The organism is Frankia sp. ACN1ag (assembly GCF_001414035.1).
Classification (GTDB): domain Bacteria; phylum Actinomycetota; class Actinomycetes; order Frankiales; family Frankiaceae; genus Frankia; species Frankia torreyi.
Genome location: NZ_LJPA01000050.1, coordinates 1 through 45569 on the forward strand (window position 1 = coordinate 1; position 45569 = coordinate 45569).

Sequence of the window (45569 nt, forward strand, 5' to 3'; positions counted from 1 at the left end):
GCCAGATGCACCGCCACCAACGACGACGAACACGCCGTATCCACCGTGATCGCCGGCCCCTCCAACCCAAACGTGTACGCCACCCGCCCCGACGCGACGCTCGTGGTGTTGCCGGTGGACAGATGCCCCTCCAGGCCCGGGTCGGGCCGGCCCGCGACCGACGCGTAGTCCTGGGCGATCACCCCGGCGAACACGCCGGTCCGGCTGCCGCCCAGCCGGGTCGGATCGATCCCGGCGCCTTCGAACGCCTCCCACGCGGTCTCGAGCAGCAGCCGCTGCTGCGGGTCGGTCGCGGTCGCCTCCCGCGGGCTGAGGCCGAAGAAGGCGGCGTCGAACTCATCGGCGTCGTAGAGGAAGCCACCGCGCATGACGTAGGTCCGCCCGGCCGCGTCCGGATCGGGGTCGTAGAGCCGCTCGAGGTCCCAGCCACGGTTGTCCGGGAAGTCCCCCGTCGCGTCCCGGCCCTCGGTGACGAGCCGCCACAGGTCCTCGGCGGAGCGCACCCCGCCGGGGAACCGGCAGCTCGCCGAGACGATCGCGATCGGCTCGTCGGCGAGCGCGGCGGTGCGAACCGCCCCGGCCGTCGACGCCTCCCGCAGCTCGCCCGTCTGATCGGCGTCGGCGTCGGCGTCGGCGTCAGCGCCGAGCAGACGGGACCGGAGGAACCCGGCGATCCCGGCCGCCGTCGGATAGTCGAACAGCAGAGTCGCGGGCAGCCGCAGGCCGGTCACGACGCCCAGCCGGTTACGCAGTTCGACCGCGGTCAGGGAGTCGAAGCCGAGCGTGTTGAGCGGCCGGTCGGCGTCGAGGAGGTCCGCGCCGGCGTGGCCGAGCACCGTCGCGATCTGGCCGAGCACGAGATCGAGCAGGGTACGGCGGCGGTCGTTGCCGTTCATCCGCCGCAGCCGGTCGGCCAGCGGCTCGGCGGTGCGATCGCCGACGCCGGCACCGGCCGCGGCGCGCCGGGTGCCGCGGCGCACCAGATCACGAAGGATCCCCGGCAGCCGGCCATCCTCGGCCTGGGCGCGCAGGGCGGCCTGGTCGAAGCCGATCGGAACCAGGACGGGCCCACCGTCGACGAGGGCGGTGTCCACCGCCGCGAGGCCGTCCGCCTCGGACAGCGGGACGAGCCCCGCGCGGCGGATCCGGCTCAGCTCCTCCGGCGTCAGCCGCGCCGTCATCCCGGCGGTGGGCTCCCACGGCCCCCAGACCAGGCAGACGGCGGGCAGGCCCTGCACGTGCCGGTCCGCGGCCAGCGCGTCCAGGTAGGCGTTCGCGGCCGCGTAGTTCGCCTGGCCCGGGTTGCCCACGGTGGCGGCCGCCGAGGAGAAGAGCACGAAGGCCGCGAGATCGAGCGACGCGGTCAGTTCGTGCAGGTGCCAGGCGGCGTCGGCCTTGGGCCGCAGCACCCCGTCGAGCCGCGGCGCGCTCTGCCCGTCGAGCGGAGCGTCGTTCACGGCTCCCGCGGTGTGGACGACGGCGGTCAGGGGGTGGTCCTCGGGCACGTCCGCCAGCAGGTCCGCGAGCGCCGTCCGATCACCGACGTCGCAGGCCGCGATGGTGACGTCCACGCCGAGCTCACCGAGTTCGGCGCGCAGCCGTCCGGCCTGCGCCGAGGCGGGACCCGACCGGCTCGCGAGCAGCAGGTGGCGGACGCCGTGCTCGGTCGCCAGTCGGCGGGCGACGAGAGCCCCCAGACCTCCGGTCCCCCCGGTGATCAGAACGGTCCCCTCGGGGTCGAGGCCGACGGGCAGGGTGAGGACGACCTTGCCGACATGACGGGCCTGGCTGAGATACCGGAACGCCTCCGGGGCCCGCCGGACGTCCCACGCGGTCACCGGGAGGGGGTGCAGCGTGCCGTCCTCGAACAGGCGGACCAGCTCGAGGAGCATCTGCCGGATCCGGTCGGGAGCCACGGCGTTGAGGTCGTAGGCCTGGTAGGTGAGCCCCGGATGGTCGGTGGCCACCTGTTCGGCGTCGCGGATGTCGGTCTTGCCCATCTCGAGGAAGCGGCCGCCAGGAGCCACCAGCCGCAGCGAGGCGTCGACGAAGTCGCCCGCCAGCGAATCCAGGACGACGTCGACGCCTCGCCCGTCGGTGGCGGCGCGGATCCGCTCCTCGAAGGCGAGGGAACGCGAGGACGAGATCTGGTGCTCCGCCCGCCCTTCGGCCCGAAGTGTGTCCCACTTACCGGGGCTGGCGGTCGCGTGGATCTCCGCGCCCAGGTGGGCGGCCAGCCGGCTGGCCGCCATCCCGACGCCCCCGGCCGCGGCATGGATGAGCACGCTCTCCCCGGCCCGCAGCCGGGCCAGGTCGACGAGTCCGTGATAGGCGGTCATGAACGCGATCGGGGTCGCCGCGCCCTGAGCGAAGGACCAGCCGGCGGGCAGGCGGACCAGATGACGGTGGTCGGCCACCGCCACCGGGGCGATCGCGCCCGCGAGCAGGCCCATGACCCGGTCGCCGGGGGAGAGGCCGGTGACGTCCGGTGCGACCTCGACGACGATGCCGGCGCCCTCGCTGCCGAAGGCGGCGGTTCCCGGGTACATGCCCAGCGCCAGCAGCACATCGCGGAAGTTCAGCCCGGCGGCCCGCACCGCGACCCGGACCTGGCCGGCGGCGAGCGGGGTGTCGACGTCCGGAGCCGGGACCAGCGCCAGGTTCTCCAGCGTGCCGGGCTCGGTGACGTCCAGGCGCCAGGTGGACGACGGGCCGGGAGGGCGCAGCCGGTCCTCGCCCTCGGAGCGCACGAGGCGAGGCGTCCAGAGGTCACCGGCGCGCACGGCGACCTCCGGCTCCCCGGACGCCACCACCGCCGGCAGCATCGGGACCGACTCCCGCGCCGAGTCCAGGTCGGCCAGCACGATGCGGTCCGGGAACTCCGCCTGGGCGGTCCGGACGAGACCCCACAGGGCAGCCTGCGCCCGGGCGTCGACGCGGTCGCCGGGGCGGGCGGCGACCGCGCCGCGGGTGAGCACCACCAGGGAGGAGGCCACGGTCGCGTCGTCGGCGACCCAGGCGCGCAGCAGATCCAGCAGCGCGCCGGTAAGGCGTCGGACCGCGCTCGGATCGTCCTGCGGGCCGCCCGCCGGGAACGAGGGGGCCACGACGACGACCGCGGGCATCGGGCCGCCGTCGAGCGAGGCGCGCAGAGCCGGCAGGTCGGCATGGACGGCCGCGGTGACCCCGGCGCGGTCGAGGCCGCGGCGCAGCTCCGGGTCGTCCGGGCCGAGCACCGCCCAGCCGCCGGTCGCGGGCGGAAGCTGCCCGCCAGAGCCTGGTGCCGCCGGCGGTGAGGCCACCCACGTCACCTCGTGGAGCACCGTGGGGCGCGCCGGAGCCGCGGCCGACAGACTCCCCCGGGCGACCGATCGGAGTACAAGCCGCTCGACGGTGGCCACCGGCACGCCGGTGGGGTCAGCGACGTCGATCGCCACCGCGCCGTCGTCGATCACCCGCAACCGCACGTGGACCTCGGCGGCTCCGGTCGCGTGCAGCCGCACGCCTGACCAGGTGAACGGGATCCGGACCGCGGCGTCCGCCGGCGACTGGCCGACCGCCTCGAAGGCGAGCGGATGCAGCGCGGCGTCGAGCAGGGCGGGGTGCAGGGCGAACCCCGCCGGGTCGGTTCCCTCGGGCAGTCGCAGCGTCGCGTACAGGTCCCCGTCGTGCCGCCAGAGGGCACGCACCGCCTGGAACGCCGGCCCGTAATCGTAGCCGGCCTCGGCCAGACGCTCGTACAAGCTCGCGGCGTCGAGTGCGGTCGCCTCCTCGGGCGGCCGGGTGACGTCGGGACGGGTGACGTCGGGACGGGCGGGGGCGACCGGCCCGGGTCCGCCCTCCCCGGGGGCGAGGGTCCCCTCGGCGTGGCGGGTCCAGGCCGAGGGGGCCGGCAGGGACTCGCCGATTCCGGCGGCCTCGGCCGCGCCAGAGTCGCCCTCGCGGGGGCGGGAGTGGATCCGCACGGCCCGACGCCCGGAGTCGTCCGGCCATCCGACGGTGACCTGCAGATCGAAGATCCCCCGCGCGGGCAGGGCCAGCGGGGCGGCCAGGACGAGCTCCTCGACGCCGCCGGCACCGACCCGCTCGCCCGCCCCGATCGCGAGGTCGAGGAAGGCCGTGCCGGGCAGCACCACCGTGCCGGCGACCGTGTGGTCGGCCAGCCAGGGATGGGACGACGTCGAGACCCGACCGGTGAGGACGGTGGCGACCCCGTCGTCCTCGGCGAGCCCGACCGCCGTGGTGGCGATGGGATGTCCCGTCGAGAGCAGGCCGAGCGCGCCGGCGTCGAGCGGGCCCGACGGTTCGTCGATCCAGTAACGCCGGTGCTCGAAGGCATAGGTGGGCAGGTCGACCCGCCGACCCCGGCCGGCGAACACCGTGCGCCAGTCCGGGCCGAGGCCGTGCACGTGCAGCCGGGTGAGCGCGGCCAGCAGGGTCGGCACCTCGCCGCTTCCCGCTCGGGCCACCGCGGTCGCTACGACCGCCACCTGCGGGTCGATCCCGGCCAGACCATCGGCGACCATGCCGGTGAGCGCGGCGTCGGGGCCGATCTCCAGGTAGCCGGTCACGCCCGCCGCGTGCAACGCGCGCAGGCCGGCGGCGAACCGGACCGGCCGGCGGACGTGCTCCGCCCAGTACTGCGGGGTGCCCATCAGCCCGGCGCTCGCGCTCTCACCGGTGACATTGGAGATCATCGGGATCTGCGGCGGGTGAAAGGACACCTCGCGCAGCGCGACCGCGAAATCGGCGAGCATTCCGTCCATGTGCGGCGAGTGGAACGCGTGGCTGACCTTCAGCCGCTTCCCCCGGCGACCGCGGGCTCGCCAGCCGGCGGCGATCCGCTCCACCGCGTCAAGATCACCGGAGATGACCGTGGACGTGGGGCCGTTGACCGCCGCGACGGCGACGCGCTCCCCCTCGTCCCGCAGCAACGCGACGGTTTCCTCCTCGGAGGCCTCCAGCGCGACCATCCCGCCATCGCCGCGCAGCCCCTGCATGAGCCGGCCCCGCGCGGCCACCAGGGCGCAGGCGTCGGGCAGCGACAGGATGCCGGCGACGTGAGCGGCGGCCACCTCCCCGATGGAGTGTCCGATCAGGTAGTCCGGCCGCACGTCCCAGGACCGCAGCAGCCGGTACACCGCGACCTCGAACGCGAAGATGGCCGCCTGGGCGTGATCGGTCCGGTTCAGCAGGACCGTGTCCCCGCCCCGCGGCGGCGGGTCGTCGGTGAACATGACCTCCAGCAGCGGTCGGTCGAGCCGCGGGTCGAGTTCGGCGCGCACGGCGTCCAGCGCGGCGGCGAAGGCGGGAAACGCGGCGTACAACGCGCGGCCCATCCCGGGACGTTGGCTTCCCTGCCCGGTGAACAGGAAGGCCGTCGCGCCGGCCACGGCCACGTGGCCACGGTCGACCCCGGAGGCCTCTCGCCCGTCGGCGACGGCGAGCAGACCGGCCAGGTAGCCGTCCCGGTCGCCGGCCACGACACCGGCGCGGTGTGCCAGGACGCCGCGGGTGGCGGCCAGCGAGGCGCCGATGTCCAGGTCGGACGGCGACGGCTCGGCGACGAGACGGTCGTGCAGTCGCCGGGCCTGGGCCCGCAGGGCACCCTCGGTGACGGCGGACAGAATCCACGGCAGAGCCAGGTCCCCCACCGGGGCGGCTGCCGGCTCCCGGTGGTCGGCGAGGGTGGCGGCCGGGGCGACGGCGACCTCGCCCGGGACAGCGGCCGGTTCCGGGACGGCGACCGGTTCCGGGACGGCGACCGGTTCCGGGACGGCGACCGGTTCCGGGACGGCGACCGGTTCCGGGACGGCGACCGCCGGCTCTTCCAGGATGAGATGCGCGTTGGTCCCGCTGATACCGAAGGAGGACACCCCTGCCCGTCGAGGAGCGTCACCCGCAGCCCAGGCGGTCGGCTCGCGCAGCAGCGAGACCGCGCCGGCGTTCCAGTCCACGTGCGGCGAGGGTTGGTCGACGTGCAGGGTGCGGGGCAGGCGCGCATGCCGCATCGCCAGAACCATCTTGATGACGCTGGCCACGCCGGCCGCAGCCTGGGTGTGACCGATGTTGGACTTGACCGATCCCAGCCACAGTGGCCGGTCGGGGTCGCGGCCCTGGCCGTACGTGGCGAGCAGCGCCCGGGCCTCGATCGGGTCCCCGAGCGACGTGCCGGTCCCGTGCGCGTCGACGGCGTCGATCTCGGCGGTGGTGAGCTGGGCGTTGGCCAACGCCTGGCGGATCACCCGCTCCTGGGAGGGGCCGTTGGGCGCGGTGAGCCCGTTGCTGGCGCCGTCGGAGTTGACGGCGCTACCGCGGATCACGGCGAGGACCTGATGGCCGTTCCTGGTCGCGTCGGACAGCCGCTCCAGGAGTAGCAGGCCGCCGCCCTCGGCGAAGTTCGTGCCGTCGGCCGCCGCCGCGAAGGCCTTGCATCGCCCGTCGGGGGCGAGTCCGCGCTGCCGGCTGAACTCGACGAAGACCCCGGGTGAGGACAGCACCGTCGCGCCGCCCGCCACCGCGAGGGAGCATTCCCCGGCCCGCAGTGCCCGGGCCGCGAGATGAATCGCCACGAGCGAGGCGGAGCAGGCCGTGTCTACGGAGATCGCGGGCCCCTCGAGGCCGAACGAGTAGGCGACCCGTCCCGACGCCACGCTCGGGGTGTTTCCGGTGAGCAGATAGCCCTCGTAGGCGCGGGGGGCGTCCCGCAGCCGGGGCGCGTACTCCTGCGCGATCACGCCGGCGAACACGCCGGTGTCGCTGCCCCGCAGCGACCCCGGCGCCAGGCCGGCCCGTTCGAACAGCTCCCAGGTGAGCTCGAGCAGCAGGCGGTGCTGGGGGTCGGTGGCAGCGGCCTCCCGGGGGTTGATGCCGAACAACGCGGCATCGAATCCGGCCGCGTCGTCGAGGAAACCCCCGTGGCGGACATAGGACGTGCGGGAGTGGTCCGGATCCAGGTCGTGCAATGTGGCGGTGTCCCAGCCGCGGTCGGTGGGGAATTCCGCGATCGCGTCCCGCCCCTCGTCGACCAGCCGCCACAGGGCCTCGGGCGAGTCGACCGCGCCAGGGAAGCGGCAGGCCATCGACACGATCGCGATGGGCTCGCTGTCCCGGGCCTCGGCCGCGCTCAGTCGCCCCCGGGCGTGAGCGAGGTCCATGGTGACCCGCTTGAGGTACTCGCGGAGCTTCTGCTCGTTGGCCATGGGACGCCGATACCTCCGGTAGCTGCGCTCGGTTGATGCCGAACTGGGCTGGGCTGCGAGACGGAGACGCAGGGGAAACGGATTTCGTCTTTCGGAACCCGGACGCGGGGTGTGGACTATGCGGGTCGTGGACTATGCGGGTCGTGGACTAGGGCGAGCGGAAGCGTCAGAGGTTGTCGATGNAGTCGAAGATCTCGTCGTCGGTCGCCGAACTGAGACCCTCCAGCCGCGGTGCTCCCTCAGCGGCCCCGCCCAGGTCGCGGGTCCTGGCCAGGTCGCGGATCCTGGCCAGCAGCGCCTCGACGCGGTTTTCGAGTACCGCCACGTCCCCGTGGCCGGCGGGCAGCGCCTCACACGACCGCTGCAACCGGTCCAGGTCCGCCAGTACCGAGGACGTGGTCTGCGCGGTGCCGGCGTCCGGTGCCACCAGCTCGTCGAAGAGGTAGGAGACGAGCTGCTCGGGAGTCGGATGGTCGAACACCAGCGTCGCCGGCAGGGTCAGACCGGTCGCGGCGCCCAACCGGTTGCGTAGCTCCACCGCCGTCAGCGAGTCGAATCCGAGGTCGCGGAAGGCGCCGTCGGCCGGGATCGCCCGCGGGTTCGGATGACCCAGCGCGACAGCCGCGTGGGTCTGGACGAGGGTGAGCAGCAGGGGGCGCCGACCGGACTCCGGCGCGGCGTCCAACCGCTGCTGCCAGGACAGCTCCACGTCACCGTCCGTTGCCCGACGGTTCGGCACGCGCACCAGGTCACGCAGCAGGGCGGGCAGATCGCCGGTGGCCGCCGCCTCCCGCAGGGCAGCGGAGTCGAGGCGGGTCGGTACGACCACCCCCCGGGTCGCCCCGAGTGCCGCGTCGAACAGCGCGAGACCTTCGCCGGTGGACAGGGCGGCGAGCCCGCTGCGGCCCAGCCTGGTCAGGGCGGCGGAGTCCAGATGCCCGGTCATGGCGCTGGCCTGCGACCACAGGCCCCAGGCCATCGAGGTGGCGGGCAGGCCGCGGGCGTGGCGGTCGTGCGCGAGGGCGTCGAGGAAGGCGTTGGCCGCGGCGTAGTTCGCCTGACCGGCGGGGCCCAGGGTGCCGGCGACCGAGGAGAACAGCACGAAGGCGGCCAGATCGACGTCCTGCGTCAGTTCGTGCAGGTTCCAGGCCGCGTCGATCTTGGGGCGCAGCACCGCGTCGAGCCGTTGCGGCGTCAGGGACTGCAGCAGGCCGTCGTCGAGGACACCCGCGGCGTGGACCACCGCGGTCAGGGGTCGGTCGTCCGGGATCTCCCCGAGCACCCCGGCCAGGGCGTCGCGGTCGGCGGCGTCGCAGGCCTTCAGGTCCACCGTGGCGCCGGCGGCCGTCAGCTCGGCGAGCAGCTCGGCGGCTCCCGGTGCGCCGTGCCCCCGGCGGCTGAGCAGGATCAGATGCCGGATCCCGTGCTCGACGACGAGATGGCGGGCGAGCGCACCCCCCAGGATCCCGGTGCCCCCGGTGATCAGGACGCTGCCGGCAGGGTCGAGCGGGCGGGGGACCGTCAGGACGACCTTGCCGGTGTGCCGGGCCTGGCCGAGATAGCGGAACGCCTCCGTCGCCCGGCGGATGTCCCAGGCGGCGACCGGCAGGGCGCTGATCTCCCGCCGCCGGAACATCGGCAGCAGCGCGTTCATCATCCGACCGACATGCTCGGGTCCCTGGTCGGTCACGTCGTAGGAGCGGTAGCTCACTCCCGGATGCGCCGCGGCCACGGCGGCAGGGTCGCGGATGTCGGTCTTGCCCATCTCGACGAAGCGGCCGCCCGGACTGAGCAGGCGTAGCGAGGCGTCCACGAACGGACCCGCCAACGAGTTGAGGACGACGTCCACCCCACGCCCGCCGGAGGCCGCCCGGAACCTCTCCTCGAAGTCGAGGTCGCGCGACGAGGCGATGTGGTCGGAGCCCAGCCCGAGCGAACGCAGCACGTTCCACTTGCCGGGGCTGGCCGTCCCGAGCACCGTCACACCCCAGTGCCTGGCCAGCTGGAGCGCCGCCATCCCGACGCCGCCGGTCGCGGCGTGCAGGAGCAGCGTCTCGCCCGCGCCGACCGCGGCGATCTCGGCCAGCCCGTAGTAGGCGGTCAGGAACACGACCGGGATCGCGGCGGCCTCGGCGAAGCTCATCCCGGGCGGCATGGGCCACAGCGTCCGGTGATCGGCGATCCCCACCGGTCCGGCGCCGCTGGACATCAGGCCCATCACGCGGTCCCCGGGGGCGAACGTGGTCACCTCCGGCCCGACCTCGAGCACCACGCCGGCGGCCTCGCCGCCGGGCGGCCGGGTGTCCCCGCTGACCAGGTCGAGCGCGAGGACCACCTNGCGGAAGTTCAGGCCGGCGGCCCGGATCGCGATCCGCACCTCGCCGGCGGCCAACGCGACGGAGGCCGCCTCCCCCGGGGCCAGCGCGAGACTGTCGAGCGATCCCTTCCCGGTCAGGACCAGATGCCAGTCGGCCGTCCGCTCCGGCGGGACGAGCATGTCGTCGCCGGCGTCGAGTCGGGTCAGCCGCGGCGTGTGGAGCTGCCCGCCGCGCAGCGCGCCCTGGGGCTCACCCTGGGACTCGCCCTGCTCGAGCGCGTCGACGACGGCAGCCCGCGAGGCGTCGCTCGCGTCGAGGTCGAGCAGACCGAAGCGGTCCGGGTGCTCCGACTGGGCGGTCCGGACCAGCCCCCAGACCGACGCGGCGGCGAGGTCCGCGACGCGCTCCCCCGCGTGGACCGCGACCGCGCCCCGGGTGACCAGAAGCAGGCGCGCAGCGGCGAAGGCCTCCTGCGCCAACCACGAGGTCAGCAGCCGCAGAGCGTCGTGCGTGGCCGTGCGGGCCGCGTCCGCAACGCTCCCGGCCCGCGCCGGCCAGGACACGACCACGGTCTTGACCCGGGCCCCGGCCGCCACGGACTCTCGCAGCGCGTCCAGGTCCGCGACGCGCTCGACCTGCGCCCCGCGGTCGGCGGCGGCCGCGGCGAGGCCCCACGGGTCGTCGCCGACCAGCGCCAGCGCGGCCGGCGGGGCCGTGCTGGCCCCCCGCTCGTCCGCGGGGCGCTCGACGGGACGCCAGTCCACGCCGAGCAGCGACGGCGGCGCCCCCGTACGGAACGCGGCGAGCTGCGCGTCGTCCATCGGGCGCACGGCGAGCGTGCCCACCGTGGCGAGCGGCTGACCGGAGACGTCGGTGAGCAGGAGCGTCACCGAGGCTGGACCGGTCGCCGTGGCGCGGACCCGGGCCTGCGTCCCGCCCTGCGCGTGCAGCGCGACCCTGCTCCAGGAGAACGGGACGAGCAACGCGTCCGGCGCAATCGGCGGGAGCGCCAGGGTCGCGGCATGCAGCGCTGCGTCCAGCAGCGCGGGGTGCAGGCCGAACGTCCCCGCCGGCTGGTCCTCGGGCAGGCGGACGTCGGCGAACACGTCCGCGCCGCGCCGCCAGGCCGCGCGCAGGCCGCGGAAGTTCGGACCGTAGTCGTACCCTCGCGCGGCCAGGGAGTCGTAGTGCGCGTCGATGTCGATCAGCTCGGCCCCCGCCGGCGGCCAGGCCTCCGGTGGATCCTCGGCCAGGCCCGGGGTCGCCTCGGATGGCCCTCCCGCGGGCACCTGCGCGGTGGGCGCGTCCACGGTGGACAGCTCCGCCCTGGCATGCAGGGTCCAGTCCGTCTCGTCGGTCGCGTCGGTCGCGTCGGCCGGGCGCGAGTACACCGTCGTCCTCCACCCGCCGGCGTCGTTCGCGGGTTGGATCACCACCTGCATCTGCACCTCGCCGTCGTCGGGCAGGACGACCGGCGCCTCCAGCAACAGCTCGTCGACGAACCGCCCCCCGAGCGGGCGACCGGCCGTGAGGACGAGGTCGACGAGGGCGGCGCCGGGCAGCACGACCATGTCCCGCAGGACGTGGTCCGCCAGCCAGGGATGGTTCGCCAGGTTCAGCCGGCCGGTGAGGATCGTCGTCCCGCCTTCGGCCGGGCGCACCTCGGCGGCGAGCAGGGGGTGGTTGGCGGGGTCGAGTCCGGCGGCGGCGAGATCGGAGCCGCGGCCGTCGGGAGCCAGCCAGTACCGTTCCCGCTCGAACGCGTAGGTCGGCAGGTCCACCACCTGCCCGTCCGCGCCGGCGAACAGTGATTCCCAGCCCGACCTCGACCCGCCGATCCGCAGCGCGGCCACGGCCGCGGCCACCGCATGCCGCTCCGACGTCCCCGGACGCATCGTCGCCAGCAACACCGGCTCGCCACCGCCCACCGAGCCCTCGGACGACCCATGCGCCGACACCGACACCGACACCGGGGCCGGGGTCGGGGTCGGTTCTTCCGCGGCCAGGCAGTCACCGGCCATCCCCGTCAACGTCCGGTTCGGACCGATCTCCACAAACACCTCGACACCAGCATCCCGCAACACCCGCATCCCGTCCGCGAACCGCACCGGACGACGAACATGCCCCACCCAGTAATCCGCCCCGAGAACCTCACCATCAACAACCCGCCCCGACACGTTCGACACCAGCGGAATCGACGGAACCCGAAACGTCAGACCCTCCACCACCCGCCGGAAATCATCAAGCATCCCCTCCATATGATGCGAATGAAAAGCATGACTCACCCGCAGCAACGACGTCCGACGACCCTGCCCCCGCACCACCTCCCCCACCCAGGCAACAGCATCCGCATCACCCGCCACCACCACCGACGCCGGCCCGTTCACCGCCGCCACCGACACCCGCCCCGCCACCGCCGGCTCCGCCAGCACCCCCGCGACCTCATCCTCCCCCGCCGCCACCGCCAGCATCGCCCCACCCGCCGGCAGCTCCTGCATCAACCGGCCCCGCGCCGCCACCAGCACACACGCATCCACCAGCCCGAAAACCCCCGCCACATACGCCGCCGCCACCTCACCAATCGAATGCCCCACCACGAAGTCAGGCACCACACCCGACGACTCCAACAACCGGAACAGCGCCACCTCCAACGCGAACAACGCCGGCTGCGTGTACCGCGTCGTATCCAGAAGACCAGCCTCCACCGACCCCTCCGCCGCGAACATCACCTCCCGAAGCGGACGATCCAGAAACCCATCGAAACCAGCACACACCTCATCCAGAGCAGCCGCGAACACCGGCGAAGAAAAATACAACTCCCGCCCCATACCCACCCGCTGACTACCCTGACCAGCAAACAGAAAAGCCAACCGACCCGCCGACCGCACCCCACCCCGCACCACCAACGGCGAACTCCCCCCCGCCGCCACCACCCGCAACCCCGCACGCAACTCCTCCACCCCCTCCGCGACCACCACCACCCGACGCTCCAACAACGACCGCGTCGCCACCAGAGAAAACCCCACATCCACCAGCGACACCCCACCCCCAGCCACCAACGAATCCAGAACCACCGCCTGCCCCCNCAACCCCGACTCCGACCGCGCCGACACCACAAAAGGCAACACCCCACCCCAACCCCGCACCCCGGACACAGAAACACCCGAATCCACACCACCAGCCACCACACCACCAGAAACAGCCGCGCCACCGGAAACGGCAACGCCATCAGCCTCAGCAATGGCATCAGACGGAGCGGCGCCATCCGACACGGTGGCACTGTTCGACAAAGCGATACCGCTCGACCCGGCCGCAGTGTTCGCCGCGGCGGCGCTACTCGACACTGCGGTACCCGACACTGCGGTACTCGACACGGTGGTACTCGACACGGTGGTACTCGACACGGTGGAATTCAAGCTGGTGGAATTCGACCCGGCGGCACCGTTCGGTGTCGTGCGGTCGAGGACGGGGGGTTCCTCCAGGATGACGTGGGCGTTGGTGCCACTGATCCCGAACGACGACACCGCGGCCCGACGCGGACCCGACCCCTCCCAGGGAACCGACCGGGTGACCAGCCTGACCGCNCCGGCCGACCAGTCGACCTCCGGCGTCGGCTCATCCACGTGCAGCGTCGGCGGCACCTCACGGTGACGCATCGCCATCACCATCTTGATGATTCCCGCGACGCCCGCCGCNGCCNGNGTNTGNCCGATGTTCGACTTCACCGATCCCAGCAGCAACGGCCGATCCACCGGACGGCCCTGACCATAGGTCGCCAGCAACGCCTGCGCCTCGATCGGATCACCCAACCGGGTACCCGTCCCATGCGCCTCCACCACATCCACATCACCCACACCCAGACCCGCACTCCCCAACGCCGCCCGGATCACCCGCTGCTGCGACGGACCNTTCGGCGCCGTCAGCTGACTGCTCNCCCCATCGGAGTTCACCGCCGACCCCCGCACCACCGCNAACACCCGATGGCCATGACGACGCGCGTCCGACAACCGCTCCAACAGCAGCATCCCCGCACCCTCACCCCAACTCGTCCCATCCGCCGCCGCCGCGAACGCCTTCACCCGCCCATCCGCCGCCAACCCACGCTGACGGCTGAACTCCACAAACGTCGACGGCGTCGCCATCACCGTCACCCCACCCGCCAACGCCAACGAACACTCACCACCACGCAACGCCTGGCACGCCAGATGCACCGCCACCAACGACGACGAACACGCCGTATCCACCGTGATCGCCGGCCCCTCCAACCCAAACGTGTACGCCACCCGCCCCGACGCCACACTCCCCGCACTACCCGTCGCCAGAAAACCCTCGAAACCCGCCGGCGGCGCCGCCATCAACCGCACCCCGTAATCGTCGTACATCACCCCCGCGAAAACACCCGTCGCACTCCCCCGCAGACCCGACGGATCAATACCCGCCCGCTCGAACACCTCCCACGTCAACTCCAACAGAAGACGATGCTGCGGATCCGTCGCCAACGCCTCCCGCGGCGACATACCAAAAAACCCCGGATCAAACTCGTCCGCATCATGCAGAAAACCACCGAAACGACTGTAAGAAGAACCCGCACGATCAGGATCCGGATCATACAGACCCGCACCCCAACCCCGACCCGACGGAAACTCCGAAATCGCATCCCCACCCGACGCCACCAACCCCCACAAACCCTCCGGCGAACGCACCCCACCCGGGAAACGGCAACTCATCCCCACCACAGCCAACGGCTCGGTGGACCGGTCCTCGAAGACGGAGAGCTGCCGGCGTGCCTGCCGCAGGTCGGCGGTCGCACGGCGGAGGTACTCACGAAGCTTGTCCTCGTTGGAGGTCATGGCGTCTCACCCTTCCCGCGTCAGTCGGGGGTTTCCGGCGTCGTCCATCGGAATTTCCCCGAACTCGTTGTCGAGTGCCTTGAAGAGTTCGTCGTCCGTCGCCGTGGCGAGGTCCACCGAATCCTCAGGCACCGCGGAGCCGTTGCCGTTCCGGTCGGCGTTCCATCTGCGCAGCAGGTTCTGCAGGCGCAGAGCGACCCGGGCATGGTCGGCATCGGTCGCCGATCCCGGATCCAGCGCGGCCTCAAGCTGGTCGAGCGCGGCGAGCGGCAGCCCGCCGAGGGCAGCCGCCTCGGGTGTCAGGGCGGCCAGCAGATGGTCCGCGAGCGCGGCGGGCGTCGGATAGTCGAACGCGAGCGTGCTCGGCAACCGCAGGGCGGTGGCGGCGTGCAGCCGGTTGCGCAGCTCCACTGCGGTCAGCGAGTCGAGTCCCATCTCCAGCAGGCCGCGTTGGGGGTCCATGGTCGCCGCGGCGGCGTCGGAGTGGCCGAGCACCGTCGCCAGGGTGCCGCGGACCAGCGCGAGCACCAGGTCCGCCCGCTGCGCGTCCGGTGCCTCGGCGAGGCGCCGCAGAAACGGGGACTCGCCATCGGCCGCGCCCGCGGCCGAGCCGCCGGCCGATCGGACCGGCAGGCCGACAAGACCGGCGAACAGATGGTGCGGCAGGTCCGCGCGGGCCTGGGCACGCAGCCGTGACAGGTCGACCCGCGCGGCCACGAGCGCCGCCCGGCTACTGGCGAGCCCGGCCTCGAGCAGTGCCAGCCCCTCCTCGTCCGACATCGCGACGAGGCCGGCGCGAGTCAGCCGGCCACGGTCGACCCGGTCGAGAGTGCCCGTCATGGCGCTGGTGCGGGACCACAACCCCCAGGCCAGCGAGGTCGCCGGACGCCCCTGGGCGTGGCGCCGCGCGGCCAACGCGTCCAGGAAGGCGTTCGCCGCCGCGTAGCTGCCCTGCCCCGGATTGCCGAAGGTGCCCGCCACCGAGGAGAACAGCACGAACTCCGCGAGGTCCTGGTCGGCGGTGAGCTCGTGCAGATGCCAGGCCGCATCCACCTTCGGCCGCAGAACCAGGTCGAGTCGCTGCGGCGTCAGTGACCCGATCACCCCGTCGTCGAGGACGCCGGCGGTATGCACGACGGCGGTCAGCGGACGGTCGGCGGGCACCGACGCGACCAGCGCCGCCACCTGATCACGATCCGTCACATCGCACGCTGTCACCGTCACCTGTGCGCCCTGGGCGGAGAGCTCGGCCTCCAGTTCGGCGGCACCCGCGGCCGCAGGCCCCCGGCGACTCACCAGCAGCAGATTCCGGACGCCTCCATGGGCGACCAGGTGGCGTGCCACCAGGGCACCGAGCGTCCCGCCGCCACCGGTGATCAGCACGGTCCCCGACGGATCGAGCCGCGCGAAGGGCGAATCCGCCGGGTCCGGGCCGACGGGTTCGACCCGATCCGACAGACGAACGAGGCGGGGCACGTAGCGACGCCCGTCGCGGATCGCGAGTTCCGGCACGCCCTGGGCGAGCGCGGCCGGCAGCGCCGCGACGGAGGCATCCCGATCGTCGAGGTCCACGAGTTGGAAGCGGCCGGGTTCCTCCTGTTGCGCGGATCGCAGCAGACCCCACACGGCCCCCCCGACCATGTCGGCCNCCCCAGCCGCGTCGACCGTGCCGGCCGGACCCGCCGGCCCCTCCAGGTCGGCCTGGCCACCGGCGGAGGAGACGCCGGCGGAGGAGACGCCGACCGCGCCGTGTGTCACCACCACGAGACGCGACGTCGCGAACCGTTCATCGTCGAGCCAGGCCTGCAGCATGGCCAACTGGCGGTGGACGGCGACGCGCACGGCCTCGGGCACGTCCAGGCCGGGGCTGTCGGGATCACCAGGACCGACAGGATCATCAGAACCGACAGGGTCATCAGAACCGACAGGGTCAGCAGGGCCGACAGGCCGCGCGACGGTGACGGGCGCGAGGACCACGGCGGGCACGGGCGCGCCGCCCGCCACCGCGGCACTCAGGCCGGCGAGGTCCGGATGCCGCGTCACCGCGGCCGGCGACCCGGCGAGTCCGGCGGCCAGCGCCGCGGCCGGCCCGGCCGCCTCCGTGCCGAGCACCGCCCATCTGGCCGTGGTCGTGTCCTCGGACGTCCCGGCCCGGGCCGGGACGAGGTCCTCGACCTCGGCCTCGACCCACTCCACCTCGAACAGCGGGGGCCGGCGCGAACCGGCGCCCGCGATCCGGGCCAGATCCACCGGTCGAACGGTCAGGGCACCGACGGACAGCACCGGCCGTCCGCTGACATCCGTGGCCTGCAGGGTCAGGCGGTCCGGACCGGACGGCGACAGGCGGACCCGCAGCGCGCTCGCCCCGGCGGCGTACAGCGAGACCTCCGACCAGGAGAAGGGCAGCGCCACCGCGGCACCGCCGGCTCCCGCCGCGGAACGCACCCGATCCAGCGCCACCGGGTGCAGCGCGGCGTCGAGCAGGGCCGGGTGGATCCCGTAGCGCCGCGCCTCCTGCGGATCGGAGTCGGGCAGGCGCACGTCGGCGTACAGGTCCTCGCCGAGCCGCCAGAGCGCCGACAGTCCCTGGAAGGCGGGGCCATACCGCAGCCCCAGGTCCGCCAGCGTGCCGTAGGCGTCAGCGAGCTCGACCGGCACCGCACCCGACGGCGGCCACGCCTGCCCGGGTCCGACGGGCCAACCCAGGCCGGGCGTGGCCGGCCCCCCGGCGGGAGACGAGTCCACGACAGGAGACGAGTCCACGGCAGGAGACGGGTCCATGACGGCCGCGGGTTTCCGGGTCAGTGTCCCCCGCGCGTGTCGCGTCCAACGGCTCCCCCCGTCGTCGTCCACGGTGCCCGCGGACCGGGAGTGCAGGGCGAACATCCGCCGGCCGTCCTCGTCCGGGGCCTGCACGACGAGCCGCAGGTTCACCCCGGGTCCTTCGGGGAGCGTCACCGGCGCCTCGATGACCAGTTCCTCGACGTGTGGACAGTCCACCCGGGTCCCGGCCGACACCGCGAGTTCGACATAGGCGGTTCCCGGCAGCAGGGCCGTGTCCTCGACCGCATGATCGGCGAGCCAGGGATGGGAACGCAGGGACAGGGCCGCGGTGAGGACGAGCCCGCCGTCCTCGGGCAGGACGACGGCGGCGGTCAGCAGCGGGTGGTCGGCCGCGTCCAGACCGGCCATGGTGGTCGTGCGGTGGCCGCCGGCGTCGTCGAGCCAGTAACGCCGCCGCTGGAACGGATAGGTGGGCAGGTCGGGCAGCGGCACGCGGGCATCGGGCGGCGTGGCGCTCCACTCGACGGGAGCCCCGCGGACGTAGGCCTGGGCCAGCGCCGTCGTGACGGATCGGTGCTCGCCGCGGCCGGCCCGCAGCAACGCGGCGAACAGCCGCTCGTCGCGCTGCTCGTCGCCGACGCAGTCGGCGGCCATCGCCGACAGACCGCCCGGTCCGATCTCGAGGTAGGTGCGGACGCCGAGCGCCTCGAGCTGGCGCATCCCGGCCAGGAAGCGCACCGGCTGGCGGACATGGTCGACCCAGTACTGCGGCGAACGGACCCGCTCGTCGGCAAGCTCACCGGTCAGGTTCGACAGCAGGGGCAGCGACGGTGCGCGCAGCTCCAGCCCCTCGACGACGCGGCGGAACTCGTCGAGCATGCCGTCCATGTGATGCGAGTGGAAGGCATGGCTCACGCGCAGCTCCCGCACCCGGTGGCCGGCCTCGCGCCAGGTCCGCGCCAGCTCGGCCACCGCGGCCCGGTCCCCCGCCACCACCGTCGCGCGCGGCCCGTTCACCGCCGCGACCGTCACCCCGATCGGCTGACCGGCCCAGGACGCCCGCACCTCCTCCTCCGAGGCGGTGACGGCAAGCATGGCCCCACCCGCCGGCATCTCCTGCATCAACCGACCCCGCGCCGTCACGAGGACCGCGGCGGCGGCGAGATCCAGCACGCCGGCGGCATGGGCGGCCGCGAGTTCGCCCACCGAGTGACCGCCCACCACGTCGGGGCGCAGTCCACGCGAGCGCGCCAGTCGGAACAGCGCCACTTCCAGGGCGAACAGCGCCGGCTGGGCGAAGCGGGTCTGGTCGAGCAGTTCCGCCTGCGCGCTGCCCTGCACCGCGAACAGCACCTCGAGCAGCGGCTGAGGCAGATGCGGATCGAGCGCCTGGCACACCTCGTCGAGCGCCGCCCGGAACGTCGGGTCCGTTTGGTACAGCTCCCGACCCATCCCGACGCGCTGGCTTCCCTGCCCGGTGAACAGGAAGGCGGTCGGTGCGGTCGGCTGAACCACCCCGCGTGCCACCTGGGCCGGCAGCCCGTCCGGCGCGGAGCCGGCCAGCTTCGCCAGCCCCTCGACCAGCTCCGCCCGGTCGTCGGCGAGTACGACGGCGCGGTGCTCGAACACCACCCGGCCCCGGGTCAGGGCGAGCCCCACCTCCCCCAGGTCGACCTCGCCGTCGGTGGCCAGGTCGTACAGGCGGCGCGCGTACTCGCGCAGCGCCGGCTCGCTTCGCGCGGTGATCGGCCACACGAGGTGCGAGCGGTCGGGGACGTCGCCGGACGCCTCGGGTTGTGCCGGATCTTCCTCGGCGGCCGGAGCCGCCGGAGCCGGCTCGGGGAGGGCGCTGCCGTCCGGAGCCTCCTCGAGGATGAGGTGGGCGTTGGTGCCGCTGATCCCGAACGACGACACGGCGGCGCGGCGCGGACGCACGGCGCGCGGCCAGTCGACCGGCTCGGTCAGCAGCGACACGGCGCCCGACGCCCAGTCGACGTGTGGGGAGGGCTCGTCGACGTGCAGGGTCCGCGGAAGGTGGCCGTGCCGCAGGGCGGCCACCATCTTGATCACACCCGCGACGCCGGCCGCCGCCTGCGCGTGGCCGATGTTGGACTTCACCGATCCCAGCCACAGCGGCCGGCCGGCCGGGCGATCCCGGCCGTAGGTGGCCTGCAAGGCCTGTGCCTCGATGGGATCTCCCAGGGTGGTCCCGGTGCCGTGGGCCTCGACGGCGTCGACCTCGTCCGCGTTCAGGCCGGCGCTGGCGAGGGCCTGGCGGATCACCCGTTCCTGCGACGGGCCGTTGGGCGCGGTGAGGCCGTTGCTCGCCCCGTCGGCGTTGACCGCGCTGCCCCGCACCACGGCGAGCACCGGATGGCCGTGGCGCCGGGCGTCGGAGAGACGCTCGAGCAGGACCATGCCCGCGCCCTCCGACCAGGCGGCACCGTCCGCCGCGGCCCCGAACGACTTGCACCGGCCATCCGGCGCCAGTCCACGCTGGCGGCTGAACTCCACGAACACCGTCGGGGTCGCCATCACCGTGACCCCGCCCGCGAGCGCGAGGGTGCACTCGCCGCCGCGCAGCGCCTGCGCCGCGAGGTGCAGGGCGACCAGAGACGACGAACAGGCCGTGTCGACCGTCATCGCCGGGCCCTCCAGGCCCAGGGTGTAGGCGATGCGCCCGGACGCGACGCTCGTCGTGGACCCGGTCAGCAGATAGCCCTCCAGACCCGGCGGGGCCTGGCCCAGGCGGGAGGCGTAGTCGTCGTACATCACGCCGGTGAACACGCCCGTCCGGGTGCCGCGCAGGGCGGTGGCGCTGATCCCGGCCCGTTCGACCGCCTCCCACGCGGTCTCCAGCAGCAGGCGCTGTTGCGGGTCGGTCGCCAGCNCCTCCCGTGGCGAGATCCCGAAGAACTCCGGGTCGAAGTCGGCGGCGTCGTAGAGGAAGCCACCACGGCGGGTGTACGAGGTACCGACATGATCGGGATCCGGGTGGTAGAGGGTGTCCACGTCCCAGCCCCGGTCGGTGGGGAACTCGGCGATGACGTCCGCGCCCTCGGTGACCAGCCGCCACAGGTCCTCCGGGGTCCGGACGCCACCCGGATAGCGGCAGCCGATGCCCAGAATCGCGATCGGTTCGGCCGGGTCGCCGGCCCGCGGCTCGGCGCGCGCCACCGCCAGGCCGGTGCCAGGTCCGGTGGCGGTGGCCGTCCCGTCGCCGTCCGCACGCAGACGGGTGTCCAGATAGGCGGCCACGGCCTCGGGCGTGGGGTAGTCGAAGATCAGCGTCGCCGGCAGCCGCAGCCCGGTCACCGCGGCCAGGCGGTTGCGCAGATCGACCGCCGTCAGCGAGTCGAAACCGAGTTCCTTGAAGGCCCGGTCCGCCGGCAGCGTCACCGGGGTGGCATGGCCCAGCACGGTCGCGACCTGCGCGTTCACCAGGTGCGCCACCGCCTGCTCCCGCTCGGCGGCAGGCTTGTCACGCAGCTGGTCGGACCACGACCCGGCCTGGTCGGGCCGGGCACCCGTCGACGGGGACGACACCGGGGCGAGCTCCCGCAGCACGACGGGCACCATCCCGGCCGCGGCCTGGTTCCGCAGTGCCACCGTGTCCAGCCGGACCGGGACGACGACCGCACGCGTCGACTCCAGCGCCTCGTCGAACAGCGCAAGCCCCTGGCCGGGCTGGATCGGCGCCAGACCGGAACGGGACAGCCTAGCCAGGTCGGCGCCCGCCAGGGCCGCGGTCATGCCGCCGCCGGGTGCCCACAGCCCCCAGGCCAGCGAGGTGGCCGCCAGCCCTTCGGCGCGTCGGTGCTCGGCCAGCGCGTCCAGAAAGGTGTTCGCCGCCGCGTAGTTGCCCTGCCCGCCGTTACCGAGGATTCCGACGACCGAGGAGAACAGGACGAACGCGGTCAGATCGAGATCGCGGGTGAGGTCGTGCAGCACGAGCGCGGCCCGGGCCTTGGGGCGCCAGACCTGCTCCAGTCGTTCCCGGTCCAGGGCTTCGACGACTCCGTCGGCCAACGTTCCGGCGGTGTGGATCACCGCGGTGAGCGGGTGCCCCTGGGGAATCCCGGACAGCACGGCCGTCATGCTCTCGCGGTCGGCGGCATCGGCCGCTACGACGGTGACCTCGGCGCCGATGGCGGTGAGCTCCTCCACCGTCGCGGCCGCGCCGTCGGCGTCGGGTCCGCGGCGGCTGACGAGCAGCAGGTGCCGTACGCCGTGCGCCTCAACCAGATGCCGGGCGACGAGCGTGCCGAGCAACCCCGTGCCCCCGGTGACGAGGACCGTGCCGCCGGGGCGGAAGACCGCCGGTCGGTCGGGGGCGTCGGGGGCGTCGGGAGCGTCGGGGCCGCGGCGGTCGGGGACGGGCGCGATCCGGGCCAGCCGCGGTGTGTACCCGCGCCCGTCGCGGACCGCCAGCTGCGGCTCCCGCGTCGCCAGCGCGACGGGGAGCAGCTCGTACGAGGCCGGGTCGTCGGTCACGTCGACCAGGACGAACCGATCCGGATGCTCGGACTGCGCGGTCCGGATTAGGCCCCACACCGGTGCCTGGGCCAGGTCCGGCGCGGGGTCGTCGGCCTTCGTGACGACGGCGTTGCGGGTCACGAACACCAGCTGCGAGCGCGCCAGCCGCTCGTCCGCGAGCGCACCCTGGATGTCCGCCAGCACGCGGGTGGTCACATCCAGCGACGCGCCGTCGAGCCCGTGGCCGCCCAGGCCGGGCCCGCCGGCGCTCGTGCCGCCAGGCCCGGCGGGATCACTGCCGGCGGCACCGGTCACGGTGGCCGGCAGCACGATCACGTCGGGAACCGGTGTTCCCGCTTCGAGGGCACCCAGAAGCGCCTCGAGGTCCGTCCAGCGTTGGGCGTCGGTACCCGGCAGGTCGCCGAGGCCGTCCCCCACGAGTGCCCACCGTTCCCCGAGGGCGGCGGGAGCGGCGACGTCCCAGGCGGGCTTCCAGCCGATCTCGAACAGCGGGTCGCGCCGCGTCGTGGCGGCGGCCAGCTGCTGGGGCAGGATGGACCGTAGAGTCAGCGCCTCGGNCTGCGCCACCACGGCCCCGCTGTCGTCGGCCACGGTGAGGGTGACGGCGTCTGCCCCGTCATCGCCGGCGGGTCGCACCAGCACCCGCAACGAGGTCGCGCCCGTCCGCTCCAGCCGCACGCCGCGCCAGACGAACGGCAGCCGAATCCCGGCCACCTGGTCGTCGGCCGCGTCCCCGTCGACCGAGCCGCCCCTGGACGCGAACCCGACGACCGGGTGCAGAGCGGCGTCGAGCAGTGCCGGGTGGATACCGAAGGCACCGGCCTCGGCGTGCAGGCCGTCCGGCAGGCGCACCTCGGCGAGAAGCTGCTCGCCGAGGCGCCACGCGGCCCGCAGCCCCCGGAAGGCCGGACCGTAGCCGTACCCGCGCCCGGCCAGGTTCTCGTAGACGTCGGTGAGATCGACCGGGACCGCGCCCGACGGCGGCCAGGCACCCCCCAGATCCATGACCGCGTCCGCGGCGGCGGCCGGCGTCGGGCGCGGCGGGGACACCGTCCCGGAGGCGTGCCGCACCCAGGCCGCGTCGGGTGTGTTCTCGTCCGGGCGGGAGTGCACCGCCACGGGCCGGCGCCCGGACTCGTCCGCCGCACCCACCGTCACCTGCACGATGACCGCGTCCTCCGCGCGCAGGACGAGCGGCGCCGCGAGGACGAGTTCGTCGAGCCGGCTCTCGGCGACCCGCCGGGCCGCGTGCAGCGCCAGCTCGACGAAGGCGGTCCCGGGCAGCACGACCGTGCCGAGCACCGCATGGTCGACGAGCCAGGGTTGAGCCCCGGCGGTCAGTCGCCCGACGAACACCACGCCATCCCCGTCGGCGAGCGTCACCGCGGCGCCCAGCAGCGGATGCCCGGAACGCTCCATGCCCGCCGCGGTCGGGTCGCCCGACGAGGCCGGAACGTCGAGCCAGCATCGTTGACGCTGGAAGGGGTAGGTCGGTACGGCGACTGCGGGCCGGGACGGGCCGGCCAGGGCCGGGCGCCAGTCCACCGGCGTGCCCCCGACGTGAGCCTCGGCCACGGAGGTCAGAAACCGCTCCCAGCCCTCGTCGCGACGTAGGGATCCGACGACGGTCGCGGCCGGGAGACCCTCGGCCGCGATGGTCTCGGCCACGCCGGTGGTGAGGACCGGATGCGGGCTGACCTCGACGAACGTGCGATGCCCGGCCCCGTGCAACGCGGTGACGGCCGCGTCGAACCGGACCACGCCACGCAGGTTGCGATACCAGTAGTCGGCGTCGAGCGCGGTGGTGTCCAGCCGCTGACCGGTCACGGTCGAGTAGAACGGCACGTCCGAGGCTCGCGGCCGGAGGTCAGCCAGGATGTCGAGCAGCTCCTCCCGGATGGACTCCACCTGGGGGGAGTGGGAGGCGTAGTCGACGGCGATCCGCCGGGTCCGGATCTCCTGCTCCGCGCACAGGGCCGCCAAACCGTCCAGAGCGTCCGGGTCCCCGGACACGACGGTGGCTGCGGGGCCGTTGACGGTGGCCACGGCGAGCCGGTCCGCCCAGCGGGCGAGCAGCCGCGTCACGCGCTCGGCCGGCAGCGCGACCGAGAGCATGCCACCCCGCCCGACCAGCGCCCTGCCGATGAGCTGGCTGCGCAGCGTCACGATGCGCGCGGCCTCGTCCAGGCTGAGCGCGCCAGCCACGTGCGCGGCCGCGATCTCTCCCTGGGAGTGGCCGACCACCGCTTCGGGATGCACCCCGAAGGAACGCCACGCTTCGGCCAGCGACACCAGCATCGCGAACAGCACCGGCTGGACGACGTCGACTCGGTCGAGCCCGGCGCCGTCCACCGAACCCCGCACCACCTCGGGCAACGACCAGTCGACGTAGCGGTCGATGGCCGCGCCGCACCGTTCGAAACTCGCGCGGAACGCCGCGGAGCGCGCCGCCATGTCGGTGGCCATGCCGACCCACTGCGAGCCCTGGCCGGGAAAGACGAAGGTGGTCAGGCCCGGGTTACCGGCGGTGCCCCGCACCAGACCCGGCATCGGCTCGCCCGCGCCCAGCGCGGCGAGCCGGGCCGCGAGGTCATCGCGCCGGGCGCCGAGGACGACCGCGCGATGCTCGAACCTCGCGCGGCCGGTGGCGAGGACGAGGCCGACACTGGTCGGCTCCGCCGCCGGATCGGCCGCCACCGCACCGAGCCGCCCGGCCTGGTCACGCAGCGCCGACTCGGTCCGCGCCGAGAGCACCCACGGCACCGTCACCGGTTCCTCGGTCTGCGGGGCCTGCCTCGCGGGTTCGTCCCGGCGCCGATCCTCATCCGACCCGGCCGCCGTCACGGAGTGAGTCGCGGTGTCCGGTGCCTGTTCGACGATGACGTGGGCGTTCGTCCCGCTGATCCCGAACGAGGAGACGCCCGCCCGCAACGGCTGCTCCCCGCGGACCCAGGGACGGCGACGGGTCAGCAGCGACACCGCGCCCGCCGACCAGTCCACCCGCGGGGAGGGCTGATCCACGTGCAACGTCGCTGGGAGGGTCCCGGCGCGCATCGCCATGACCATCTTGATGACGCCGCCGACACCCGCCGCCGCCTGGGTGTGGCCGATGTTCGATTTCAGCGATCCCAGCCACAGGGGCCGCTGCGGCGGCCGCGACCGGCCGTAGGTCGCCAGCAGCGCCTCCGCCTCGATGGGGTCGCCGAGGGTGGTGCCGGTGCCGTGGGCCTCCACCGCGTCGACCTGGTCGGGGCTCAGGTCGGCGTGCGCGAGCGCCTGGCGGATGACCCGCTCCTGCGAGCGGCCGTTCGGCGCGGTCAGGCCGTTGCTGGCGCCGTCGGAGTTGATGGCCGAACCCCGCAGCAGGGCCAGCACCTGGTGGCCGTGCCGCTCGGCGTCGGAGAGTCGTTCGAGCACGACCATCCCCACGCCCTCGGCCCAACCGGTGCCGTCGGCGGACGCGGCGAACGCCTTGCAACGGCCGTCGGCGGCGAGCCCGCGCTGGCGGCTGAACTCGACGAACATGCCGGGAGAGGACATCACCGTGGCGCCCCCGCAGACCGCGAGCGAGCACTCGCCCAGGCGCAGGGCCTGGCCGGCGAGGTGCATCGCGACCAGCGACGACGAGCAGGCGGTGTCGATCGTGACCGCCGGTCCCTCCAGGCCCAGGGTGTAGGCGATCCGTCCGGAGGCGACGCTGGTGGTGCCACCGGTCAGCAGGTACCCGTCGGCGCCCGCGGCGGACTCGTGCAGCCGCGGGCCGTACTCCTGCGCGGTGACGCCGACGAACACCCCGGTCCGGCTGCCGCGCAGCGAGGTGGGGTCGATGCCGGCCCGCTCCAGCGACTCCCACCCGGTCTCCAGCAGCAGGCGCTGCTGCGGATCCATCGCGGCGGCCTCCCGCGGGCTGATGCCGAAGAAGGCGGCGTCGAACAGGTCCGCATCGTGCAGAAATCCGCCGGACCGGGTGTACGAGGTACCGGACTGATCCGGATCGGGGTCGTAGAGCGCGGCGAGGTCCCAGCCGCGGTTGACGGGAAAACCGGAGGTGGCGTCGATGCCGTCCGCGACGAGCTGCCACAGCTGTTCCGGGGAGGTCACCCCGCCGGGGTAGCGACAGGCCATGCCCACGATCGCGATCGGCTCGTCACCGACCGACCCACCGCCTGCCACCGTCGCCCGGACGGGGTCGGCCGGGTCGGCCGTCGTGCCGAGCAGTTCGGCCGTGAGGTGGCGGACCAGCTCGGCCGGGGTCGGATGGTTGTAGATCAGCGAATCGGACAGCCGCAGGCCGGTCGCCGCGCCGAGAGCCTCCCGCAGCTCCACGGCCGACAACGAGTCGAACCCGAGATCCCTGAACGGCAGGTCGGTGTCGATGGTCCCGGTGGTGACGTGCCCCAGCACGACGGCCGTGTTCGTGCGCACGATCTCCAGCAGTTCGGCCGCCAGCTCGGCCTTCGACAACGAGCTCAGATCCCGTCCGGCCGGCGTCCGAGGCCCTGCCGGCTCCGGCCCTGCCGGCTCCGGCACCGCCAGCTCCGGCACCGCCGGCCCGGAGACCGCCGGCTCCGGAAGTGCCGGTTGCGGGGCGGAGGGCGCCGCAACCGCGAGGGGCGCGGGCGACGTGGCTGGCGGTACCGCCGCGGGCGCCTGCGGGCCTGTGGCGTCCAGCCAGTAGTGCTGACGTTGGAAGGCGTAGGTCGGCAGGCTCGTCCGACGGCCTCGGGGAAACGTCACGCCCCATTCGAGGCCGGCCCCTCGCACGTGGACGCGGGCGAGACCGGTGAGCAGACTCAGATCCTCCGGACGGCCCCGGCGCAGCAGCGCGACCGTCGCCGTCGGACCGGAGTCGTCGGCCAGGCACTCCCGCACCATCCCGGTGAGCACGGCGTCCGGCCCCAGCTCGACGAACGTGGTGGCGCCCTGGTCGCGCAGGGCGCGCACGCCGTCCAGGAAACGAACCGGCTGCCGGACATGGTCCACCCAGTACCCGGGCGACGTGAGCTGCGCCGTCGTGGCCATCCGACCGGTCAGGTTCGACACGACGGGAACGGCGGGAGCGGCGTAGGTGAGCTCCTCGGCGACCTGCCGGAACTCGGTCAGCACCGTGTCCATGTGCGGCGAGTGGAAGGCGTGGCTCACCCGGAGCCGCTGCGCCTTGTGCCCACGCTCGCGCCAGGTCGCCACGAGGTCGAGCACGGCCTCGCGATCACCGGAGATCACCACCGCGGTCGGGCCGTTGACCGCGGCGATCCCGACCTGGTGCTCGCGACCGGAGAGCAGCGCCCGGATCTGCTCCTCCGTTCCCCGCAGTGCCGCCATGGCACCCGTCGCCGCCACGGACTGCATGAGCCGGCCGCGGACGGCCACCAGGCGGGCCGCGTCGGTCAGTGAGAGCACCCCGGCGATGTGGGCGGCGGTCAGCTCTCCGATCGAGTGCCCGATGAGCGACGCCGGCTGCAGCCCCCAGGACTCCACCAGCCGGTGCAGGGCGACTCCCAGCGCGAACAGTGCCGGCTGGGTGTACGAGGTCTGGTCGAGCAGGGCCGCGGCATCGGAGTCGACGGCGGCGAACAGCACGTCCCGCAACGGGCGGTCGAGATGCGGGTCGAGGTGCGCGCAGGCCTCGTCGAGCGCGGCCGCGAACACCGGATATCCCCGGTAGAGGACCTGTCCCGCTCCCGCCCGCTGGCTGCCCTGCCCCGGGAGGAGGAACACCGGCACATCGGTGCCCGCCCGCCCCTCGGTCACCTGCGGCGTGGCCCTGCCATCGGCCAGTGCCTCGAGCCCGGCCCGCAGCTCGTCGTGGTCGCGCGCGACCACGACGGCCCGGTGTTCGAAGGTCGTCCGGGTGGTGGCCAGCGAGTAGCCGACGTCCGTCAGCGACGGGCCGGTCCCGGCGGCGAGCCGCGTGCTCAGCCGCGCGGCCTGCGCCCGCAGCGCCCCCGCGGTCCGCGCGGAGACGGGGAACGGCAGCGCCGGCTGGTCGATCCCGGCGGCGTCCGCGTCGGGCGTCCGCGCCAGGCGGCCGGCGGGGCCGGTCGACGCCTCGGTGAGAACCACGTGGCAGTTCGTTCCGCCCATCCCGAACGAGCTCACCCCGGCGATCAGCGGCAGCTCGGCCCGCGGCCACGGGCCGAGCTGCCGGGCCACCCGCAGTCCCAGCTCGGCGAGGGGGATCCGAGGGTTGGGTGTCTCGAAGTTGAGGCTCGCCGGGATCTCCCGGTGCCGGATGCTCAGGATGGCCTTGAGCAGGCCGGTGATGCCGGCGGCTCCTTCCAGGTGTCCGACGTTCGTCTTGACCGACCCGACCAGCAGGGCGTCATCGTCGTCCCGGTCGGCGCCGAGGGCCGCGCCCAGGGCGGCGGCCTCGATCGGGTCGCCCACCGGGGTCCCGGTGCCGTGCAGCTCGACGTACTGGACCTCGGTCGGGTCGACTCCGGCCCGGGCGCAGGCCAGGCGGATCACCGACTCCTGGGCCCGCGCGTCGGGAACGGTCAGCCCGGCGGTGGAACCGTCGTTGTTGACCGCGCTGCCGCGCACGACGCAGTAGATCCGGTCGCCGTCGGCCTGGGCGGCGGCCAGCGGCTTGAGCACCACCACGGCGGCGCCCTCACCCCGGACGTAGCCGTTCGCGCGCGCGTCGAAGGTGAAGCACCGGCCGTCCGGCGACAGCGCGCCGAACCGCATCGCGGCGATGCTGCTCTCCGGGACGAGGTTGAGGTTCACCCCCCCGGCCAGCGCGAGTCCCGACTCGCCCGCCCGAAGGCTCTCGCAGGCCAGGTGCACGGCGACCAGGGACGACGACTGGGCCGCGTCCACCGTGAGACTCGGGCCGCGAAGGTTCAGGTTGAACGAGACCCGGTTGGCGATGACGGCCCGCTGCGTGCCCACCAGCGAGTGCCGGTCGATCGCGCGCGCACCCGAGCGGGCCAGCAGCGTGGCGTAGTCGGCCGCCATGGCGCCGACGAACACTCCCACCCGGCTGCCCACCAGGGTCCTCGGCACCAGGCCGGCGTCCTCCAGCGCCTCCCAGCTCAGCTCGAGCATCAGACGCTGCTGGGGGTCCATGGCCGCAGCCTCCCGGGGGGAGATCCCGAAGAAGGCGGCGTCGAAGCCGGCGACCTGGTCGAGATAGCCGCCGCGGCCGATGCGGTCCGGCGTCTCCGCCGCCACGCCCGTCTCCGCCGCCACGCTCCCGGCGATCCGACGGTCGGACGGAGTCGTGGTGATCACGTCGCGGCCGGCGCGCAGGAGTTCCCAGAACTCGGCCGGCCCGGGCGCGCCGGGCAGCCGGCAGGCCACACCGACGATCGCGATGGCGTCCTCGCCGGCCGCCGTCTCCTGCCGTGGTCCGTCTTGACCCACCCCGGTCACTGATGCCTCCCGTTCCGGGCCGCGGACAGTCGGGTGCCGGCCCGTAGCGGAATCAGGGCGGCGCGCAGCGCCGCGCGCTGCCGGCGGGGTGCGCCGTGCATGCGCAGAAGTTCGAGAGTCAGCCACGGCCCGGTGACACCGACGTGGCGTGGCGAGGCGTGCACGTCGTCGAACTCGAGCAGGTCGAGCCGACGCACGTGCCGCCGCAGCAGGGCGATGTCCTGCGGCGGGATGATCTCGTCACGCCGGCTGGCGATGTAGGCGACGGGGATGTCCAATGCCCCCAGCTGTTCCGGCGTCAGGGCCCAGCTCCGGATGTGCCCGCCCACCTCGGTGTTCCGGCTGCCGGTCAGATGGGCGAGGGTGTCCACCGTCACCCGCGGCAGCGCGCCCTGCCACCGTTCGTCGGTGAACAGGTACCGCAGTGGCGCTCCCACGGTGAGGACGCTCGCGATCCTCGGGTCGTCGAGCGCGCAGCGCAGCGCCAGGTGGCCGCTGAAACTCATCGCCATCGCGTGGACCCGCGGAGTCGTGGCCTGGTCGGTGACGGCGTCGAGCAGCGCGGGCACCATCCGCCAGCTCGTGGCGTCGTACGGGAGCGTGTTGTCGCCCACTCCGGGCATCTCGGTGACGACGCCGGCGACCCCCAACCGGTTCAGCCGCACCAGCGTGGGGGCCCACTGCTCCTTCGTGCTCACGANCCCCCCCATGAGGATCACGAACGGCTGTCCGGCCCTCGGCGCGGGCCCGGTCGCCCAGCAGCGGAACTCCCCCGCCGACAGCTTCACCTCGACCGGGCGCAGATCCACCCCCTGTGCCGAGCGCCAGGCATCGAACGCCGCCACGGCCCGTTCCCAGGCGACCTGCCTGGCCGGGTCGCCGGGGTAGGGGAATCTCGCCATGGTGTACAGCCGGCTCGCCGCGAGAAGATCGCCCTGACGTTGCCGGGACTGCGCGACCCGGCTCCATTCCCCGACCCAGGAGCCGGAACCGCTGTCGTCGTGAACGATGCGCCCCAGCACGTCGGCCACGACGGCGCGCGGAATCTGCTGGGCGCGCGCGTGCACGGTCGCGAACTCCTTGAGCTCGCCGACGTCGTTCATCGTCCGTCCTCCTCGCTGGATCTGCGGGCGACCGTCAACGGGCGCGGACCCCGGCCGGCGACCGGGCCGGGGACGCCGCGTGCCGGCGTCATGGCGAACCCACCTCCAGTGGCTCGCCCAGCTCGGCTGCGCCGGTCTCGACGGACGCCGGACGTGCGGCGACACCGGCAGCGCCGGAGCCGGCCTCGAACCCGGCCAGGGCGTGCCGCACCTCGGCGAGGATGTCCGCCGCCTCCGCCCCGTCGATCACGCGGTGGTCGAAGGCCATGCTCAGGCGCAGCACCGGGGCGATGCGCACCTGCCCGTCGCGCGCCACCGGCCGGTCCTGGACCCGCCCGACTCCGAAGGTGACAGTCGTGCCGCCGACGGAGTGGAAGGAATCGATCGGGCGGTGTCCCAGCGAGGTCACGGCGACCGTACCCATGACCGCGGCTCGGCCCGCCAGCGGCCGGACCCGGGCCCGAAACGCCTGGCGGCCCAGCGCCATCGGCAGTCGGTGCAGGGCGCGGGCCCCCGCGAACTCCGGCGCCGTGGTCGGGTCCACCGCACGAAAGCGGTCCAGCCAGCCCTGGATCTCCTCGAGGCTCGCGCCGCCGGCCCCCGTCAGCACCGCGGACAGGACGACCCGCTGCCCGTTCAACGTCCGATCAAAAGTGATCTTCGTGTTGACGTCCGGATAGCTGGTGACCCGGGGAAGGAACCGGCCTCTGATCGCCGCGTTCGCCGCGGGATGGTCCGCCAGGACGGCGGCCGAGGCGAGTACGAGATAGGCAAGGGGCGAGTACCGCCGCCCGGCCTCCCGTTCCCTCGCCCGGTGTTCGTTCACCCGCGTCATGTCGACCTCGGTGTCCAGGAAGACCGGCGAGAACCGACGGATCTCCTCGAGGAAGTACAGGGTGTGACGGCGTTCCCGAGCAAGTCTCATCACGCCACCGTCAGGGCGTAGATGCCGCGCAGACTGGACGCCTCCAGAACGTCCGGAAGGGAGACCGAACGGCCGGTCCGCTGCTCCAGGATCGAGAGGAGCCACAGCAGGTGCACCGAATCCCAGCCCGGGATCTCGTCGAAGCTGGATTCGATGTCGTCGGCCGAGATCGGCAGGCCGAGCTCGTCTCGGACCAGGGCGACGAATTCCTCCACTGTGGTCACGGTGCTTCCTTTCCAAACTCTTCGTGCAGGGTAAGATGTTCGGGTCGGTCCAGCGGCCGGAGCAGATCGTTGCGAAATATCACGACCNGGCCTTCCTCGCCGACTCGGACGAATCCGTTGCGGGTGTAGAAGTCCTCGACCAGGCCGTTTCGTGCACTCGGCCGGTAAAATCCGTGGACCGCCTCCATCGTCGCCTCACGAGCATGGTCGAGAATTGCCGCGAGACAGCCCTGCTCGATTCCTCGGGAGAATACCCGGCAACTCAGCAGGAAGTTGTCGATGTAGAGATCCCGGTCGGTCCGGCGCAGAAACACAGCGCCGACCAGACCATGGTCGCCGAAGCGATCGGCCGCATGGATCGCGAGCACATCGGTGCCCGGCTCGGAAAGCAGTGAGCGGACATCGGAGCGCTGGAGTCGACGGGTGGTCATGTTGAACTGGTTCGTCCGCAGCGTCAGCTGCGACACCCGGGAGATCTCCGGTTCACCGACACCCGCCAGCCGTACGGTGACCTTCAGTTCGCGCAGATAGTCCCCGAGCGAGTCGAAATTGTCCAGAAAGTTCTTGCGCTCGATCTCCTGACGATACTTCTCGCCCCGGGTCCGATCCTCCGCGGTCAGTTCCCGCAGACCGAACCACCCGTCCCGCAACACCGCCTCGGTATGACCCGCGGGATCCTCGCCCACCTGGATGGTCGTCACCATGGGAAGTTCTCGCCGGACCAGCCCGCACTCGTACGCGCTGTCGTCGACGAAGACGAAGCTGTCCAGGCCCAGGTTCAGGGTGGCCGCCAACTCGGCGAGCATCTCGTGCTTGGGGCTCCAGCTCGCGACGATGCGGGCGAGGTCCTCGTCACGCAGGACCATCTCCGCGCGTTCCTGAAAGGCTCGATGCACGAGATCGCGCTCGTTCTTGCTCACCGCGGCCACCAGCACGCCCTGCGATCCGAGCTGTTTCACCACGCCCTGGAACACCTGGAACGCCTCACCGCGGTAGCTGCCGCCCACGTCGATGCCCTCGACCCCGTCGTCACCGAGCACCCCACCCCACAGCGTCCCGTCGAGGTCGACGACGAGGCACTTCTTGCTCCGCCCCGCCGCGGCGCGCGCCAGGTGCCCGATCTCGCGGGCGTATCGAGCGAGCAGCAGCGGGGAGAGATGGGCCTTCGCGTAGGTGCTCAGCCGGGCGTCGGTCACCGGCACGCCGTCCGCCACCACCGGATCGAGATCGACGACCACCACCTGGGGGTGGTCCGTCATCAGCTGCAGCAGACGGGTGTTCGCCCGCCGCCAGCCGATTCCGAGATCAGCCTTGGATCGATAGTCGACGAGCTGCGCCGAGAAGCGCCACGGCAGGGGCAGGGTGTTGAGGACCAACGTGCCAGCGCTGGTTGCCTCGAACACCTCCACCAGCCGCTCGATCACCCCGATCCTCGCCGTGAGGGCCTGGTCCACGTCGGCCGGAGTCCAGGGGACCGGTAGGTCGTCGAGGACCAGCATCGGATCGAGCAGACACAGGGTGAGGTCGGCACCCGTGCGATACAGCGGGCTGCCCGGATCGGACAGTTCGAAGACGTAGCTGTCGTAGTTCGAGAAGAACGGCCGCAGCAGCACGCCATGCCGCGCGATCTCGGCGGTGAGGTGCGGGAGCAGCGACGAGAAGGTCCCGTGGCCGGTCACGGCGACGGACACCGTCGGGATGGCGGGGTGGTGCCGCAGGACCTCGGCCGGATCGACCCGGCTCAGCAGGTGGCCGGCCCGGACCAGCTCGGACTCGGCCAGCGAGGCGAGATGATCCTTGACCAGTGGGTACCGAGCGGCCAACCGACCCGACTGGAACGGGGAGAGCAGATCGTTCTCGGCCGTCGACACGGAGCGCTCAGGAGATTTCATCAGCACGTCCTTGTCAAAGTCGCACGGCCGACGCGACGCTTTCGGCGCCACGAGGACCGACTTTCCGGTGAACTCCCTACCGACACAGGACCGCGCCCATCGGATGCCCGGCGGGCTGGCGGCCCCAGAAAGATGCTCGGCGGCGGTCCTAAAGTGCGGCTATATCGGCTCTAGACCGAATGCCGGGTTCTTGCGGCTGATCACGCACTCCGAGGTGGGAATTCCAGAACCGCCGCCGGTGTCGCGATCGACATCGACACCACGCCTGGGCCGCCGTCCGCCGATGTGACGGATCCGTCAGGTGGCCTGGACATGGTCCGCGGCGCGTCGTGGACGGGACTCCCGAACCGAACACGAGGATGCCGACAGGTCGGCAGTCGGACTCGCGCTCTGGTTCTCCTCGACTGTTCAGCCAGGTAGCAGGCCGACCGGTATTGGCTCGACCGCCGACGCCTACCCATGACGGGGTTACTCAACATAGCCCCGAAAATCACATTTGCGTTTGGGAAAAATACGGTATGTCAAAGAAAGGGGAACGAGTGTGACGACAGACCTGGAACACGACCTCGGCCACGTCGGCCTCTGGACGTTCGACTTCGATGGCCAGCCCGCCACCCGGGTGCGGGAAGCCGCCGCGGAGATCGAGGAACTGGGCTACGGCGCCATCTGGTATGGAGAGGCGTTCGGCCGCGACACGGTGGGCCAGGCGTGGCTGCTGCTGTCGGCCACCCGGCGCATCGCCGTCGCCTCCGGCGTCGCGAACATCGCGTTTCGCGACCCGGTTGCCATGGCGACCGCGGCCCGCGCGCTGGGCGAGGCGTTTCCGGGGCGCTATCTTCTCGGCCTTGGCGGACACCGCGTGGACGACACCATCCACAAGCTGGACGGCTATCCGATGCCGGCGCTGGGCCGGGCAGTGTCGACCATGGACGCCTATCTGGCCGCCATGGACGCCGTCCCCGCCCACAGCCCGTCGCCGCCGGGGGCGCCCCGGGTGCTGGCCGCGCTCGGGCCCAAGATGCTCTCGTTGGCGGCACTGCGGACGTCGGGGGCGCACTCCTACCTCGTACCCGTGGAACACACCCGCCAGGCCCGCGAGATCCTCGGTCCTGCGCCGTTCCTCGCGGTCGAGCAGGCCGTCGTCCTGGACTCCGATGTCGATCGGGCTCGCCAGATCGCCACTGCGCACGTCGGCGGCTATGTCGCCGCGGCGCCCCACCATGAGGCGAACCTTCGGCGGCTGGGCTTCGGCAGCGATGACCTCATCGGTGGCCCGAGCCGTCGGCTGGTCGACGCGATCGTCGCCTATCCGGATGCCACCACGATCCAGGACCGCGTACGCCAGCACCTCGACGCGGGGGCGAACCACGTCTGCATCCAGGTCCTCACCGCCAGTCCCGCCACGCTGCCGGACCTCGTATGGCGTGAGCTCGCGCCGGCCCTGCAGAGCGTCGCGCCCCTGTCGTAACCGGCTCCTCGACGGCTCGCGCCGGCGCCGGCGGTGGGCTGCTGTCGGGGAAGGCGGACAACGAGCCCGACGCGCCGGCCGAAACGCCGGCCTTCGGGGTCGGGGAAGCCGTCCGGGCTGGTCTCCTCCGCCAGGGGATCGTCAACGCGTGGGACCGACCCGACCGAAAGCCTCCTCTGCCTGACCCACGCGGCCGGTCGCCGGCCAGAGTATGCCATCCCCTGAAAGGATCTGGTCGAAGTAATACCTGCGGCTCTTGTACCAGCGGCGCTCCCGCACCGGCAGACACTCCGCCAGATCCTCCACGGCGACCTTGTTCAGCGGTGAGCCCTCGTCGGCGAAGCTGGCCACGACCGCGAGGTACAGGATCTCGGCCGGCTCCGGCTCGCCCCAGCGCACGACCGCCGCCCCGACCGCCTGCTCGTCGACGAGCGCCGCGTAGGTCTCGCAGGCGGGATCACGCATCGCGGTCCGGATGCGTTCGTCGTCCTCCTCGGCGTCGTGCAGGATCGGCACCAGTTTCGCCGCCTCGGCCCCCGACACCGGGACACAGCGCACTGACATGATCAGGACTCCTTCTCGTGATGTGCACACCCACCGGCGTGGACCTCGGCCATGGCCGGGGGTTCGCCGGTGGTGCGACCCGTCAGGTCGTCGAGCGGATGTTGCTGGGCGTGAGCCGAGCCCCTGTGCAGGAGCAGTGCCAGACCGACGAGAATGGCTGCGCTGCCTGCGGACTGCAGCGCCGTCGGGCGCTCCCCGAGGAAGGCGACGGACGTGACCGTGCCGACCACCGGTGCCAGATTGAGTAGCTGACCGGCACGCGCGGCGGGCACCCGGCCGATGCCTTGGTTGAACGCGACGCCGGCCACGACGCCGCAGAGCGCGACGGCGGCGCACGCGGCCCAGGCCGTGACACCGGCCGTGCCGAGCCGGCTGCCTCCCTCGATCCAGGCGACGGCGGCGAACGGTGCCGTGCTCAACGCGCCGCCGGTCGTCTGCCAGGCGCTGGCGTTGACGCCGTCATCGACGTCGCTGTAGCGGCGGGTGGCGACCAGGAACACCGCAGCCGCGACGACCGCGCCGAGGACGAGAAGATTGCCAGCCATCACGCCCCCGCCCGGCCGGTCGACGCCAGGCTCCAACGCCACGAGCGCGCCGCCCGCGAGGCCGACGGCGAGCGCGACCACCCCCCGGCCGGGCAGCCGTTCACGCAGGACGACGACAGCCAGCAGCACGGACAGCAGGGGTTCGGCCGCCAGCAGCAGGCTGCCGTTCGAGGCGCTGGTACGGGCCAACCCCAGGTCGCCCAGCAGGAACGCCAGGCCGGGCACCAGCGCACCGAGCAGTAGCTGCCGCCCCGCCCCGCGCCGATGCAGCCGCCCCGTCGACGCCGCCGCGCCGAGCAGCACCACCGCGGCGCCGCCGAGTTCAACCGCCAGCAGGTCGGCCGGGCGCACGGCCTGCAAGGCGGCCACCGAGACGGTGGTGCCCACCCCGTCGACGGCGGCGGAGATGAGGATCGACAACTCGCCGACTCGGGCCCGGATACCGGTCGTGGTGCCGTTGTGCGTTGCCACCGAAGCCTCCCGTCCTGACACCACCCCGTCGGCGGAGTAACCGCTGTAACGGTTACACCGGTTATCCGGGCCGTCAACTGGTTAATCTCGTACGGTGGTTAGGTGACGCAGGAGCCGGGTTGGCCAGGCCTCTCAGACGAAGAACTCCTCGTTGCGGTGGCGAACACCGGGCACGGCGAGCACGACGAACTCGCCGATCCGCCCGCGATGCGGGCCTGGTGGGCAGGCCTACATGCGCCGACCGACCTGGAAGCCGTGCGGCCCCATGCCACTGAGGACCTGGCGACGCTTCGCGCGCTGCGGGCCGTGGTCCGCGGCCTCGCACTGCGTAACAACGGCATCGACGTCCGGGTCGACGCGGCTGGACTCGACCGTCTCACCCTGCGCCCGGATCTGCGAGGTAGCCCGTCGCTGCTCGCCGACGGCCCCGACGGCCTCGTGCGCGATGTCTGTGCCGCCACCGTCACGGCGCTTCTGCGTGCTACGGCGCGACCCGGCTGGCCCCGGCTCAAGGCGTGCCGGGGCACGGACTGCCGATGGGTCTTCATCGACAGTTCCCGCAACACCTCGCGGCGCTGGTGCGACATGGCCGTGTGCGGGAACCGCGCCAAAAGCGCGTCCTTCCGCACCCGCCGCAGCGCCTCCGAGCCAGTTGCCTGACAGCGCACGGCCACCTCGGGCCGCCGATTCCCAGCGCATTTCGGCGCTCCCTGGCGGCGTCCAGGTCACCCAGCCCGCATCCGTTCCAGTCCGACCGGGTCGGACAAGCCAAAGCCCGGCACGCCGGCGTCTTCTTACCCGACCCGGGCTGGCGGTGCGCTGCTACGAACCGCTCGCGGCAGCGGCGGCTCGTGCGCAGATCCGGTAGCGCCGTGGTGGCTCCCCCCTTGCGCGGCTGAACGCGCGGGAGAAGGCGTGCTCGCTGGCATAGCCGACCGCGGCCCCGATGGCGGCGACGGGATCGTCGGTCTCGCGTAGCCGCTGCGCGGCGATGTCCATCCGCCACCGGGTCAGATAGGTCAGCGGCGGCTCGCCGACGAGTTCGGTGAAACGGCGGGTCAGCGTGGCCCGGGACACATGCACCTCGGCCGCCAGGTCCTTGACGGTCCAGGCTCGCTGCGGCACCTCATGGAGCAGGGAGAGTGCCCGCGCGGTGACGGGGTCATGCAGTGCACGCAGCCACGAGCCCTCACCCGCCGGCCGGGCGCGCAGCCAGGCCCGGACGACGTGGACGAGCAGCACGTCGACCAGCCGGGCCACGACCGCACGCGAGCCGGGAGGCACACCGTTGAGCTCGTAGCGCAGCAACGCCAGGGCGGTGGCCACCGCGCCGTCGTCGCCCGGGTCACCGGCGGCGAGGTGCAGCACGCGCNGCAGCAGCGACATCAGTGGCTGGGCGACCTCGTGGTCGTAGTCGTACGACGCGCACAGGACTCGGGTGACCGCGCCGTCGCCAGGCAGCTCGACCACCCCCTCGTCGGCGCGCAGACCGATCTTCGCCGCCTGGGTCAGCGGCATCGCCGCGGTCGTCGGGTCACTGGACAGGACATGGCTGAGGTTGGTCGGCAGCAGGACGACGTCACCCGGCATGAGTCTGCGCGGGGTGGCACCCACCGTGCGCAGCCAGCACGATCCGGCCAGCACCGCATGGAAGGTCGCGCCCGGCTGCGGGTCGACCTCGACGCCCCACGGCTCGTGCGCGACGAGCTGGGCGAGCACGGCACCGGAGACACGGGCGAGCTGCAGCACGTCGGCGAGCGGGTCGGCCGGGGTATCCACTGTCCGATACTATCGGGTTCGCCTTCCGGATGAGCCGATCGGCTAAGTAATTGAGCTTTTCTCGTATGGATAAACTCGCGATGGCTCTCTAGCGTGAAGGCATGGCCACACCTCAGACCACTTCCACGTCCCTGACCGACGCCACAATCGCCCTACGGTCCCAGCTTCACGATGCGTACGGCGCCGAGGCGCTGGCCCCCTTCGACAACGACGCATCGGCCATGGCCGCCGACGGCATTGGTTCCGCCGCTCCGGCCGTCGGGACCTCGGCGCCGGACTTCGCCCTACCAGACATCCACGGCGCGAGCCGCGCGCTCACCGACCTGCTGGCTGCGGGCCCCGTGGTGCTGGTGTTCTACCGGGGCGCCTGGTGCCCGTACTGCAACCTGCAGCTGCGCGCGTTCCAGGCAGCACTCGGCGAGATCGAGGCGGCCGGCGCCACCCTGGTCGCCGTGTCCCCCCAGACACCCGACAACTCGCTGTCGTTCGCCGAGAAGGAAGGCCTCGGCTTCACCGTCCTCAGCGATCCCCACAACACGGTCGCTCGCACCTACGGGCTGGTGTTTCGCCAGGCCGACGGCTCAACCGCCGCGCAGAAGACGCTCGGCATCGACCTGGCCGAGGCCAACGGGGACGACAGCCACGAGCTGCCCGCCGCTGCCACCTTCGTGGTCGACACCGACACGGTGATCCGGTTCAGGTCGATCTCGGCCGACTACCGCTGGCGTATCGGCCCCGAGGAGGTCCTCGCCGCACTGCGCGGGCTCAGCCGGTGACGCCTGGCGCGGGCGTGGTCGGACCGGAATCCCCGGCCACGCCCGCGCCGCCGCCGCCCGGCCTGGCCCATGGCGCACTCCTTGCATCCTCACGTCCCGATCACGTCACGGGACCGACGCGCCCGGCCGCGTACGGCACGCCCAGGGACACGACCAGGCGATGCCCAGGGAGACGACAGCTCCACGACCCGGTAGGCCACGCTCGACGCGGTTCTCGCTGTCAGCCGACAACGGCTATGGCGCGCACGGGGGAGGTGCCCAGGCCGCCCCCGGGACGCGGGGGACCGTCCTGCTCACCAACGACGGTCACAGCCGGCCTCGAGCCGTCGTGTTCCGACGCTCCCCCGGGAACCTGTGGAACCAACAGTTCACGTACGCGAAGGTCACGTTCAGCCCGACACGCATCCTCGAGATCCATCTGGGCGTCTTCGTGCTCGCTACGTCCGGCGTCCCCCACGACCGAGTACGCGACCCACCACAAACGAATACGAACGAGCCGCCTAAAACCCCGGGCCAACGCCGGTGGCCGAGTTCTGGCACCCCGCAGGGTCGTCGGCGGGGCGCGGCACGGGACCCGCCGGCAGCCCCCGGAGCTCGCCCTGCTCGTACGCGCGCGCGATCGCGCGCCGTTGCAGCTTGCCGCTGCTGGTCCGGGGGAGCTGCCCGGGACGCAGGAAGTGCACGTCGCCATCCCGCACCGTCACCCCGATCGCCCGGACCAGGTGCTCGACGATCCGCGCCCGGCTGCCCTCGACGTCCTGGCGGCCCGCGCGGTCCACCTCGGTCAGGACGACGATGTTCCCGTCGCTCTGCACGACCGCCGTGCGGCCCTCGCGCACGAACGGCAGCTGTTCCACCGCCTGTTCGAAGTCGGCGGCGAAGAAGCTCTGACCGTTGACCTTGATCCGATCGCTGATACGGCCGGTGATGAACAGTTCGCCGCCATCGACGAATCCGATGTCGCCGGTGGCGTAGAAGCCGTCGTTCCCGCCGAGCGGGAGCGGATTGTCGAGGTAGGACGATGCCAGGCTGCCGCCGGCCAGCTCGATCTCGCCCAACTCGTTCTCCCCGCAGACCCGCCCGTCCGAGTCGCGCAGGCGCACGGTGAACTCCGACATCGGCCGGCCCACCGAGATCGCCGGCACCCCCGCCGGCGACGGCACCACCCGGATGTCGCTGCCCGGCGGACGGCTCGACACCAGCAGCACGGTCTCGGCCATGCCGTAGCACGGCATGAACACGTCGCGGCCCAGGCCCGCCGCGGCCATGAGGTCCACGAACGCGAGGAGGTTCGGGATGTTGACGGGTTCGCTGCCGAGATAGATCGACCGCATCTGGGACAGGTCGATCGCGGCGATGTCCTCGGGTTCGAGGTCCCGCATCAGCCGGAGTGAATAGTCGATCGCGAAGTTCGGGATCACCGTTCCATCGACCCGTTCCCGGGCCATGTGCTCCCACCAGCCGGGGGCGTCGTACAGGAACGTCACCGGCTCAGCGAGGAGCAGGTCGCAGCCCACCGCCAGACACGACAGCAGGCCGCCGACCAGGCCCATGTCATGGTAAAGCGGCAACCAGCTGCTGACCCGTTCCTCGGGCCGGCGGGCGTCCGTGCGGGTGATCATGGCCAGGTTCGCACGGAGGCTGTCGTGACGGACCGGGACTCCCTTGGGAAACGACGTCGATCCGGACGAGAACTGCACGAACGCCAGTTCGTCGTCTCCGGGGGTTCGCAGCCGGGCGCCCGGATCGCGGATCCCGGCCGGTGGGAGCGCCAGGACGGGCAGGGACACCTCGACCGCGGCCAGGCCCGGTACCCCCAGAACGCTTCCCGCCCCGAAGTCCCGCGCGACCCTTCCCAGGAAGTCCTGGTAAGCATCGCGCGGCGTGTTCATGAGGAACGGTTTGACCGACAGCGGTACCGCGCCGATCTCCAGTAGACCCAGGAACGAGAAGATCACCGCGGTGGAGGTCTCGAACGGGAACAGCACCCGCGTCCCCGGCCTGATTCCCTGGCCGCGGAAGAAATCGGCGTAGGCGGCGACCCGCTCCGGGAAATCCCGATAGGCCACGAATGCGGACGGGTCGCTGAACTTCTGGTACAGGTGCAGCCCCCGCTCGGGCGGGCTTTCCTGGTTGCGTTGGATGTGTTCGAGCACTGTCCCCTCCTTCCTGATAGTCGTCTGTCCGATGACGCCCGGCCGCCCTGCCGGGCCGGACTGGAACGGCGGGCCGGGCCGCGGGGCGAGTTCGCGGGCTCAGGCCGGGCGGGAGGCCTTGAGGAAGTCCTGCAGCGAGACCAGGCGGCGTTGCGTGGCGTCCAGAAAGGCCACGGTGACCAGGGCGTCCACCGCGAGACGTTCCAGCTCCGGAAGGTGAACGCGCTGACGGAACCGGGCCCGGAACGTGACGCCGTCCTCGTCGAACTCCCCCGCATCCCCCGCGTCCTCCGACTCCCCCGCTGCCGGTGACTCGAGGACGGTGCGTATCTCGACCCGACCGCGCGGGATCTCCGCCCGGTAATCGATCTCGATGCGGGCGACCACCGCGATCAGGCGGTCACCCGGCACCAGCCCCTGGCGGTCGAGCCAGTCCCACCGCCCGGCCTCGAGGTATTCGAGCGCGACCGCATTGTTGACGTGCCCGAGCGCGTCGAGGTCGTTGGGGCGCACCGGCAGCATGAGCCGCGATTCGCTGAAGAACACGTCGGACCACCCGATCGATCGTGTCGAAGAGTCAAGGAAAGGCGCCGCTTCCCGTCGCGGGCCGATCAGCCGCCGACGAGATCCATCCACGTGTCCTCGAGCTCTTCCCGGGAATGCACCTCGATCCCGGTTATCTTCTTCAGGGCGCCGAAGACGAGCTGCTGCTTCTTCTCGACTGCCTCGGGCCGGAAGTCATCCTCGCCGGCCTTGCGCTCAAGACGATCCCACCAGTTCACGTGGGTGCCGCGGTCCTCCACCTGATCCCGGGAGCTGCCCAGGATCTCCCCGTCCTCCCGGAGGAACAGGTGCGCCACCGCGAACGCATCCTTGGCCTGGTATTCGCCGCTGTCCACCAGCGCTTTCGCGAACGACACGAAGTAGTTGCGGTGCTGGATCTCGTCGGCGGCGACCTGTTTGAAGAGGNGACGCAGCCCAGGGTCGTCGATGACCTGCTGGCACTGGCCGTAGTTCACCGCAGCCGTGATCTCGGAGATCGCGAGCAGCATCAGTGTACGGAGCATATCATCATCGGGAAATACCTGGCGGAACTCGATGAAGGTCTCGTCCGGAATCGGAGCCATTCCGGTGAGCTGCGCCAGGCGGTTGAAAGCCGTCTCGTGGTGCGCCTCCTCCTCATTCCAGTAGCGACTCCAGGTGCCACACGCCTGCATGATCGCGGAGACTGTCGGATTGCTGTCCTGCCAGCGCCGGCATTCGGCGTCCGCCTGGCGCTCCAACCGGTCCGCCCCCGGCTTGGTGGTCAGCTCGGCGCGGCCGGCGTTCCAGACGAGGGTCCGGTCCAGCGGCGTCAGGCGGTCCAGGTCGACGGCGGCCAGCATGTCCAGGACACTCCACCGCCGGGACTCGTGCAGCCGCTGCTGCTCCCACGTCACGTCGACCAGGGACAGGCCGTGCCGCGTCAGCGCGCCGAAGAGGTCGGTGATGATCGCGGGGGGCGCGTCGGGCCCGGCCGGTCGCCGGGTCACCAGGACGGTGCCGTGATCTGCCTCGACGGTCATCAGGCCGCCGCCCTCTTCTGCCGGTCGAATTCCTCGAGGAAGATGGTCAGTACCCTGGGCATCGGTGTATCGAGAGGCAACGTTGGTAGCCGCACCCGCACACCGTGCTCCTTGCGCAGCGCGTTGGACGTCCGGGCAAACGTCTCCATCAGGTCGATACTGTTAGTCATCTTCGCACTGCGGCCAATCACGGTGGCCAGCGTCACATCGTCGGCAAAAAGCTGCTCTTCCGGGAGACCCACATACTCGGCAAACCTCTGCCGGATGTAGGACTCCACCCCACCCGTCTCCATACCCGGAAGAATACAAGGCGCCCACTTCCGTGGACCATTTCCCGCCGCCAGTTGCGCCAACAATCCATCTTGTTGATCCTCTGTTTTGACTGCGTAGTCAAACTTGCGCCGCAACAAAGAGGATGCGATAATTTCGTGCCTTCCCCGCCGCGCCCCGTCCCACCGTGNCCGCCGGTCCTGGTCAGGCCGGGGGCCCGAGGCATGATCCGGACGTGACCCGGACAAGAAGACACGCGGACTAGGATCAGCGGATGCCGAAGCTGGAACGGGACGGCGAGGTCTTCGTCCTGCACCTCGATCCCGATGACGAGAACCGGTTCCACCCCGACCGGCTGGCCGCGGTGGAGGCAGCGCTCGACGAGGTCGACGCCGCGGCGGGCCCCCGGGCGCTGGTGACGGTGGGCGGCGGCAAGTTCTGGTCCACCGGTCTCGACCTCGACTGGTTGCTGAGCAACGCCGACCGGTCCGCGGCCTACCTCGACCGGGTCCACGCGCTGTTCGCCCGCACGCTGGCCTCCCCGGTGGTCACCGTCGCGGCCCTGAACGGGCACACCTTCGCCGCCGGGGCGATGTGGGCACTGGCCCACGACCTGCGGGTGATGCGCCTGGACCGGGGTTTCTTCTGCCTGCCCGAGGTGGACCTCGACCTGCCCTTCCAGTCGGGGATGTCGGCCCTGATCCGGGCCCGCCTGACCCCGGCGACCGCGCACGAGGCGATGACGACCGGTCGGCGTTATGGCGGCGGGCAGGCGCTCGCGGCGGGCATCGTCGACGCGGTGGCGCAGGCCGATCAGCTCCTCGCCGCGGCCGTGGAGCGCGCGCGACCGCTCGCGGCCAAGGCCCGACCGGTCCGCGCCCAGATCAAGGAGACGCTGTACGCGGAGACGCTCACCGCGCTGCGCACCCCGACCGCCAGGTAGGTCGACCGGATCGCGTCGCCCCGATCGGCTTCCGGAACGATCGGCTTCCGGAACGATCGGCTTCCGGAACGATCGGCTTCCGGAACGATCGGCTTCCGGAACGATCGGACCGCCCGGGACGATGGTGCCGCCCGGCAGGTAGACCCCAGCGGCTTGGCTCCGGGCGTCTGCGGCACCAGCAGGTCCAGGCGCAGCTGCAAGTCCTGGCCGTCGGGGCCCTTGCGGGTCGCGTAGGCGACGTCGGTGTGCGTGACGACCCGGACGGTGCCGGTCTTGATCTGCGGTTCTGCGGCACCGGAGAGCACGATGTTGGTGCTGTCGTCGCTGCGCACCACGGTGCGGGCCAGGAGGATCTCCGGCATGGCGGCGGGGGGCGGGATGCTCATGGGGCTCCTTGCGTCTTTCGGTTGAGCGGTACTGCGCGGTTTTCTCCGTCCGCATGTTTCGCGTGAGCGTCGAAGTGACGGGCATGCGGGGTGGCACGTCCGGGTCTCGGGGAGGCCAGGGGGCCGAGGGGAGATCAGGGGGCCGAGGGGAGGTTCTGCGCGCCTATCACCGACAGCAGTTGGAGCTTGTCGTGGCTCTCACTGCCGGGCGTGGCGGTGAAGATCAGCAGGGCCTGCTCCTGGTCGAGGTCGAAGAGCATCTGGCAGTAGACGTCCAGCAGGCCCAGTTCGGCGTTGCGGATGCGCTTGTGGTGGCCGCGCGAGCCGGTGATCTCGTGCTCGCTCCACAGTTCGGCGAACTCGCGGCTGACGTCGAGCAGCGTGCGGGACATGGCCGCACCGCGACTCTTGGGGCCCTTACGNGCGACCAGGGAGCGAAGGTCGGCGGTGAAGGCCCGGCTGTGCAGGGCATGGTCCTCGTCCGGATAGATCAGGCGGGTCTCGGGCCGGGTGAACCAACGGTAGATCATGCTGCGTTCCAGGCCGGTGTAGGCGGTCTCGTCACCCAGCAGTGCCACGGCCGGCGGGGTCTGCAGCAGGGTCTCGCCGAGGCTGGTGACGACCTGGGCCGGGGTGTCCTGCAGCCGGTCGAGCACGTGCATCAGGCCGGTGTCGACGTGGTGCGCGCGCAGGTCGCGGCCGGGCGCGGGGTGTCCCGCGAGGCGGAACAGGTGGTCGCGCTCGTCCAGGGACAGGTGCAGGTGCAGGCCGCGGGCGATGGCGGCCAGCATCGGCTCCGAGGGGCGCGGGCCGCGCTGCTGCTCGATGCGGCTGTAGTAGTCGGTCGACATGCCGCACAGTGCCGCGACCTCCTCGCGGCGCAGCCCGCCGGTGCGCCGGCGCTGCCCCCGGGGCAGCCCCACGTCCTCGGGCTGCAGCGCTTCCCGGCGGGTGCGCAGGAAGCCGGCGAGTTGGTTGCGGTCCATCTCAGCGCACCGCGGGGACTGCCGGGAAGGCGACCTTGGCCAGCTTCTCGCCCTCGGCCCAGATCCGGCTCGCCGCCTCACGATCCTCGGCAGTGCGGTAGAGCTTCTACTCGGCCGGCCCTACCTGCCAAGATGGGTTGAGACAGGGGATGTCTATCATCTTATGACTAGGGCGGGGTAGGGAGAAGAAGATCGTGGTGATGTCGGTGACGACCGGGCGGGGCCTGGTCGATGATGTCCGGGTGGGAGATCGCGAGGGCGANGGCCGCCGGCCGGATCCGGAGGTCGAGCCGAAGGCGCGGCGGCGGTCGTTCTCGCCGGCGTACAAGCTGCGGATCCTGGGCGAGTATGAGGCGGCGACGTCGCCGGGGGCGAAGGGTGCGATCCTGCGTCGGGAGAAGCTGTATTCGGCGCATATCGTGGAATGGCGTAAGGCCCGGGATGCGGGGGCGTTGGCGGGGCTGTCGAAGCCGAAGGGCCGGCCGGCG

Annotated in this window: 12 protein-coding genes and 16 pseudogenes; 4 read left to right on the top strand and 24 right to left on the bottom strand. The window is 72.4% G+C overall.

What is annotated here, in order from left to right:
* From UK82_RS40695 to UK82_RS42135, 16 genes and pseudogenes are all read right to left on the bottom strand, one after another.
* Nucleotides 1–7202: pseudogene (locus UK82_RS40695) on the bottom strand (type I polyketide synthase); the annotation flags it as partial.
* A gap of 183 nt (nt 7203–7385) precedes the next feature.
* Nucleotides 7386–9539, bottom strand: a pseudogene (locus UK82_RS34540) (type I polyketide synthase); the annotation flags it as partial.
* Between the two features lies 1 nt (nt 9540).
* Nucleotides 9541–12594 (bottom strand): annotated as a pseudogene (locus tag UK82_RS40700) (acyltransferase domain-containing protein); the annotation flags it as partial.
* A gap of 12 nt (nt 12595–12606) precedes the next feature.
* Nucleotides 12607–13104: pseudogene (locus UK82_RS40705) on the bottom strand (ketoacyl-synthetase C-terminal extension domain-containing protein); the annotation flags it as partial.
* Between the two features lies 1 nt (nt 13105).
* Nucleotides 13106–13215: pseudogene (locus UK82_RS40710) on the bottom strand (hypothetical protein); the annotation flags it as partial.
* A 13-nt stretch (nt 13216–13228) separates the two neighbouring features.
* Nucleotides 13229–13428 (bottom strand): annotated as a pseudogene (locus UK82_RS40715) (hypothetical protein); the annotation flags it as partial.
* Between the two features lie 64 nt (nt 13429–13492).
* A pseudogene (locus tag UK82_RS40720) lies at nt 13493–14370 on the bottom strand (beta-ketoacyl synthase N-terminal-like domain-containing protein); the annotation flags it as partial.
* 6 nt (nt 14371–14376) lie between these two features.
* Nucleotides 14377–16011 carry an SDR family NAD(P)-dependent oxidoreductase gene (locus UK82_RS43485; RefSeq protein ID WP_396230664.1) on the bottom strand — a complete coding sequence of 545 codons (1635 nt, stop codon included), beginning with the start codon at nt 16009–16011 and terminating at the stop codon, nt 14377–14379.
* A gap of 8 nt (nt 16012–16019) precedes the next feature.
* Nucleotides 16020–20044 (bottom strand): annotated as a pseudogene (locus UK82_RS40725) (type I polyketide synthase); the annotation flags it as partial.
* A 1-nt stretch (nt 20045) separates the two neighbouring features.
* Nucleotides 20046–22208: pseudogene (locus tag UK82_RS40730) on the bottom strand (SDR family NAD(P)-dependent oxidoreductase); the annotation flags it as partial.
* Nucleotide 22209: 1 nt separating this feature from the next.
* Nucleotides 22210–29019 (bottom strand): annotated as a pseudogene (locus tag UK82_RS40735) (type I polyketide synthase); the annotation flags it as partial.
* A gap of 5 nt (nt 29020–29024) precedes the next feature.
* A pseudogene (locus tag UK82_RS40740) lies at nt 29025–29728 on the bottom strand (esterase FrsA); the annotation flags it as partial.
* 1 nt (nt 29729) lies between these two features.
* A pseudogene (locus UK82_RS40745) lies at nt 29730–30131 on the bottom strand (alpha/beta hydrolase); the annotation flags it as partial.
* An 88-nt stretch (nt 30132–30219) separates the two neighbouring features.
* Complete coding sequence (locus UK82_RS28300; protein ID WP_044888005.1) at nt 30220–31056, bottom strand: 2-oxo acid dehydrogenase subunit E2; 837 nt, start codon at nt 31054–31056, stop codon at nt 30220–30222.
* A complete protein-coding gene (locus UK82_RS28305; protein WP_044888006.1) occupies nt 31056–31280 on the bottom strand; it encodes an acyl carrier protein in 225 nt (74 codons plus the stop codon). Before UK82_RS28305 ends, UK82_RS28300 begins: the two co-directional genes overlap by 1 nt.
* 88 nt (nt 31281–31368) lie before the next feature.
* A pseudogene (locus UK82_RS42135) lies at nt 31369–33172 on the bottom strand (HAD-IIIC family phosphatase); the annotation flags it as partial.
* Nucleotides 33173–33713: 541 nt separating this feature from the next.
* Here UK82_RS42135 and UK82_RS28315 point away from each other — a divergent pair.
* Complete coding sequence (locus tag UK82_RS28315; protein ID WP_044888007.1) at nt 33714–34640, top strand: TIGR03620 family F420-dependent LLM class oxidoreductase; 927 nt, start codon at nt 33714–33716, stop codon at nt 34638–34640.
* A gap of 141 nt (nt 34641–34781) precedes the next feature.
* Here UK82_RS28315 and UK82_RS28320 read toward each other — a convergent pair whose 3' ends face one another.
* Both UK82_RS28320 and UK82_RS28325 read right to left on the bottom strand, forming a co-directional pair.
* Nucleotides 34782–35204 carry a hypothetical protein gene (locus tag UK82_RS28320; protein WP_044888008.1) on the bottom strand — a complete coding sequence of 141 codons (423 nt, stop codon included), beginning with the start codon at nt 35202–35204 and terminating at the stop codon, nt 34782–34784.
* A gap of 2 nt (nt 35205–35206) precedes the next feature.
* Nucleotides 35207–36220 carry a DMT family transporter gene (locus UK82_RS28325; RefSeq protein ID WP_055410364.1) on the bottom strand — a complete coding sequence of 338 codons (1014 nt, stop codon included), beginning with the start codon at nt 36218–36220 and terminating at the stop codon, nt 35207–35209.
* 102 nt (nt 36221–36322) lie between these two features.
* Here UK82_RS28325 and UK82_RS28330 point away from each other — a divergent pair, with 102 nt between their 5' ends.
* Entirely contained in the window at nt 36323–36880 is a 558-nt protein-coding gene (locus UK82_RS28330) for a CGNR zinc finger domain-containing protein (protein ID WP_236706553.1), read from the top strand.
* A 162-nt stretch (nt 36881–37042) separates the two neighbouring features.
* Here the strand turns inward: UK82_RS28330 and UK82_RS40755 are convergent.
* The coding region (locus tag UK82_RS40755; protein ID WP_236706554.1) for a helix-turn-helix transcriptional regulator at nt 37043–37592 on the bottom strand (550 nt) is incomplete at its 5' end.
* A 1-nt stretch (nt 37593) separates the two neighbouring features.
* A pseudogene (locus tag UK82_RS40760) lies at nt 37594–37999 on the bottom strand (cupin domain-containing protein); the annotation flags it as partial.
* Between the two features lie 101 nt (nt 38000–38100).
* Between UK82_RS40760 and UK82_RS28340 the strand changes: the two are divergent.
* Nucleotides 38101–38775, top strand: coding sequence for a peroxiredoxin-like family protein (locus UK82_RS28340; protein ID WP_044888012.1), 675 nt, complete (start codon nt 38101–38103; stop codon nt 38773–38775).
* A 500-nt stretch (nt 38776–39275) separates the two neighbouring features.
* Here UK82_RS28340 and UK82_RS28345 read toward each other — a convergent pair whose 3' ends face one another.
* Complete coding sequence (locus tag UK82_RS28345) at nt 39276–40931, bottom strand: AMP-binding protein (RefSeq protein WP_082122262.1); 1656 nt, start codon at nt 40929–40931, stop codon at nt 39276–39278.
* Between the two features lie 99 nt (nt 40932–41030).
* Nucleotides 41031–41477, bottom strand: coding sequence for a thioesterase family protein (locus UK82_RS28350; RefSeq protein ID WP_044888013.1), 447 nt, complete (start codon nt 41475–41477; stop codon nt 41031–41033).
* Between the two features lie 1563 nt (nt 41478–43040).
* Between UK82_RS28350 and UK82_RS28365 the strand changes: the two genes are divergently transcribed.
* Nucleotides 43041–43709, top strand: coding sequence for an enoyl-CoA hydratase-related protein (locus tag UK82_RS28365; protein WP_044888016.1), 669 nt, complete (start codon nt 43041–43043; stop codon nt 43707–43709).
* 520 nt (nt 43710–44229) lie between these two features.
* Here UK82_RS28365 and UK82_RS40765 read toward each other — a convergent pair.
* A pseudogene (locus UK82_RS40765) lies at nt 44230–44517 on the bottom strand (transcriptional regulator); the annotation flags it as partial.
* Between the two features lies 1 nt (nt 44518).
* A pseudogene (locus UK82_RS28370) lies at nt 44519–45081 on the bottom strand (helix-turn-helix domain-containing protein); the annotation flags it as partial.
* Nucleotides 45082–45569 lie beyond the last annotated feature (488 nt).

Excerpts from the sequence above, each read along its gene's own strand:
- UK82_RS43485 (WP_396230664.1), bottom strand. The coding sequence starts at position 16,011 with ATGGTCGGGGGGGCCGTGTGGGGTCTGCTGCGATCCGCGCAACAGGAG.
- UK82_RS28300 (WP_044888005.1), bottom strand. The coding sequence starts at position 31,056 with ATGAGACTTGCTCGGGAACGCCGTCACACCCTGTACTTCCTCGAGGAG.
- UK82_RS28320 (WP_044888008.1), bottom strand. The coding sequence starts at position 35,204 with ATGTCAGTGCGCTGTGTCCCGGTGTCGGGGGCCGAGGCGGCGAAACTG.
- UK82_RS28340 (WP_044888012.1), top strand. The coding sequence starts at position 38,101 with ATGGCCACACCTCAGACCACTTCCACGTCCCTGACCGACGCCACAATC.
- UK82_RS28365 (WP_044888016.1), top strand. The coding sequence starts at position 43,041 with ATGCCGAAGCTGGAACGGGACGGCGAGGTCTTCGTCCTGCACCTCGAT.